The organism is Streptomyces sp. ISL-87 (genome assembly GCF_018614095.1).
Taxonomy (GTDB): domain Bacteria; phylum Actinomycetota; class Actinomycetes; order Streptomycetales; family Streptomycetaceae; genus Streptomyces.
In genome coordinates this window covers 70787-124666 of the sequence record NZ_JAGGOY010000036.1, presented here as the reverse complement: position 1 = coordinate 124666, position 53880 = coordinate 70787, and the positions used below count along the sequence as shown (strand labels likewise).

At 71.8% G+C, this 53880-nt stretch carries 42 protein-coding genes and 1 tRNA gene; 14 read left to right on the top strand and 29 right to left on the bottom strand.

From position 1 onward, the window contains the following. Nucleotides 1-739: 739 nt before the first annotated feature. A tRNA-Thr gene (locus tag J7I97_RS14310) sits at nt 740-813 on the bottom strand. 259 nt (nt 814-1072) lie between these two features. Between J7I97_RS14310 and J7I97_RS14305 the strand changes: the two genes are divergently transcribed. After that, nucleotides 1073-2533 carry an MFS transporter gene (locus tag J7I97_RS14305; RefSeq protein WP_214934724.1) on the top strand — a complete coding sequence of 487 codons (1461 nt, stop codon included), beginning with the start codon at nt 1073-1075 and terminating at the stop codon, nt 2531-2533. A 17-nt stretch (nt 2534-2550) separates the two neighbouring features. Here J7I97_RS14305 and J7I97_RS14300 read toward each other — a convergent pair whose 3' ends face one another. From J7I97_RS14300 to bldG, 10 genes are all read right to left on the bottom strand, one after another. After that, nucleotides 2551-4131 (bottom strand): alpha/beta hydrolase, encoded by a 1581-nt coding sequence (locus J7I97_RS14300; RefSeq protein ID WP_214934722.1) that lies wholly within the window; start codon nt 4129-4131, stop codon nt 2551-2553. Nucleotides 4132-4304: 173 nt separating this feature from the next. Continuing rightward, nucleotides 4305-5516, bottom strand: a complete 1212-nt coding sequence (locus J7I97_RS14295; RefSeq protein ID WP_214934721.1) for a DNA polymerase III subunit delta' — start codon at nt 5514-5516, stop codon at nt 4305-4307. Nucleotides 5517-5625: 109 nt separating this feature from the next. Next, nucleotides 5626-9135 carry a dTMP kinase gene (tmk, locus tag J7I97_RS14290; RefSeq protein WP_214934720.1) on the bottom strand — a complete coding sequence of 1170 codons (3510 nt, stop codon included), beginning with the start codon at nt 9133-9135 and terminating at the stop codon, nt 5626-5628. A gap of 201 nt (nt 9136-9336) precedes the next feature. Next, complete coding sequence (gene topA / locus J7I97_RS14285) at nt 9337-12174, bottom strand: type I DNA topoisomerase (protein ID WP_214934718.1); 2838 nt, start codon at nt 12172-12174, stop codon at nt 9337-9339. 255 nt (nt 12175-12429) lie between these two features. Next, nucleotides 12430-12627, bottom strand: coding sequence for a hypothetical protein (locus J7I97_RS14280; protein WP_214934716.1), 198 nt, complete (start codon nt 12625-12627; stop codon nt 12430-12432). A 153-nt stretch (nt 12628-12780) separates the two neighbouring features. Next, complete coding sequence (locus J7I97_RS14275; RefSeq protein ID WP_214934714.1) at nt 12781-14289, bottom strand: class I SAM-dependent methyltransferase; 1509 nt, start codon at nt 14287-14289, stop codon at nt 12781-12783. Between the two features lie 164 nt (nt 14290-14453). Beyond that, a complete protein-coding gene (locus tag J7I97_RS14270) occupies nt 14454-15017 on the bottom strand; it encodes a small secreted protein (protein ID WP_214934712.1) in 564 nt (187 codons plus the stop codon). Nucleotides 15018-15156: 139 nt separating this feature from the next. Then, nucleotides 15157-17559: a sodium-translocating pyrophosphatase gene (locus J7I97_RS14265; protein ID WP_214934710.1), complete on the bottom strand. Its 2403-nt coding sequence runs from the start codon at nt 17557-17559 to the stop codon at nt 15157-15159. Between the two features lie 363 nt (nt 17560-17922). Further along, entirely contained in the window at nt 17923-18351 is a 429-nt protein-coding gene (locus J7I97_RS14260; protein ID WP_214934708.1) for an ATP-binding protein, read from the bottom strand. Nucleotides 18352-18439: 88 nt separating this feature from the next. Beyond that, entirely contained in the window at nt 18440-18781 is a 342-nt protein-coding gene (bldG, locus tag J7I97_RS14255; RefSeq protein ID WP_008743037.1) for an anti-sigma factor antagonist BldG, read from the bottom strand. A gap of 81 nt (nt 18782-18862) precedes the next feature. On the opposite strand from bldG, the gene J7I97_RS14250 reads away from it, so the two are divergent. Continuing rightward, complete coding sequence (locus J7I97_RS14250; RefSeq protein ID WP_214934706.1) at nt 18863-21340, top strand: DEAD/DEAH box helicase; 2478 nt, start codon at nt 18863-18865, stop codon at nt 21338-21340. Nucleotides 21341-21615: 275 nt separating this feature from the next. Here J7I97_RS14250 and J7I97_RS14245 read toward each other — a convergent pair whose 3' ends face one another. From J7I97_RS14245 to ssd, 7 genes are read right to left on the bottom strand one after another with little or no spacing between them, the layout of a single operon-like run. After that, the gene (locus J7I97_RS14245; protein ID WP_214934704.1) at nt 21616-21963 is read right to left on the bottom strand and encodes an Rv3654c family TadE-like protein; all 348 of its coding nucleotides are present in this window, start codon (nt 21961-21963) and stop codon (nt 21616-21618) included. Continuing rightward, the gene (locus J7I97_RS14240) at nt 21960-22337 is read right to left on the bottom strand and encodes a TadE family type IV pilus minor pilin (RefSeq protein WP_214934702.1); all 378 of its coding nucleotides are present in this window, start codon (nt 22335-22337) and stop codon (nt 21960-21962) included. Before J7I97_RS14240 ends, J7I97_RS14245 begins: the two co-directional genes overlap by 4 nt. Further along, entirely contained in the window at nt 22324-22521 is a 198-nt protein-coding gene (locus J7I97_RS14235) for a DUF4244 domain-containing protein (RefSeq protein ID WP_123079769.1), read from the bottom strand. Before J7I97_RS14235 ends, J7I97_RS14240 begins: the two co-directional genes overlap by 14 nt. A 36-nt stretch (nt 22522-22557) precedes the next feature. Continuing rightward, on the bottom strand, nt 22558-23334 hold the full coding sequence (locus J7I97_RS14230) for a type II secretion system F family protein (RefSeq protein WP_214934700.1): 777 nt from the start codon (nt 23332-23334) through the stop codon (nt 22558-22560). Next, a complete protein-coding gene (locus tag J7I97_RS14225; protein ID WP_214934698.1) occupies nt 23334-24221 on the bottom strand; it encodes a type II secretion system F family protein in 888 nt (295 codons plus the stop codon). Before J7I97_RS14225 ends, J7I97_RS14230 begins: the two co-directional genes overlap by 1 nt. After that, on the bottom strand, nt 24218-25366 hold the full coding sequence (locus tag J7I97_RS14220) for a TadA family conjugal transfer-associated ATPase (RefSeq protein WP_214934696.1): 1149 nt from the start codon (nt 25364-25366) through the stop codon (nt 24218-24220). The genes J7I97_RS14225 and J7I97_RS14220 overlap by 4 nt, the downstream gene beginning before the upstream one ends. Continuing rightward, complete coding sequence (ssd, locus tag J7I97_RS14215; protein ID WP_251058805.1) at nt 25363-26463, bottom strand: septum site-determining protein Ssd; 1101 nt, start codon at nt 26461-26463, stop codon at nt 25363-25365. The genes J7I97_RS14220 and ssd overlap by 4 nt, the downstream gene beginning before the upstream one ends. 552 nt (nt 26464-27015) lie before the next feature. Between ssd and J7I97_RS14210 the strand changes: the two genes are divergently transcribed. Beyond that, nucleotides 27016-27891: an HAD family phosphatase gene (locus J7I97_RS14210; RefSeq protein WP_214934692.1), complete on the top strand. Its 876-nt coding sequence runs from the start codon at nt 27016-27018 to the stop codon at nt 27889-27891. Nucleotides 27892-28688: 797 nt separating this feature from the next. On the opposite strand, the gene J7I97_RS14205 is transcribed toward J7I97_RS14210, so the two are convergent. Next, the gene (locus tag J7I97_RS14205; RefSeq protein ID WP_214934690.1) at nt 28689-29513 is read right to left on the bottom strand and encodes an oxidoreductase; all 825 of its coding nucleotides are present in this window, start codon (nt 29511-29513) and stop codon (nt 28689-28691) included. 109 nt (nt 29514-29622) lie between these two features. Between J7I97_RS14205 and J7I97_RS14200 the strand changes: the two genes are divergently transcribed. After that, a complete protein-coding gene (locus J7I97_RS14200) occupies nt 29623-30654 on the top strand; it encodes an ATP-binding protein (protein WP_251058792.1) in 1032 nt (343 codons plus the stop codon). On the opposite strand, the gene J7I97_RS14195 is transcribed toward J7I97_RS14200, so the two are convergent. After that, nucleotides 30599-31915: a hypothetical protein gene (locus tag J7I97_RS14195; RefSeq protein WP_214934688.1), complete on the bottom strand. Its 1317-nt coding sequence runs from the start codon at nt 31913-31915 to the stop codon at nt 30599-30601. The two genes, J7I97_RS14200 and J7I97_RS14195, sit on opposite strands and share 56 nt — an antisense overlap. Nucleotides 31916-32150: 235 nt before the next feature. Between J7I97_RS14195 and J7I97_RS14190 the strand changes: the two genes are divergently transcribed. The 5 genes from J7I97_RS14190 (at nt 32151) to J7I97_RS14170 (ending at nt 39860) form a co-directional block, all read left to right on the top strand. Beyond that, nucleotides 32151-34577, top strand: a complete 2427-nt coding sequence (locus J7I97_RS14190) for a bifunctional SulP family inorganic anion transporter/carbonic anhydrase (RefSeq protein ID WP_214934686.1) — start codon at nt 32151-32153, stop codon at nt 34575-34577. Nucleotides 34578-34768: 191 nt separating this feature from the next. Continuing rightward, nucleotides 34769-36724 (top strand): acetate--CoA ligase, encoded by a 1956-nt coding sequence (gene acs, locus J7I97_RS14185; protein WP_214934685.1) that lies wholly within the window; start codon nt 34769-34771, stop codon nt 36722-36724. A 221-nt stretch (nt 36725-36945) separates the two neighbouring features. Further along, the gene (gene nhaA / locus J7I97_RS14180) at nt 36946-38388 is read left to right on the top strand and encodes a Na+/H+ antiporter NhaA (protein ID WP_214934683.1); all 1443 of its coding nucleotides are present in this window, start codon (nt 36946-36948) and stop codon (nt 38386-38388) included. Nucleotides 38389-38442: 54 nt separating this feature from the next. Then, nucleotides 38443-38901 (top strand): phage holin family protein, encoded by a 459-nt coding sequence (locus J7I97_RS14175; RefSeq protein ID WP_214934681.1) that lies wholly within the window; start codon nt 38443-38445, stop codon nt 38899-38901. Next, nucleotides 38898-39860 (top strand): alpha/beta fold hydrolase, encoded by a 963-nt coding sequence (locus J7I97_RS14170; protein ID WP_214934679.1) that lies wholly within the window; start codon nt 38898-38900, stop codon nt 39858-39860. The genes J7I97_RS14175 and J7I97_RS14170 overlap by 4 nt, the downstream gene beginning before the upstream one ends. A 402-nt stretch (nt 39861-40262) precedes the next feature. Here J7I97_RS14170 and J7I97_RS14165 read toward each other — a convergent pair whose 3' ends face one another. The 3 genes from J7I97_RS14165 to nth all read right to left on the bottom strand — a co-directional run bounded on the left by J7I97_RS14165 (nt 40263) and on the right by nth (nt 43269). Continuing rightward, nucleotides 40263-41465: a MarP family serine protease gene (locus tag J7I97_RS14165; RefSeq protein ID WP_214934748.1), complete on the bottom strand. Its 1203-nt coding sequence runs from the start codon at nt 41463-41465 to the stop codon at nt 40263-40265. 13 nt (nt 41466-41478) lie between these two features. After that, entirely contained in the window at nt 41479-42246 is a 768-nt protein-coding gene (locus J7I97_RS14160) for a CoA pyrophosphatase (RefSeq protein ID WP_214934677.1), read from the bottom strand. A gap of 183 nt (nt 42247-42429) precedes the next feature. Continuing rightward, the gene (nth, locus tag J7I97_RS14155; RefSeq protein ID WP_214934746.1) at nt 42430-43269 is read right to left on the bottom strand and encodes an endonuclease III; all 840 of its coding nucleotides are present in this window, start codon (nt 43267-43269) and stop codon (nt 42430-42432) included. A 289-nt stretch (nt 43270-43558) separates the two neighbouring features. On the opposite strand from nth, the gene J7I97_RS14150 reads away from it, so the two are divergent. Both J7I97_RS14150 and J7I97_RS14145 read left to right on the top strand, forming a co-directional pair. Beyond that, complete coding sequence (locus tag J7I97_RS14150) at nt 43559-44233, top strand: Crp/Fnr family transcriptional regulator (RefSeq protein ID WP_003981529.1); 675 nt, start codon at nt 43559-43561, stop codon at nt 44231-44233. Between the two features lie 207 nt (nt 44234-44440). Beyond that, nucleotides 44441-45259, top strand: coding sequence for a nucleotidyltransferase domain-containing protein (locus tag J7I97_RS14145; protein WP_374195470.1), 819 nt, complete (start codon nt 44441-44443; stop codon nt 45257-45259). 59 nt (nt 45260-45318) lie between these two features. On the opposite strand, the gene J7I97_RS14140 is transcribed toward J7I97_RS14145, so the two are convergent. From J7I97_RS14140 to J7I97_RS14120, 5 genes are all read right to left on the bottom strand, one after another. Next, nucleotides 45319-45606: a hypothetical protein gene (locus J7I97_RS14140; protein WP_214934675.1), complete on the bottom strand. Its 288-nt coding sequence runs from the start codon at nt 45604-45606 to the stop codon at nt 45319-45321. Continuing rightward, entirely contained in the window at nt 45603-46448 is an 846-nt protein-coding gene (locus J7I97_RS14135) for an MBL fold metallo-hydrolase (protein WP_214934673.1), read from the bottom strand. Before J7I97_RS14135 ends, J7I97_RS14140 begins: the two co-directional genes overlap by 4 nt. Next, nucleotides 46445-47353 carry an NUDIX hydrolase gene (locus J7I97_RS14130; RefSeq protein WP_214934671.1) on the bottom strand — a complete coding sequence of 303 codons (909 nt, stop codon included), beginning with the start codon at nt 47351-47353 and terminating at the stop codon, nt 46445-46447. Before J7I97_RS14130 ends, J7I97_RS14135 begins: the two co-directional genes overlap by 4 nt. A gap of 351 nt (nt 47354-47704) precedes the next feature. After that, nucleotides 47705-48175: a RidA family protein gene (locus J7I97_RS14125; RefSeq protein WP_214934668.1), complete on the bottom strand. Its 471-nt coding sequence runs from the start codon at nt 48173-48175 to the stop codon at nt 47705-47707. Next, nucleotides 48172-48333 carry a DUF4177 domain-containing protein gene (locus tag J7I97_RS14120; protein WP_007264966.1) on the bottom strand — a complete coding sequence of 54 codons (162 nt, stop codon included), beginning with the start codon at nt 48331-48333 and terminating at the stop codon, nt 48172-48174. The genes J7I97_RS14125 and J7I97_RS14120 overlap by 4 nt, the downstream gene beginning before the upstream one ends. Before the next feature lie 72 nt (nt 48334-48405). Between J7I97_RS14120 and J7I97_RS14115 the strand changes: the two genes are divergently transcribed. Continuing rightward, nucleotides 48406-49389 carry an ArsA-related P-loop ATPase gene (locus J7I97_RS14115; RefSeq protein ID WP_214934665.1) on the top strand — a complete coding sequence of 328 codons (984 nt, stop codon included), beginning with the start codon at nt 48406-48408 and terminating at the stop codon, nt 49387-49389. 62 nt (nt 49390-49451) lie between these two features. Next, nucleotides 49452-50693: an ArsA family ATPase gene (locus J7I97_RS14110; RefSeq protein ID WP_251058791.1), complete on the top strand. Its 1242-nt coding sequence runs from the start codon at nt 49452-49454 to the stop codon at nt 50691-50693. 80 nt (nt 50694-50773) lie between these two features. Here J7I97_RS14110 and J7I97_RS14105 read toward each other — a convergent pair whose 3' ends face one another. Further along, on the bottom strand, nt 50774-51124 hold the full coding sequence (locus J7I97_RS14105; RefSeq protein WP_214934658.1) for a WhiB family transcriptional regulator: 351 nt from the start codon (nt 51122-51124) through the stop codon (nt 50774-50776). Nucleotides 51125-51509: 385 nt separating this feature from the next. Between J7I97_RS14105 and J7I97_RS14100 the strand changes: the two genes are divergently transcribed. Further along, nucleotides 51510-53813 (top strand): transglycosylase domain-containing protein, encoded by a 2304-nt coding sequence (locus tag J7I97_RS14100; RefSeq protein WP_214934654.1) that lies wholly within the window; start codon nt 51510-51512, stop codon nt 53811-53813. Nucleotides 53814-53880: the final 67 nt, after the last annotated feature.

Below are 53880 nucleotides of genomic sequence, written 5' to 3'. Positions count from 1 at the left end.
CCCACGGTCATCCCGAGACTCCAACGACACCCAGCCCACCCCTCGCTCCGACGAACAGAACGATCATGCCGACCCCGACGAGTCAACGAAGCCGTTTCACGGATTTCCCAACGGAGTCCTGAAGGCCCGGGGTTCCTCACAAGAGTCCGCTGAATCTACTGGCCGATCCTCCCACGGACGGGGGTTCCCGTCCGTGGGCGACGCTACGGCGACCGGCATCAGGCCGCCGGCAAGGCCTTTGGGCGTCACCGAACACCTCCGCGCAGAGGGCTGCCCCTTGCACCACGACCGCTGGAAGCCGGGAACCGTCCGGTCACCTCCTTCTCCCACACCCTCGCCGACCTCGACCATCTCCTCGACGCAGTCCGCCGGCATACGCACTGACCGTGCATCCAGGGGCGGGGTGGCGCTTCCCAACGCGACACTGGAGGCACGGAACGTCGAAGCCGTCTCCGCCGACGACTTCGTTCTGGCCCAGATCAATCTCGATCGACAGCGGGTCTTCGCCGCCGCCCAACAGATCGCCGACTCCTGGCGAAAGCCACCCGGCACCACGGGCGATGCGCTTGACCGCCTGGAGCGAGACGGCCTCCTGGAGTCGGCCGGTGATCCCGACACAATTCCCGCATCCGGCGCTCACGCACGGGGTCCCGTACCCCAGATGCGGTGTGCGCTGACAGGCCCCGGAAATAGCAAAAGCCCCAGGTCACGGCGAGTGAGAATCCTGGGGCTTCTACAGAGCCGCCTTCGGGATTCGAACCCGAGACCTACGCATTACGAGTGCGTTGCTCTGGCCAACTGAGCTAAGGCGGCACCGCTGCGGAGAGACGTCTTCCGGGTGAGGGAGGCGCTCATCAGCAGCGGCGCCAAGTCTACAGGGTGAATCCGGGTGCCCTGAACCGGGTTGTGCAGGGGGTGCGAATGGGCCTCATACTGGGGCAGACGTGATGTTTCGGGCACGTCGTTCTTCTGTGCTGCCCCCGAAGGGATGGAATATCCCGTGGCCCGAGCCGTGAATCACACAGGCCCCGCCGCGGAGCGCCCTTCGACGTCCGGGTCCGGGCGTTGGGCGATGCTCGCTGTGCTGTGCGCCAGTCTGCTGCTGGTGGCGATGGACGCCACCATCCTGAACGTCGCGCTCCCCTCCCTCATCGACGACCTGCGGCCCACCGCTCTGCAGCAGTTGTGGATCATCGACATCTACGGGCTGGTGCTCGGCGGGCTGCTCGTCACCACCGGTGCCGTCGGCGACCGCTTCGGGCGCAAGAAGCTGTTCCTCATCGGCTTCGTGCTCTTCGGCGTGGCTTCGGTGATCGCCGCCACCGCCGGGAGCTCCACCCAGCTCATCGCCGGGCGCGTGCTGCTCGGCATCGGCGGGGCGATGGTGATGCCGTCCACGCTCTCGCTGATCCGGAACATCTTCACCGACCCCCGCGAGCGTGCCCGCGCGATCGGGATCTGGGCCGCCGTGGCCGGTGCCGGCGCCGCCATCGGGCCGCTCATCGGCGGGCTGCTGGTCGAGCAGTACGGCTGGGCCGCGGCCTTCTGGGTCAACGTCCCCGTCGTCGTCATCACCGTCGTCGCCGGCATCTGGCTGCTGCCCGAGTTCAAGGACCCCGGCAGCCACGCCCTCGACGTGGTCAGCGCGCTGCTCTCCGTCGTCGGCGTCGTGGCCCTGGCCTGGGGGATCAAGCACGTCGCCAAGGGCGGCCCGGGGGCTGTCGATCTACTGATCCTCGCGGCCGGGATCGGGCTGCTCGCCTGGTTCGCCCTACGCCAGCTGAAGCTCAAAGATCCGCTGCTCGACGTACGGCTCTTCCTGAACCGGCCCTTCACCGCCGCCGCGCTCACCACCCTGATGGCCATGCTCGCCGCAGGCGCCGCGCTGTTCCTGGTGTCGCTGTGGCTCCAGTACGTCCACGGCTACACCCCCTTCGAGGCCGGCCTGCGCACCCTGCCCACCGCCCTCGCCATGCTGGTCAGCTCCCTGCTGGCGCCGATGCTGATGCACCGGATCGGCGTGCGCGCCTCGATGGCCCTCGGGCTGGCCGCTCTCGTGGCCGGCTTCACCCTGCTGGCGCTGGCCCCGCAGCCGACCTCGTACGCCTACGTCGCGGTGTTCCTGGTCACCGTCGGGTTCGGCGACGGCCTAGCCGTCACCACCGCCGCCTCCGTGCTGGTCTCGGCGGTCCCGGCGGAGCGCGCGGGGCAGGCCGGCGCCGTGTCCGAGACCTCGTACGAGCTCGGCGTGGGCCTCGGCGTGGCCCTGCTCGGGTCCGTCCACGCGGCCGCATTCGCCCGGCACATGTCGGGCACCCCGGCCCAGGCCGCCGAATCGATCGGCGGGGCGAAGGAGTTCGCCGAGCGGCTGCCGGCCGCCGAGGGCACGAGGCTCCTGGAACGGGCCCGGGACGCCTTCGACAGCGCCCTGACCACCACCTCGTACATGTCCCTCGGCATCGCGGCCGCGGTGCTGGTGCTCGTGGTGTGGATGGTGCCCAAGGAGTTCGAGGCCACCGGGTCAGGGCATTAGAGCCGGGGCCATGCCCGTCAGCAGCGCTTGCCGTCCGCCGGGGGCGTGCCCTCCAGCAGGTAGCGGTTGATCGCACTGTCGATGCAGTCGCTGCCCCGGCCGTACGCCGTGTGCCCGTCGCCGTCGTACGTGAGCAGGGTGCCCGAGTCGAGCTGGCCCGCCAGCGCCTGCGCCCACTTGTACGGCGTCGCCGGGTCGCGGACCGTGCCCACCACCACGATCGGCGCAGCGCCCTTCGCGGTCAGCGGGCGCGCCGCTCCCGTGGCCTTCACCGGCCAGTACGTGCAGTTCAGCGAGGCCCAGGCAAGGCCCGCTCCGAAGACCGGGGAGGCCTTCTCGAAGGAGGGCAGCGCCGCGTTGACCGCCTCGGGACCGGTGAAGGCCGGGGGCTGGTCAAGGCAGTTGACGGCGGCGTTCGCGGACATCAGGTTGGCGTACTTGCCGTCGGCCTCGCGCTCGTAGTAGCTGTCGGCCAGGCCCAGCAGCCCGGAGCCGTCGCCGTTCATCGCCGAGGTGAGGGCCTCCCGCAGCTGCGGCCACGCGGTCTCGTCGTACAGCGCGGCGATCACCCCGGTGGTCGCGAGGGACTCGCCGAGCGGTCGGGCGGCCTCGCCGGTGGGCACGGGCTGGGCGTCGACCTTGCGGAAGAACTCCTTCAGCCGCTCGGCCACCGCGTCCGGGCCGCCCTGGCCGAGCGGGCAGTCCGGCTGCTTCGCGCAGTCCTTGGCGAAGGAGCGGAACGCCGTCTCGAAGCCCTCCGTCTGGTCCCGGTTCAGTTCGAGGGCCGGACGGGAGGGGTCCATCGCACCGTCCAGGACGAGGCGGCCGACCCGGCCCGGGAAGAGGTCTGCGTACGTCGCCCCGAGGAAGGTGCCGTACGAGGCTCCGACGTAGTTCAGCTTCTCGTCGCCCAGCACCGCGCGGAACATGTCCATGTCTCGGGCGGCGTCAACGGTGGACACGTGCGGCAGGATCCGCTTCGAGCGCGCCTGGCAGCCGGTCGCGAACTCCTTGAAGGCCTTCACCAGCTCGGCCTGCTCCGCCGGGTTGTCCGGGGTCTGGTCCACCTGCGTGTACTTGTCCATGGCCTGGCCGGTCAGGCACTCGACAGGGCTGCTGCGGTCCACCCCGCGCGGGTCGAAGGACACCATGTCGTAGCGGGCTCGGACGGGCTCCGGGTAGCCGATGCCCGCGTACGCCTGGAGGTACCCGATGCCGGAGCCGCCGGGTCCGCCCGGGTTGACCACGAGGGAACCGAGCCGCTTGCCGGGGCCGGTGGCCTGGCGGCGCGCCACCGCGAGATCGATGTCCTGGCCGGAGGCGGGCTTCGCGTAGTCCAGCGGGGCCTTCATCGTGGCGCACTGGAACCCGGGGACACCGCAGTCGTGCCAGCTCAGCTTCTGGGCGTAGTACGAGCGGAGGCCGGCCGGGACCGCACCCGGCGCGGCCGAGGGCCCTGGCCCGTCGGAAGACGCGGGCCCGGTGGGGGATGCGGCGGCCCGGGGTCCTCCCGAACCGCCCGAGGTGCACCCGGACAGCAGCAGCCCGGCGGCTGCGATCACGGTCCCGGTGGTACGCAGCAGGCGACTGGTGTCCATGCTTGGAGACTACGGCCTGGCCAGGCCGCCCGTTCGGCGGACCCGGCCCCGGGCGGCCGACCGCCGACCGGGGTCCGACCGGCACCGCGCGCGGACCGGCCCCGTCCCCGGCGGCCTCACCGGACCGCTCGTACGTGTGAACCCGTCAACCGGAGCAGGACGGCCGACCGGGGTCAGCCCGCCCGGAGGGACATCGTCATGGCCTCGACCGCGAGGAGCGGGGCCACATTCCGGTCGAGGGCATCCCGGCACGCGATGATCGCCTCGATACGTCGCAACGTGCGCTCGGGACCCGAGGCGCGGGCGATCCGGTCGAGGTCCGGGCGTATCTCCTCGTTCGCGATGGCCAGGCCCGAGCCGAGCTGGAGCGCCAGCACGTCCCGGTAGAAACCGGTCAGGTCGGTCAGGGCCAAATCGAGGCTGTCGCGCTGGGTCCGGGTGCGACGGCGCTTCTGCCGGTCCTCCAGCTCCTTCATCACGCCCGCCGTGCCCCGCGGCATCCGGCCCCCGGTGCCCGCGGCGGCGCCGAGCGCGGCCCGCAGCTCCTCGGTCTCCTTGGTGTCGACCTCCTCCGCGACCTGCTTGGCGTCCTCGGCGGCGGTGTCGACGAGCTCCTGTGCGGCCTTGAGGCAGCCGCCCACGTCATCGACGCGGAGCGGGACCCTCAGCACGGCGGCCCGGCGGGACCGGGCGGCCTCGTCGGTGGCCAGCCGGCGGGCCCGGCCGATGTGCCCCTGGGTCGCGCGGGCGGCGGCCGCGGCGACGGAAGGCTCGATGCCGTCGCGCCGGACCAGCACATCCGCGACGGCGGCGACGGGCGGGGTGCGCAGGGTCAGATGCCGACAGCGGGAGCGGATGGTGGGCAGCACATCCTCCAGCGAGGGCGCGCACAGCAGCCACACGGTCCGCGGAGCGGGCTCCTCCACGGCCTTGAGCAGTACATTGCCGGCGCCCTCGGTGAGCCGGTCGGCGTCCTCCAGGACGATGACCTGCCAGCGCCCGACGGCCGGGGACAGCTGGGCCCGGCGGACCAGGGCGCGGGTCTCCTTCACACCGATGGACAGCAGATCGGTACGGACGATCTCCACATCGGCGTGCGTGCCAACCAGGGTGGTGTGGCAGCCGTCGCAGAACCCGCAGCCCGGTTCACCGCCCAGGGCGCGGTCGGGGCTGGTGCACTGGAGGGCGGCCGCGAAGGCCCGGGCGGCGGTGGACCGCCCGGAGCCGGGCGGCCCGGTGAACAGCCAGGCGTGGGTCATCTTGGACCCGGCGGGCGGCGCGGTCCCGTTCGTGACAGCCGTGACCAGGGCGTCGGCATCACGGGCGGCGGCGGCCAGCTGCGTCTGCACGCGCTCCTGACCCACCAGGTCGTCCCATACGGGCATCCCGCCCACCGCCTCTCGCCGTTCCGTCCCTGCCGTGCGTGCCGTATCCGCACGGTGCGTGCCTGCTCACAGTGTGGCGCGCTCCACTGACAATCCCCGAACCGTCCCGTCAGCGGCGGCGCGGGCGGCCTTCGTCGTCCTCGTCGTCCCGGAGCGGGCCCAGCAGCTCGTCCGCCAGGCTCGGCAGATCGTCCAGCGGGGTTTCCTCGGCCCAGTCCGAGCGCGCCCGGCGCGGCCGTCCGGTGTCCCCGACGAGCGGGAGCTCGCGGGTCGCGTCGTTGCCGGAGTCCCGGAAGATGCCGGGCGGCACCCGGTCGGCCGGGTTCTCCTCGGGCCGCCGCGCGGTAGGCCGCGCCGCGGACCGGCCGGCCGACGCGGACGGGGCGGCCGGGCCGGACGGGATGGACGGTGCACCAGGCGCGTCCCCGCCACCCGGACGAACCGGCGGCAGCACCGCGGTCTCGTCCACCGGACCCGCCGGGCGAACGGGCGGCAGCACCGCGGTCTCGTCCGCGGGACCGGTCGGCCGAACCGGCGGCAGCACGGCCGTCTCGTCCGCCGGGCCAGTCGCGCGGACCGGCGGCAGCACCGCGGTCTCGGCGGCGGCCGCCGGGTCGACGTGGGGCACCGGGACGGTCTGGGTGACGTCGTCCGGCTGGAGGACCCGCTTGGCCATCGGGGTCTCAACGGTGACGGCGTCGTCGGGGTGCGGGTCCTTCCGCATGCCGACCTTGGGCGCCGGGGCGGGCGCCACAGGCGCAGCCGGCGTCTGGGCAGCATCCGAAGGAGGCGTTGGGGGCGTAGCCGGGGCAGGCGCCGGGGGCGCAGCCGGAGCAGGGGCCTGACCCTGGGCCTGGGCCTGGGCCTGACCCTGACCCTGGGCCTGGGCCTGACCCTGGGCCTGGGCCTGACCCTGGGCCGGAGCAGACGCCGGGAATGCCGCAGCCGCACCCGGAGCCGAGGCTGCCGCAGCGGCAGCCGCCGAAGCCGCCGCCCTGGCGGCAGCAGCGGCCGCCGAGGCCTCCGCCAGCCGACGGGCCTCCTCGGCCCTCAGCAGAGCCTCCTCGGCCCGCCGCTGCTTCTCCAGCCGGCGCTCCTCGGCCTCCGCCCGCAGCCGGGCCTCCTCCTCCGCCTGCCTGCGCAGCCGCTCCGCCTCGAGCGCGCGGGCCTTCTCCTCGGCCTCCGCGCGCAGCCGCTCGGCCTCGGCCCGGACCCGGGCCTCCTCCGCGGCGCGCAGCCGCTCCTCCTCCGCCTTGCGGGCGGCCTCTTCTTCGGCGATCCGGCGCGCCTCGGCGGCCTCCGCCTCGGCCTTGATCCGGGCTTCCTCGGCCTCCCGGGCCTTACGGGCTTCCTCCTCGGCCCGGAGCCGCTCCTCCTCGGCCTTGCGCGCCGCCTCTTCCTCGGCCCTGCGCTTCGCCTCCTCCTCGGCGAGCCGACGGGCCTCGATCTGGGCGGCCACCTCGGCCTCCGAGAGCGGAAGCATGCGGTCCAGCCGGTGGCGTACGACCGTGCTCACCGATTCCGGGTCCTGACCGGCGTCGACCACGAGGTAGCGACCGGGGTCGGACGCCGCCAGCGTCAGGAACCCGGCCCGCACCCGCTGGTGGAACTCCGCCGGCTCCGACTCCAGCCGGTCCGGGGCCTCCGTGAAGCGCTCCCGCGCCGCCTCCGGCGATACGTCGAGCAGCACCGTCAGGTTCGGCACGAGCCCGTCGGTGGCCCAGCGCGAGATACGGGCGATCTCGGTCGGGGACAGATCGCGCCCGGCGCCCTGGTAAGCCACCGAGGAGTCGATGTAGCGGTCGGAGATCACCACCGCCCCGCGCTCCAGGGCCGGCCGGACCACCGTGTCCACGTGTTCCGCCCGGTCGGCGGCGTACAGCAGCGCCTCGGCACGGTTCGACAGCCCGGCCGAGGACACATCGAGCAGGATCGAGCGGAGCCGCTTGCCGACCGGGGTGGCCCCGGGCTCACGCGTCACCACGACCTCATGGCCCTTGCCCCGTATCCAGTCGGCCAGCGCCTCCACCTGGGTGGACTTGCCGGCCCCGTCGCCGCCCTCCAGGGCGATGAAGAAACCGGTCTCGGACGGCGCCTGCACCGGTTCCCCGCCGCGCAGCGCCTCGCGCAGGTCCCGGCGCAGCGGGACGCCGCTGCGGTCGTCGGCCTTGGTCAGCACGACGACGGCCACGGGCAGCAGCAGCGCGCCGACCAGCATCAGGGTGAAGGCCGCCCCGCCGTGCTCGAAGACGACCTCGCCGCCGGCCAGCCGGTGCGGGCCGATCGCCGCGGCCAGGACCGGGGCGGCGAGGGCCCCGATGCCGACGGCCACCCGTACGACGGCTTGCAGGTGCTCGGTGACCCGGGCCCGGCGGAACTCCTCGGTCTCCTGGTCCAGCAGGGTGTGACCGGTGCTGGCCGCGACGCCCGCGGCGATACCGGCGAGCAGTGACAGGAACAGCACGGTCGCGGTGTCCGGGACCAGGCCGGTCAGCAGAAGCGCCAGCCCGGTCACCGCTATGGCGAGGGCGAGCAGGCGGCGCCGGGACAGGGCGGGCAGCACCTTGCCGGCCTGGGTGGCGCGGATTCCGGCAGCGGTGCCACCGACGAGGGCCAGCACGAGCAGGGCGAACGTCGCCGGGCCGCCGCCCAGGTCGAAGGCGTGCAGGACGCCCACGGCGGCGGCGGAGGCCACCGCTCCGGCGACTGCCGCGCAGGCCAGGACGAGGAGCGGGATGACTCCCGTACGGCCCTTCTCGGGCCGGTCGCCCGCCTTGGGGGCCCGCAGGCCCTCCAGCGGGGAACGGGGGCGCGGGGTCTTCGTCGCGGGCAGCACCAGCGGAAGCAGCAGCGAGACGGACGCGGCGAACAGGCCGGAGGCCACGTACGAGCCGAGCGCCGCCTGGTTCTCGGCGAACCAGTCGACGCCGAGGCCGAGGGCCTTGCCGATCAGGGTCGCGGCGAGCAGCGCGGCAGCCGCGGCGGGCATCGCCGCGAAGGCGGTACGGAGGGTCAGCCGGCGCAGCGCGTCCAGGTGGTCCGGGAGCGGGCGTACGGTCGCCCCCTCCGGCGGCGGCACGGGCAGCAGGGCGGGGGCCGCGCTCTCCTTGGCCAGGGTCCACAGCCGCTCGGCGGCACCGGAGACGAACACGGTGGCCAGCAGGGCGGTGAGCGCGTGCGCCGGGATCCAGTCGAGCCAGAGCGGGGCTACGACGAAGAGGCCGAGGCGGACCCCGTCGGCGCCGATCATCGTCCAGCGGCGGTCGAGCTTGCCGCCGGGAGCGGTGAGCTTGGCCAGCGGGCCGAGCAGGACGGCGCCGAAGAGCAGGGTGGCGAGGATCCGGACCCCGAAGACGGCGGCGACGGCCAGGGCCGCACCGCGGTAGCCGCCGCCGAAGGAGTCTTCGGAGACCGCTGCCTGAAGTGCGAGGAGCACCAGCACCAGCAGGGCAAGGACATCGCCGATGCCGCTCACCAGCTGAGCGCTCCACAGACGGCGCAGCCTGGGGGTGCGCAGCAGTGCGCGCACCGCTCGCTCGCGGGAGTCCGCGGCCAGGGCTTCGTCGTAGGTGGGGTTCTCGGGGGCGGTCACGACCGTTGGCTGCTCGGCTCGCGTCATCCGCCCAGCCTATCCGCTGTGCTTGGCGACTGCGGAGCCCTGTGGACAACCCCGGATCGTCGCAGGCCTGCCGCTGCGCGGAACATCGCCCCGCCCCGCCGGCGCGGGTCCGGAACAGGCCCCCGGCAGCGGCGGCGCGACCGCGAAAACAGTCGGGGCCCCGCGCAGTGTGCGCGGGGCCCCGACCAGGTCAGCCTGGGACTACTCGTCCGGCGTCGCCGGGACGGCGGCAGCCTTCTTCGCCACCGTCTTCTTGGCCGTCGTCTTCTTCGCGGCAGCGGTCTTGCTCGCCGTCGTCGTCTTCTTCGCGGCAGCGGCCTTCGTCGCCGTCGCCTTCGTGGCCGTCGCCTTCTTGGCCGGGGCCTTCTTCGCGGGAGCCTTCTTCGCGGTCTTCTTCGCCGGACCCTTCGCCCGCTTCTCCGCGAGCAGCTCGTAGCCCCGCTCCGGCGTGATCGTCTCGACGTCGTCGTCCCGCCGCAGCGTCGCGTTCGTCTCGCCGTCCGTCACGTACGGCCCGAAGCGGCCGTCCTTGACCACCACCGGCTTCTCGCTCACCGGGTCCGTGCCCAGTTCCTTCAGCGGCGGCTTGGCCGCCGCCCGGCCCCGCTGCTTCGGCTGCGCGTAGATGGCCAGGGCCTCGTCCAGCGTGATCGAGAACAGCTGGTCCTCGGTCTCCAGCGACCGCGAGTCCGTGCCCTTCTTCAGGTACGGGCCGTACCGGCCGTTCTGGGCCGTGATCTCCACGCCCTCCGCGTCCACGCCCACCACGCGCGGGAGCGACATGAGGCGCAGCGCGTCGTCCAGAGTGACCGTGTCCAGCGTCATCGACTTGAACAGCGAGGCCGTCCGCGGCTTCACCGCGTTCTTGCCGGTCTTCGGCGTGCCCTCGGGCAGGATCTCCGTCACGTACGGCCCGTAGCGGCCGTCCTTCGCGACGATCTCGTTCCCGCTCACCGGGTCCGTGCCCAGCTCGAACTCGCCGCTCGGCTTCGCGAACAGCTCCTCCGCGTACTCGACCGTCAGCTCGTCCGGCGCCAGTTCCTCCGGCACGTCGGCCCGCTGGTGGCCTTCCGCGTCCTTCTCGCCCCGCTCCACGTACGGCCCGTAGCGGCCGACCCGCAGCACGATGCCCTCGCCGACCGGGAAGGAGGAGATCTCCCGGGCGTCGATCGCGCCCAGGTCCGTGACCAGCTCCTTCAGGCCGCCCAGGTGGTCGCCGTCGGCCGGTACGACCTCCGACGCGTCCTCCGCACCGAAGTAGAACCGCTTCAGCCACGGCACGGACTGCGCCTCGCCCCGCGCGATGCGGTCGAGGTCGTCCTCCATCTTCGCGGTGAAGTCGTAGTCGACGAGCCGCCCGAAGTGCGTCTCCAGCAGGTTGACCACGGCGAACGACAGGAAGGACGGCACGAGCGCCGTGCCCTTCTTGAAGACGTATCCGCGGTCCAGGATCGTGCCGATGATCGACGCGTACGTCGACGGGCGGCCGATCTCCCGCTCCTCCAGCTCCTTGACCAGCGAGGCCTCGGTGTAGCGGGCCGGCGGCTTGGTCGAGTGGCCGTCCGCCGTGATCTCCTCGGCCGACAGCGCGTCGCCCTCCGCGACCTGCGGAAGCCGCTTCTCGCGGTCGTCGAGCTCGGCGTTCGGGTCGTCCGCGCCCTCGACGTAGGCCTTCATGAAGCCGTGGAAGGTGATCGTCTTGCCGGAGGCGGTGAATTCCGCGTCCCGGCCGTCGCTCGCCCGGCCGGCGATCTTCACCGTCACCGAGTTGCCGACCGCGTCCTTCATCTGGGAGGCGACGGTCCGCTTCCAGATCAGCTCGTACAGGCGGAACTGGTCGCCGGTCAGGCCCGTCTCGGCCGGGGTGCGGAAACGATCACCCGAGGGGCGGATCGCCTCGTGCGCCTCCTGCGCGTTCTTGACCTTGCCCGCGTAGGTGCGCGGCTTCTCCGGCAGGTAGTCGGCCCCGTACAGCTGCGTGACCTGCGCACGGGCCGCCGTCACCGCGGTGTCGGAGAGCGTCGTGGAGTCCGTACGCATGTAGGTGATGAAGCCGTTCTCGTACAGCTTCTGCGCCACCTGCATCGTCGCCTTCGCACCGAAGCCGAGCTTGCGCGAGGCCTCCTGCTGGAGCGTCGTCGTACGGAACGGGGCGTACGGGGAGCGGCGGTACGGCTTGGACTCGACCGAGCGGACGGCGAACGAGGTGTCCGCCAGCGCGGCGGCCAGGGCCCGCGCGTTCGCCTCGTCGAGGTGCAGCACCTCGCTCTTGAGCTGCCCGTTCGAGCCGAAGTCGCGGCCCTGAGCGACGCGCTTGCCGTCCACCGTGTTCAGGCGGGCGACCAGGGTCGAGGGGTCGGACGCGTCACCGGCCCGCCCGGTGGAGAAGGTTCCGGTCAGGTCCCAGTACTCGGCGGAACGGAAGGCGATGCGCTCGCGCTCCCGCTCGACGACGAGGCGGGTGGCCACCGACTGGACGCGGCCCGCCGACAGCTTCGGCATGACCTTCTTCCACAGGACCGGCGAGACCTCGTAGCCGTAGAGGCGGTCGAGGATGCGGCGGGTCTCCTGGGCGTCGACCATGCGCTGGTTCAGCTCGCGCGGGTTGGCGACGGCGTCGCGGATCGCGTCCTTGGTGATCTCGTGGAAGACCATCCGGTGGACGGGGACCTTGGGCTTGAGGACTTCCTGGAGGTGCCACGCGATGGCTTCGCCCTCGCGGTCCTCATCGGTGGCGAGGAAGAGTTCGTCGGACTCGGCCAGCAGCTCCTTGAGCTTCCTGACCTGGGCCTTCTTGTCCGCATTGACCACATAGATCGGCTGGAAGTCGTGCTCGACGTCCACGCCGAGGCGGCGGACCTCGCCGGTGTACTTGTCGGGAACCTCGGCCGCGCCGCTGGGGAGGTCGCGGATGTGCCCGACGCTCGCCTCGACGACGTATCCCGGGCCGAGGTAGCCCTTGATCGTCTTCGCCTTGGCAGGGGACTCGACGATGACGAGTCGGCGGCCGCCCTTTGCGGTCTCGCTAGTCGGGGACAACTTGGCTCTTCTCTCCGGTCGGCACTCGGTCGCGGTACGGCGACGCTGCGGAGTGTGACGGTACAACCCGCCCCCGTGTCAAACGGCACAAGCCCGCAACGGCCACTCGAACGGTAACCCGACAAGTGCCATTTCTGCCGCCCGGATACCGCGCCGGACCCGTCCCGATCACCGGGCCGAGTGGCCAAAGGGCCGTCTGGCCCCGCTCCCGCACCCTGCCTGACGTCCGGATTTACGTCGGCTCGTGCCCCCGCGTCAGAGCCGCGCGAGGCACCACACCCCGAGGGCCAGCGACACCCCGCCGGCCAGTACCGCCACCGGCACGGCCACGACGGGGCGCACGCCCTCAGCCACCGGCGCGCGGTGCAGGACGCGCGCGCCCGTCCAGGCCAGCAGAGCCGCCCCGAACAGCAGGAACACGGTCGCCGCGAAGATCGCCGGACCGCGTTCCATGCCGTTCCCCTTACCCCCGGGCCGCTCTCGGGATCCCCCCGGATCCCGATGACCGGGAGCCTGTCAGCCCAAGGGATACGCCAGGCGAACCCCGGGTTACATCAAGGGGTCGACCGGTCCGCGGAGCCCGTCACAGGACCCGTGACGGGCCCGTCACGGACCCGTCACCGGCTCCAGGAAACCCTGCTCCACGAGCATCCGGATCGCCTCCGGGGTGCGGTCGCGCAGGACAACCGGATCCTCCTGCACCAGTTGCGCGATCGCGTCGAGGATCCGGCCCGCGCTGAGTGAGCCGTCGCACACTCCGGCGAAGCCCGCCCCGACCGTGTCGACCTTCGTGGCGCGCCGCATCCCGCGGTTCTGCCGGAGCACCACGTGCTCCGGGTCCTCCGCCCCGGGCGCGCCGACCTGCTCCTGGACGACCTCCTCGGCCAGCACAAAGTGCCCGGCCAGCAGGGCCGCGTCGTCGTGGTCTCGCAGGTAGTCCTGCCGGGCGAAGTGCGCCTGCACGGTCTCCCCGAGCGGCTGCTCCACCGAGTGCGGCCACTCCTCGACCACGATCGACGGCTCGGCCGCGTCGGTGCGGCGCAGGGTGATCCAGCCGAAGCCGACGGCCTTGGTCTTGCGGGCCTCGAACTCGTCCAGCCAGTCCTCGTACCGCCGCGTGTACTCCGCCGGGTCGCTGCGGTGATCCCCCGCGTCGCGCAGCCACAGCTCCGCGTACTGCGTGACGTCCTGCACATCACGCTGCACGATCCAGGCGTCGCAGCCGCGCGGCACCCAGGACCGCACCCGGTCGCGCCAGTCCTCGCCGTCCACGTGCTGCCAGTTGCCCAGGAACTGCGCGTACCCGCCGGGGTTGAGGTGCACGCCGGCCTCCTGGACCAGGGTCCGGCACAGGTCGTCGCCGCCCATGCCGCCGTCCCGGTAGGTCAGGCGGGCACCGGGGGAGATCACGAAGGGCGGATTCGACACGATCAGGTCGTACGTGGCCTCGCCGACCGGTTCGAAGAGCGACCCGGTGAGCAGCTCGGCCTCGGGGGCCCCGGACAGCGCCAACGTCAAACGGGTGAATTCCAGAGCCCGGGGGTTGACGTCGGTGGCGGTGACCCTGGTGGCGTGCTGGGCGGCGTGCAGGGCCTGGATCCCGGATCCGGTACCGAGGTCCAGCGCGCTGCCGACCGGGATGCGGACGGTGATTCCGGCCAGGGTGGTGGAGGCGCCGCCGACCCCGAGGACCACGCCCTCCTGGCGGCTGCCGATCCCGCCGGCCCCGCCGACGGCGCAGCCGAGGTCGGAGACGATGAACCAGTCCTCGCCGTCCGGGCCGCTGTACGGGCGCACGTCGACGGTGGCGTACACCTCTTCGCCTTCCCGGCGCAGCCAGCCGTCGGCGAGCGCGGCCGGGGCGGGCAGCGCGCCCGCGGCATCCGCGTACGGCACGGGCTGCTGAAGCAGGAACAGCCGGACCAGGGCCGCGAGCGGGCCGTCCGCGCGGCCGCGGGTGGCGCGCAGCGCGGGGACCGTCTCGCTGCGGGCCAACGCGGCGTAGGCGGGGGCGCCGAGGAGGTCGAGCAGCCCGTCGGCGGTGAAGCCGGCGGCGAGCAGGGCGGCGCGGAGCTCGGCGGCGTGGTCGGGCGAGGGAAGGCTGGTGGTACTCACACGCCCATTGTGTCGGCTGGCGGCGACAATCCGTGCGCCGTCCACGCCGCATCGGCGTCCAGGGCGCATCGGCGTCAGGGGCGCAAGCGTCAGGGCGGCGCGGGATCCGTCTCGGATCCCGCGCCGCCCTGATCGACGTACCACGCCGGAAGCGGCAGGCGGCGTTACTTCGGCGGCGAGGGAACGGTGACCTGGCAGCCCTTCTGGTTGTTCATCACCTTGTCCAGGCCGCCCGTCTTGAGCTTGTCGAGCGCATCCTGCCCGCCCTTGGAGGCCTCCGCGAGGCCGTTGGCCACGGCCTTCAGGCCATCGGCGAACTTGAGCTGGTCCTTGGGGTCGAGGGCGTCCACCTTCGCCTTGAGGTCGGCGTAGCCCTTCGAGGTGTCCTGGAAGCCCTTCACGGCGGCGTCCTGCGTCGCCTGGCCGTCCTTGACCGGCGGAACCCCCGCCCCCTGCAGGGCGCCGGCCAACGCCTTGTACGAGTCGGACTTGGTCTGGAAGGCCTCGGAGTCCGTCTTCTGGACCTCCTCGGGCTTGCTGCTCTCCGTGGACACGCGCTTGATGTCCGCGTCCGCCGTCTCGATCTTCTTAAGCTCTGGCTGCCAGGCGTCGCAGACCTTCTTGGCCCAGGCCTCGGCCTTCTTGTCACTGTCGTCCTCGCCGCACCCGGACAGGACGAGCATCAGTACCGCACCGCCGGACACTGCGGCCGCAAACTTCTTGTTCACCGGATTGGTCCCTTCAAAGGCTCTGGGCCGGAAGATACACGCCCGCCATCTGGCCACGCACAAAGGCGGACAGACGGCGCGTCAGTCCGCGCCGCCTGTCCGCCGTTCGGGCGTATCTTCGAGCCGGTGGTTCCTACGGTCAGGAAACCACCGCCGGATCGGCCGGCTGGGCCACCCGCTCGGCCGCCGCGCCCTCGTCCTCGTCGCCGACCGCGATGCCGCGGCGCTTGGAGATGTACACCGCGCCGACGATGACGGCGATCGCGAGGACGGCCACGATCGCGCGCACGGTCGCGCTGGTGTCTTCGCCGTAGCTGAACTGCACGACGGCCGGGGCGATCAGCAGCGCCACCAGGTTCATGACCTTGAGCAGCGGGTTGATCGCGGGACCGGCGGTGTCCTTGAACGGGTCACCGACGGTGTCGCCGATGACGACCGCCTCGTGGGCCGCGCTGCCCTTGCCGCCGTGGTGGCCGTCCTCGACGAGCTTCTTCGCGTTGTCCCAGGCGCCGCCGGAGTTGGCGAGGAAGACCGCCATCAGGGTGCCGGTGCCGATGGCTCCCGCGAGGAACGAACCGAGCGCGCCGACCCCGAGCGAGAAGCCCACCGCGATCGGCGTGAGTACGGCGAGCAGGCCGGGCGTGGCGAGCTCGCGCAGCGCGTCCTTGGTGCAGATGTCCACGACGCGCCCGTACTCGGGCTTCTCGGAGTAGTCCATGATCCCGGGGTGCTCGCGGAACTGGCGGCGCACCTCGTAGACCACGGCGCCCGCGGAGCGGGAGACGGCGTTGATGGCCAGGCCCGAGAACAGGAACACGACGGCCGCGCCCAGGATCAGCCCGACCAGGTTGTTGGGCTGGGCGATGTCCAGGCTGAGGTTCATCTCCCCGGCCTTGGCGCCGACTTCCTTGACCGCGTTGGCGATGGCGTCGTTGTACGAGCCGAACAGCGCGGCCGCGGCCAGCACGGCGGTGGCGATGGCGATGCCCTTGGTGATGGCCTTGGTGGTGTTGCCGACCGCGTCCAGGTCGGTCAGGACCTGCGCGCCCGCGCCGTGGACGTCACCGGACATCTCCGCGATGCCCTGGGCGTTGTCGGAGACCGGGCCGAAGGTGTCCATGGCGACGATGACGCCGACGGTGGTGAGCAGGCCGGTGCCGGCCAGGGCCACCGCGAAGAGCGCGAGCATGATCGACGTGCCGCCGAGCAGGAACGCTCCGTAGACGCCGAGGCCGATGAGCAGCGCCGTGTAGACGGCGGACTCCAGGCCGACCGAGATGCCGGCGAGGATGACGGTGGCCGCGCCGGTCAGCGAGGACTTGCCGATGTCCCTGACGGGACGGCGGTTGGTCTCCGTGAAGTAGCCGGTGAGCTGCTGGATCAGGGCCGCGAGCACGATGCCGATGGCGACGGCGACGACGGCCAGGATCCGGGGGTCCCCGGAGTGGCCCGAGATCGCGGCGTCCTCGACGCCGACGAGTTCCTTGTAGGTGGCCGGCAAGTACGCGAAGACGGCGATCCCGACCAGCACCAGGGAGATCACGGCGGAGATGAAGAAGCCGCGGTTGATGGCGGTCATTCCGCTGCGGTCGGAGCGGCGCGGGGAGACCGCGAAGATGCCGATCATCGCGGTGACGACCCCGATGGCGGGGACGATCAGCGGGAAGGCGAGGCCGAGGTCGCCGAAGGCGGCCTTGCCGAGGATGAGCGCGGCCACCAGCGTGACGGCGTACGACTCGAAGAGGTCGGCCGCCATTCCGGCGCAGTCGCCGACGTTGTCGCCCACATTGTCGGCGATGGTCGCGGCATTGCGCGGATCGTCCTCCGGAATGCCCTGCTCGACCTTGCCGACCAGGTCGGCGCCCACGTCGGCGGCCTTGGTGAAGATGCCGCCGCCGACGCGCATGAACATCGCGATCAGTGCGGCGCCGAGGCCGAAGCCCTCCAGGACCTTGGGCGCGTCGGCGGCGTAGACCAGGACGACGCAGGACGCGCCGAGCAGGCCCAGGCCGACGGTGAACATGCCGACCACGCCGCCCGTACGGAACGCGATCTTCATGGCCTTGTGGGCCACGTCGGTCAGGTCCTTGGCGGGTTCGCCCTCGGCGGGCGTGGCCTCGCGGGCCGCGGCGGCGACGCGGACGTTGGCGCGGACCGCCAGCCGCATGCCGATGTAGCCGGTGGCCGCCGAGAAGAGCGCACCGACGAGGAAGAAGGCGGATCGGCCCGCCCGCTGCGACCAGTCGTCGGCGGGGAGCAGGAAGAGCAGGAAGAAGACCACGACGGCGAAGATGCCGAGGGTGCGCAGCTGCCGGCCGAGATAGGCGTTGGCGCCTTCCTGAACGGCCGCGGCGATCTTCTTCATGCTGTCGGTGCCCTCGTCGGCGGCGAGGACCTGGCGGACCAGGATCTGCGCGACGACGAGTGCGGCGAGTGCGACGGCCGCAATGACGATCACGATGAGCCGATTGTCATCGGTGAGTACTGCGGCTGCCAGATCAGTGGTGCGATCCGGCGCGATAGGGGTGAAGAGCCCCGTCATTCGTCCTCCTTGACGTGATGAGCTCAAGATGTGGACGGATTGTAGGGAGCGCGACCTGATCAAAACAGTACGCGGGAAACGGAATTGGCCTGCTCTTGCTCCTCAGCAATAGATCGCGTCACTTCATTACCCCCGAAAGTAGTAATGGTGCAAAGGCATTGACGCTTGATCAATTCCTGGCAGGTTGAGGGAAGGGCATGAAAAAGGCCCTGCTCAGCAGGGCCTTGAATATGATCAGAAGATACGGGGCGAGGCGCGCGGGCGCGGAAATCGCGCGGCCGGGGGCGGCCCGGGGTGGTCTGGGGCGGCCCGGGGTGGTCTGGGCCGGCCCGGGCCGGTCTGGGGTCGCGCGGAGCGGCGGCGCTACGGAAGCTCGGATGTGCCGGAAACGGGCCAGCTCATCCGGATGGTCCCGCCGGACTCCCCCGTGGTCACCTCGACGTCGTCGACGAGCCCACTGATCACGGCGAGGCCCATCTCGTCCTCGCCGTCGATGTCGGGGTCCAGGACGGCGGCGATGCCGGACACGGCTTCGGCCGGTCCCGGCAGCTCGTCGCCGACCTCGATGGAGAACACCTTCTCCTCCTCGGTCAGCACCACCCGGACGGGCGCGGTCAGCCCGTTGCTGCGGTGCAGCCCGACGGCACGCGAACAGGCCTCACCCACGGCGAGGCGGACCTCGTCGAGCACGGCTTCCTCCACGCCGGCCCGGCGCGCCACGGCGGCCGCGACCAGGCGGGCCGTCCGGACGTGTTCGGGCTGGGCGCTGAAGCGCAGTTCAACGGTGGCCATGCGCGTCCCCCTCGGACTACAGGCGTGCCTTGACAGGGGCCCGGACCGACCACGGCCCGGTGCCCCCGCTCCTTGGTTACCGGCGCCGTCAGTCGGTGGCGTTGACGGCGTCTTCCACTGTGGTGTGGATCGGGAACACCTTGGTGAGACCGGTGATACGGAAGATCTTCAGGATGCGCTCCTGATTGCACACCAGGCGCAGTGAGCCCTCGTGAGCGCGGACGCGCTTGAGGCCTCCCACGAGCACACCAAGGCCTGTGGAGTCGAGGAAGTCCACTCGCTCCATGTCGACAACCAGGTGGTAGCTGCCGTCGTTCACCAACTCGACCAACTGCTCGCGCAGCTTGGGCGCGGTATACACATCAATCTCGCCACCGACCTCGACGACCGTGCGGTCGCCGACAGTGCGAGTCGACAGGGACAGGTCCACGGATCCTCCAGCACCTTGCTATCGAGCGGCGCCCCCCAGGGGCCTCCCCACTTGAAGGTAGAGGAGGGTTCGGCTGCCGCGATGGCATTCAATCACTTACCGGCAGGCGCGCACGACGCCTTGGGCCCATTGTCCCGCATGCCGGTGACACACTCGGTTCCAATGGCCAATACTCACCGCCCCGGTCCGCCCACGGCCCCAGCGGACCCGCGACCCACCCCAGGCGTGGTCCTGGACCGGCTCTCACGGGGGCTTTCCCGGGCTGCGCGCATCACTCATACGGAGCACTTGCCCCCTCGGGAGGGCCGTCATGCAGTCTGGCCCGACCGCATCCGAACGGATGTAGTAGCCGCGATTCAGGCCGCGGGGATCGCCCATCCGTGGGAACACCAGGCCGCGGCCGCCGAGCACGCCCTGGACGGCGAGTCCGTGGTCGTCGCCACCGGCACCGCCTCGGGCAAGTCGCTGGCGTACCTCGCGCCCGTGCTCTCCGCCCTCGCGGACGGGGCTGAGGCCCCGAACGGCCGGGGCGTGACCGCCCTGTACCTGGCCCCCACCAAAGCCCTGGCGGCCGACCAGCGGCGCGCCGTACGCGAACTGGCCGCCCCGCTCGGAAACGCGGTGCGGCCCGCCGTGTACGACGGGGACACGCCCGTCGAGGAACGCGAATGGGTACGCCAGTACGCCAACTACGTGCTGACCAACCCCGACATGCTGCACCGCGGGATCCTGCCGGCCCACCCGCGCTGGTCCTCGTTCCTGAAGGCGCTGCGCTACGTCGTCATCGACGAGTGCCACACCTACCGGGGGGTATTCGGATCCCATGTGGCGCAGGTGCTGCGGCGTTTGCGGCGGCTGTGCGCCCGCTACGGCTCCGAGCCCGTCTTCCTGCTGGCCTCGGCCACCGCGAGCGACCCGGCGGCCGCCGCGTCCCGGCTGACCGGTGTGCCGGTCACCGAGGTCGCCGACGACGCCTCGCCGCGCGGCGAGGTGGTCTTCGCACTGTGGGAGCCGCCGCTGCTGACCGACCTCAAGGGCGAACGGGGCGCCCCGGTGAGGCGCACCGCGACCGCCGAGACGGCCGACCTCCTCACCGACCTGGTCGTCCAGGGCGTCCGCACGGTCGCCTTCGTCCGTTCCCGGCGCGGCGCCGAGCTGATCTCCGTGATCGCCCAGGAGCGGCTGGCCGCCGTGGACCGCTCGCTGCCGCCGCGCGTGGCCGCCTACCGGGGCGGCTACCTGCCCGAAGAGCGCCGGGCCCTGGAGCGGGCCCTGCACTCCGGCGAGCTGCTGGGCCTGGCCGCGACCAGCGCCCTGGAGCTGGGCGTGGACGTCTCCGGCCTGGACGCCGTCCTGATCACCGGCTACCCGGGCACCCGGGCCTCCCTGTGGCAGCAGGCCGGCCGGGCCGGGCGCTCCGGGCAGGGCGCCCTGGCCATCCTGATCGCCCGGGACGACCCGCTGGACACCTACCTGGTCCACCACCCCGAGGCGCTCTTCAGACAGCCGGTGGAGGCCACCGTCCTGGACCCGGACAACCCGTACGTCCTGGCCCCGCACCTGTGCGCGGCGGCGGCGGAGCTCCCGCTGACCGAGACGGACCTCACACTCTTCGGCCCGGCCGCCCACGACCTCCTCCCTCAGCTGGAAGCGGCGAAACTCCTCCGCCGCCGGGCCACGGCCTGGCACTGGACCCGGCGGGAACGGGCCTCGGACCTGACCGACATCCGGGGCGGCGGTGGCCGGCCGGTACAGATCGTCGAGGCCGCCACGGGCCGGCTGCTGGGCACGGTCGACGAATCGTCCGCGCACACCGCCGTCCACGACGGCGCCGTCCACCTCCACCAGGGCCGCACGTACCTCGTGAAGCACCTGGACCTGGAGGACTCGGTCGCCCTCGTCGAGGAGGCCAGCCCGCCCTTCTCCACCACCGCCCGCGACACCACCTCCATCTCCGTCCTGGAGACCGACACCGAGATCCCCTGGGGTCAGGGCAGGCTCTGCTTCGGCTCCGTCGAGGTCACCAACCAGGTCGTCTCCTATCTGCGGCGCAAACTGATCACCGGCGAGGTGCTGGGCGAGACCAAACTCGACCTGCCGCCCCGCACCCTGCGCACCCGGGCCGTGTGGTGGACGGTCACCGAGGACCAGCTCGACGAGGCCCGGATCAACCCGGAGATCCTCGGCGGCGCCCTGCATGCCGCCGAGCACGCCTCCATCGGCCTGCTCCCGCTGTTCGCCACCTGCGATCGCTGGGACATCGGCGGCGTGTCCGTCCCGCTGCACCCCGACACCCTCCTCCCGACGGTCTTCGTCTACGACGGCCACCCCGGCGGCGCCGGCTTCGCGGAACGCGCCTTCCACACGGCCCGGGCCTGGCTCACGGCGACCCGCGACGCGATCGCCGCCTGCGAATGCGAGGCCGGCTGCCCCTCCTGCATCCAGTCCCCCAAATGCGGCAACGGCAACGACCCCCTCCACAAACGCGGCGCCATCCGCCTCCTAACCCGCCTCCTCTCCGAAGCCCCACCAGCACCCGCGACCCCACCGACACCCTGAGCCGGGCGGCACCCCAAGCCCCGCCAGCGCCCGCGGCCCCGCCAGCGCCCCCGGCCCTGCCGGCATCCGCGGCCCTGCCGGCATCCTGAGTCCGGCGGCACCAAGCCCGGCAGATCTCCGGACCGGCGGCACCAAGCCCCAGGTCTACGGCCTGGCAGCCCGGCCGGGCCTCTGGGCCAACAGCGCCCTGCGCCCGAAGCCACCACGCCTGGCCGGGCCGTCCGGCCGCACCCTCGGCCCCTGGGTCCGGGAGCCCGGCCGGGGCTTCGGGCTGGCTACCGAGGCGGGGCGGGTTCCGCCGGGGGGCCTGCTCGGGCGGTGATGGTGGGGGTGAAGGGGCCCGTCGGGGCGCGGGCCGTGACGGTGGACACCTCGCCCTGGAGGGTGCATGCGGTCAGGGTCGCGCCTTGGGCCCGGGCGACCCGGAGGGCCGTGGCGCAGGCGGCCTCCGGGCCGTGGGCCCAGGTCGCCGCCGCGGCGAGGGCGGCCAGGTCGGCGGCGGCCGCGGCGCGGTGGCGGGCGACCACCGCCTGGCCGAGCAGGAGCACGCCCCCGAAGACCGCCCCCAGGACCGTGGCCACCAGCGCCGCCCAGACCGTGGCCGAACCCCGGTCCCGGCTCACGGCGGCGGCCCCACGCTGTCCTCGGCCAGGGCCACCGCCTGCGCGCCGAGCCGCACCGGCAGCCTGCCCGGCCCCGGCGCGGGCGCCGCCACCCGGACCCGCCACAGGTCGCCCGTCCGCTCCAGCTCCACCTCCGCCCCCGGCGGGGCGGCCAGCCGGGCCGCCTCCACCACCACCTCCCGCGGCTCCGACCGGGCCGCGGCCCTGGCGCCGGCCCGGGCCGCGTCCACACACCGGATCTGCCCGGCCGCCGCCATCAGCGCCCACACCAGCAGCGCCGCGAACAGCACCAGCGCCGGGATCACCAGAGCCGCCTCGGCCGTCACATATCCCCGGTCGCCCATTCCCCGAGGATTTCCCTCAGAACGGCACATCGAGCGCCTTCCCGATGGTCGACTGAAGCGCCGTCGACACCACCTCGCTCGTCACCACCTTGTACAGAACGGCCGCGAACGCACACGCCGCGATCGTGCCCATGGCGTATTCCGAAGTGGACATCCCCGCATCGCTCCGACGGCCGCTCAGCGCCGCCCGCACACGAAACCAGATGATCCTCATGTCAACCTCCAGTTGATTTACGTTCTTGATGTGATTTCAGGTGTTCGAGAGGAGACCGGAAGCCATACCGATCATCACCGGGGCCACCCCCACCGCGAGAAAAGCGGGGAGGAAACACAGCCCCACCGGCGCGGTGACGAGCACCGCCGCCCGCTGCGCCCGGGCGCCCGCCTGCCGGGTGCGGTCCTCCCGGAGGGCCGCCGCCATGCGGGAGACGGGCTCCGCGGCCGGCGCCCCGGTACGAGCGGCCCGTTCCAGGCACTCCGCAAGGGCCCGGGCGCCCGGTATCTCCGCCAACCTCCCCCACGCCGCCCCCGGTTCGCCGCCGAGCCGCAGCTCCGCCCCGGCCAGTGCAAGCCGCTCGCCCACCGGGCCGCCCAGCGACTCCCCCACCACTTCCGCCGCCTCCACCGGGCCCGCGCCGGCCGCCAGGCACGCCGCCAGCAGATCAGCGGCAAACGGCAGCTGACGCTCCGCCTCCCTCCGGTCCACCCCGGCCCGCGGACGTGCCCGGACCAGCCACCGCCGCACCCCGAACGCCGCCGCGCACCCGATCAGCAGGCCCATCACCCCGCCGGCCAGTACCCAGCCCGCCAGCAGCGCCCCGACGGGCCCGGCCCAGCCCCGCACCGCACCCCGTATCCGAAGGCCGAACACCGGCCCGCGCCGAGCCGGCTCGGCCCCCAGCAGCGCCACGATCCTGCGCCGGGCGGACCGCTCCCTCAGACGCGCCGCCACGGCCGACACCAAGCACAGCGCCGCCACCGCTAGGCACAGCGCCATCCCCACCCTGTGGACCACCAGGTCGCCCATCACCGCTCCCCCGCTCGCACGATCCGCCGGCACCACAGCAGGCCCAGCGCCTCCAGAACCCCGCCCCCCAGCAGGCAGCCCCACCCCATCGGGGTGTGCAGCAGCACCCTCAGCGGATCCGCCCCGAGCCCGGTGCCAATCAGCAACCCCACCAGCGGGAGCAGCGCGAGCACCACCGCCGTCGAGCGGGCTCCCGCCAACTGGGCCCGCAGCGACTCCTGCCGGTCCCGCTCGGCCCGCAACGCCCCCTCCAGCCGGTCCAGTCCGGCGGCGAGCCCCGCGCCTCCGTCCACCGAGACCCGCCAGCAGGCCGCCATCCCGGCCAGCCCCTCGGCGCCGGGCTCACCGGCCGCCAGGCGCAGCGCCCCTGGCACATCGCCGCCGAACGCCGCCGCGGCCAGCACCCCCGCCTCCGCGGCGCCCGGCCCGCCGGGACCCGCAGCAGTACGCCGTATCGCCGCGGTCAGCGCCTGCCCGGGCTGCGCACCTGCCCGCAGCTCCCCCACCGCCGCGCCGCACAGCGCCACCACCTCGGCGGCCCGGGCCGTCCGGGCCCGTTCCCGCTCCCGGACCCGCAGCCATCGCCGCACCAGAGGCACCGCGGCCGCCCCCAGCACCACCGGGATCACCGATCCGCCCGCCAGAGCGACCACCAGCCCCACGCCGAGGCAGCCCCACTCCCGCCACCGGGCCGCCCGCACCCGCACACCGATCACCAGCCGCTCCCAGCGCACCGGCCCGGTCGACACCGCCGGCCCGCCCCCAGCCAGCACCACCCGGGCCCGCCGGGCAGCCTGATCGCCCCCGGCCAGCGCCCAGGCTGCTGCCCCGGCACACAACACCCCGGCGAACACCGGCACCGACACCACCGACCCGCCCCCGCTCATCGCGCACCCCCCATCAGCGGCCGCAGCCGCTCCCAGCCCCGTTCCCGTACGAACCCCCGCGCCGACCAGCGCAGCGCCGGCACCGTGACCACCAGACCCACCGGATCCCGCTCCAGCACATGCACCTCGGCGACCCGGCGGCGCCCGTCGCGGTCCCGGACCAGGTGGACCACCAAGGTCAGCGCGGCCGCCAGCTGGCTGTGCAGGGCCGCCCGGTCGAGCCCCGCGGCCGTCCCGAGCGCCTCCAGCCGGGCCGGGACATGCGCGGCGGCGTTCGCGTGCACGGTGCCGCAGCCGCCTTCGTGCCCGGTGTTCAAGGCGGCCAGGAGATCCGCCACCTCGGCGCCCCGGACCTCGCCGACCACCAGCCGGTCCGGCCGCATCCGCAGTGCCTGCCGGACCAGATCCGCGAGGGTGACCAGGCCCGCCCCCTCCTGGTTGGCCGGCCGGGTCTCCAGCCGCACCACATGTGGATGGTCGGGGCGCAGCTCGGCCGAATCCTCGGCGAGCACGATCCGCTCCCCGGGCCCGACCAGCCCCAACAGGGCGCTGAGCAGGGTGGTCTTCCCCGTCCCGGTCCCGCCGGAGACGAGGAACGACAGCCGGGCCTCCACCATCGCCTTGAGCAGTTTCTGTCCGCCCGGCGGCAGTGTTCCCGCGGTGACCAGCTCGTCCAGCGTGAACGCCTTCGGCCGCACCACCCGCAGCGAGAGGCACGCCGACCCGACCGCCACGGGCGGCAGCACCGCATGCAGCCGGGTGCCGTCCGGCATCCGGGCGTCGACCCAGGGCCGGGCATCGTCCAGCCGCCGCCCCGCGACCGCGGCGAGCCGCTGGGCGAGTCTGCGCACCGCCTCGCCGTCCGCGAAGGTCACCCCGGTCAGCTCGAGCCCACCCCCGCGGTCCACCCACACCCGGTCCGGGGCCGCCACCAGTACATCGGTGACCTCCGGGTCGGCGAGCAGCGCCTCCAACGGTCCCGCGCCGACCAGCTCGGACCGTAACTCGGCTGCCACACCCAGCACTTCGGCGTCCCCGAGCAGGCGGCCTTGTGCCCGCAGCGCCGCCGCGACCCTGGCCGGGGTCGGCTCCGCCCCGCTCTCGGCGAGCCGCTGGCGCACCGCGTCCAGGAGTACGGCGCTCATGCCGGCACCCCCGGGGCGGAGACGAGCACCCGCTGCCAGAAGCCGTCGCAGAACCGGGCCAGCGCGCCCCGCCCCCGCGCTCCCGGCGGTTCCCCTTCGGCCACCTGCCCCGGCAGCCCCACCTCGACCGGCACCTCACCGGCCAGCGGCACCCCCAGCAGCCCGGCCACCGCCTCTGAGTCCAGCCCACCCGGGCAGCGGCCCCGTACGACGACTCGGACGTCCTCGGCCACCATGCGCACCCCGGCCGCCACCCGGCCCGCGGCGGCCACGGCGCGCAGCTCGCCCCTGACCACCATCAGCACCAGATCCAGCTGGGTCAGCACCTCGGCCACGGCCTCATCCACCCGGCGCGGCAGGTCGACCACCACGACCCCGCCCCGGCGCCGGGCGGCCGCCACCACCGACCTCATCGCGGCGGGCGGCACCACCACCTGGTCCCCCCGGTCCCAGCTCAGCACCCGCAGCGCGTGCAGTTCGGGAAGGGATTCCTCCAGCGCGCCGGCACCAACCCGGCCCCGCGAGGCGGCGAAGTCCGGCCAGCGCAGCCCTTCGGCGCCCTCGCCCCCGAGCAGTACGTCCATACCACCGCCGAGCGGATCACCGTCGATGAGGATGGTCCGCTCCCCGGCTCGGGCGGCCCGTAGGGCGAGTGCGCAGGCGAGGGTGGAGGCCCCTGCGCCGCCGCTGCCGCCGATCACCCCGACGGCGAGGGCGGGTTTCCCGGCCCCTTCCACCACATCGGCGATGCGGTCCACGAGCCGGCTCTCGGCGTCGGGGAGCCGGAGCACCTCCTCGGCGCCGATCTCCACCGCCCGCTGCCACACCAGGGGGTCGTCCAAGTCCCGGCCGACGAGGAATACGCCGTCCCGGCGCGGCGCGCCGCGCACCCGAAGGGCCGCATCGTCCCCGACGAGTACGAGCGGCGCCGACTCCCATCCGACGCTCCCGCGGGCCTCGCCGGCTCCTTCGCCACTCCCGCCACCACCGGTCCCGCTTTGCTCCGGCACCGCATGGTGCACATGAGGTTCGGCGCCCGCGGCGGCGCACAGCCGCAGCAGATCATCGAGCAGCAGAGGATCCTCGGTGATGATCAGCGGCCGCCCGCCTGCCCGGGCACCGCCCGCACCGGCCTTCGAGCCGGCCCCGCCGGCAAGCGCGACTTCAGGAAGTTCACACGACTTCGATCCGGACACGATCTCCGCCCCCTTCTCACTGCAAATCCGTGAGCCGCGGACTTCGCGGCTGGAATCACGGTGCAGCGATCCGGAAAAAGAAGTGGATCTTGCCCGAAAACCGTGGACAACGAGGCCATTGTGAATAACTCCGCCACTCCATCAGGTGAGTTCCAGAGCGCGCCGGAACAACTACGCAGCGTCACGAGTCTGATGTGGTGAGGGCCTTCGCCGTGCGGGCCCATACAAGAGGAAGGGCCGGGCAGATGGTCATCAGGGGCCGAAGGCAAGGGACGCAAACCGCGTCCGGACATGCGACGACCCCCGCCGGGGGGGAGAGCGGGGGTCGTCCCCACGGTCCGACTCGGGGGGGGAGGAGCCAGACCGGGTTAGCACGGTCGCGAACGATCCGTGACTTCCATGGTGTACCCGAGAGCCTTCTCAGGCAAACCCACGCGCCACACCTTACGCCGAATGGTGGGCGCATATGCTCGGGGCGTGGAAAATCAGCCCTTGCCGCACTCCTTGCCTCGCACCGCAGCGTTCTTCGACCTGGACAAGACGGTCATTGCGAAGTCGAGCACTCTGACGTTCAGCAAGTCCTTCTACCAGGGCGGCCTCATCAACCGCCGGGCCGTGCTGCGCACCGCGTACACGCAGTTCATCTTCCTGGCCGGCGGCGCCGACCACGATCAGATGGAGCGGATGCGGGAGTATCTGTCCGCCCTGTGCAAGGGGTGGAATGTGCAGCAGGTGCGGGAGATCGTCGCCGAAGCCCTGCACGACCTCATCGACCCGATCATCTACGACGAGGCCGCGTCCCTCATCGAGGCCCACCACACGGCGGGGCGCGATGTGGTGATCGTGTCCACCTCCGGCGCGGAGGTGGTGGAGCCGATCGGCGAGATGCTCGGCGCGGACCGGGTCGTGGCCACGCGGATGGTAGTCGGCGAAGACGGCTGCTTCACGGGCGAGATCGAGTACTACGCCTACGGGCCGACGAAGGCGGAAGCCGTCCGCGAGCTCGCGGAGTCCGAGGGATACGACCTCGCGCGGTGCTACGCGTACAGCGACTCGATCACCGATGTGCCGATGCTTGAGGCGGTGGGGAACCCGCATGTGGTCAACCCCGACCGGGCACTGCGGCGGGAAGCGGTGGCGCGGGAGTGGCCGGTGCTGGTGTTCAACCGGCCGGTGCGGCTGAAGCAGCGGCTGCCGGGGCTGTCCATGGCCTCGCGGCCGGCGTTGGTCGCTGCGGCGGCGGTGGGGGCGGCGGCGGCCACTGCGGGGCTGGTTTGGTACGCGAACCGGCGCCGGGCCAGTGCGCTGGCCGCTGTCGCCTCTGCCTGAACCCTGGCCGGGTGGGGTCGGCGGGCTCGGCCTGGCTCCGCCTGGACCCTGACGGTGGGCTCGGCCTGGCCTGGCCCGGGCTGGGCCTGGCCCGGCTGGGCCCGGCTCAGCCTGGAGCCTGGCCGGGTGGGTGGTGAGGCTTGGACTGCACTCGCGGCTGGGGGCCGCTGCGCGGGAGATTGCTCCCCGCCCCGCCCTCTCCCCGTCTCCTGGGGCTTCGCCCCAGACCCCGCCGCCTCAAACGCCGGCGGGGCTGGGAGGGGCCCGCGCCGCCTCAAACACCGGCGAGGCCGGGAGAGGCCTCCCGCTGCCTCAAGCACCGGCGAGGCCGGGAGAGGCCTCGCGCCGCCTCAACCGCCGACGGACTGGGAGGGGCCTCCCGCTGCCTCAAGCGTCGGCGAGGCCGGGAGGGGGCCGCGAGCCCCGGTCGGCGGTGTCTGGCCTGCGGGGGTATGAGTGTCTGGTTTGCCCGGGGTGTCCTGGAAAGTAAAGAAGTGGGGCCAGGGGTTTCACATATCTCGGAAGCGGAGTACAAAGGAGTCAAGGCCCGCGAGACCAAAGAACATCCGAGAGGATCATCTTTAAACCGCAGAATGGCCCACGGACCGAAAAGCATGAACGCCGAGCACCCACGCGACGTCGACCCGTCGATTACGGGCCAGCCGCACCAGGTAACGGGCAAAGTTCCCGACCTGATGGGCAACTTTCGAGGACGCTTGGTAACTGGGCGTAAGTGCCAGCGGCGGCACCAAAGCAAGACGGTGTCGCCGCAACCCTGTGTACAGGGCGTCGCGAGATCAGGCCGCCCCGCGCTGGAGGGCTTCGCAGACCGCCGTGGATTCACGGACTCCCAGTTCGATCGCTCGGCCGCAGTGGGCGATCCAGGCCGCCATTCCCTCCGGCGTACCCGAGACGTAGCCCTCGAAGGCCGCCAGGTACGCGTCCGCGCCCTGCTCCGCGTGGCCGACCTCCGCCGGGCAGATCGCCTTCGGGTCGAGCCCGCTGTTGATCAGCACGATGCGTTCGGCCGCGCGCGCGACCAGGCCGTTGTACGAGCCGAACGGGCGCAGGGCCAGCAGCTCACCGTGCACCACCGCGCCCGTGATCAGCGCCGGGGCCGAGCCGCCCGCGATGATCAGCTGGGAGAGGCCGTCCAGTCGGGCGGCGACCTCCTCGGCGCTCGGCAGGGGCATGTCGTCGATCAGGGGCTCGGTAACCGGTTCGCCCGCCAGCCGGGGGCGGCCCACGGTGTCGCCCTCGGCGGTCGAGCCCGACGCCACCAGGTGGAGCCGCGCGAGGACCCGTAGCGGCGACTGGCGCCAGATGCTCAGCAGTTGGCCGGCCTCAGCCGTCAGGCGCAGGGCCGCGCCCACCGTGCGCGCCTCCGTCTCGCCGCCGAAGTCGGTCCGGCGGCGCACCTCCTCCAGCGCCCAGTCGGCGCCGGACAGCGCCGCACTCCCCCGGGCCCCGCGCAGCGCGGCCTCCGAGGTGATCTCCCCGCTGCGTCGGCGCATGACCCGGTGGCCATAGACCCGGTCCACGGCCTTGCGTACGGAATCCACCGACTCGGCGACACCCGGCAGCCCGGCCAGTGCGGCCAGCGGGTCAGAAGCGCTACTCATAAGTAGGGAGCCTACGCACTGCTCGCCCATAGCACCGACCCCTCCTTGGAGTGGTCTTCTTCACTCACCTCCGGCACTCACCGCCACCGACCCGCTACGCTTGGTGAACATGAAGATCGCTTTCGTGGGAAAGGGCGGCAGCGGGAAGACCACGCTGTCGGCCCTCTTCATCCGCCACCTCGCCGCCAATGAAGCCCCCGTCGTCGCGGTGGACGCCGACATCAACCAGCACCTCGGCGCCGCACTCGGGCTCGGCGAGGACGAGGCCGCCGCGCTGCCCGCCATGGGCGCGCACCTGCCCCTGATCAAGGAGTACCTGCGCGGCTCCAACCCGCGCATCGCCTCCGCCGACACGATGATCAAGACCACCCCGCCCGGGACCGGCTCGCGACTGCTGCGGGTCGCCGAGGACAACCCGGTGTACGAGGCCTGTGCGCGCACGATGCTGCTCGACGGGGAGCCGGTCCGGCTGATGGCCACCGGGCCGTTCACCGAGTCGGATCTGGGCGTGGCCTGCTACCACTCCAAGGTCGGGGCGGTCGAGCTCTGCCTGAACCACCTGGTCGACGGCCCGGACGAGTACGTGGTCGTCGACATGACGGCCGGCTCCGACTCCTTCGCCTCGGGCATGTTCACCCGTTTCGACGTGACCTTCCTGGTCGCCGAGCCGACCCGCAAGGGCGTCTCCGTGTACCGCCAGTACAAGGAGTACGCACAGGACTTCGGGGTCGCGCTCAAGGTGATCGGCAACAAGGTGCAGGGTCCGGAGGACATCGAGTTCCTCCAGGACGAGGTGGGCGACGACCTGCTGGTCACGGTCGGGCACTCCGACTGGGTGCGGGCGATGGAGAAGGGGCGCCCGGCCGCGTTCGAACTGCTAGAGGCCACCAACCGGTTCGCCCTCCAGGCGCTCCAGGACGCCGCCGACGACTCGTACGCCACCCGCGACTGGGCCCGGTACACCGAGCAGATGGTCCACTTCCACCTGCGGAACGCGGAGAGCTGGGGCAACGCCAAGACCGGGGTCGACCTGGCAGCCCAGGTCGACCCCGATTTCGTCCTCAGCGAGGGGGCGGCGGACCCCGTCAGCCCTCGTCCGACTCAGAGCCAGACTCGCCAGCCGGCTCCGCAGCCGGCTTGACCACGGCGGGGGCGGCCGGCCGGGCCGGCGGCCCCGCCGTCAGGAACTTCGTCCAGCCCTCCTTCGGCGCCTCGCCGACATCGAGGGTGCGCATCCACTCCACGGTCTTCGGGTCCTGGGCGTCCAGCCAGTCGGCCAGCTCGCGGAACGGCACGCAGCGAACGTCCTTCTGGGTGCACATGCCCTTGATGGACTCCTCGACGGCGCGCATGTAGGTGCCGCCGTTCCAGGACTCGAAGTGGTTGCCGATGATCAGCGGTGCGCGGTTGCCCCGGTAGGTCCGCTCGAAGGCCTGGAGCAGGCCGTCGCGCATCTGGTCGCCCCAGTACGTGTGCTGCGACGGGTCGCCCTGCGTGGTCGTACCGGACTGGTTGACCATGTAGTTGTAGTCCATGCTCAGCGTGTCGAAGGCACGGCCCGGCATGGGCACCAGCTGGAGCGGAAGGTCCCAGAGCCCGTCCGTCTTCTTGGGCCAGATCTGCTTGCTGATCCCGCTGGAGTCGTAGCGGAAGCCCAGGTCCTTTGCCGCGAGCATGAAGTTCTTCTGGCCTTCGAGGCAGGGGGTGCGGGCGCCGATGAGCTCCTTGTCGTAGTCGAAGGGGAGCGCCTCCTCGGTCTTCAGGCCCGCGTTGGTCTTCCAGTTCTTGACGAAGGACTTGGCCTGGCTGATCTCGCTCTTCCACTCGTCCACGGACCAGGTGCCGACCCCGCCTTCGGGGCCGCAGAAGTGGCCGTTGAAGTGGGTGCCGATCTCGTTGCCCTCCAGCCAGGCCCCGCGCAGCTGGGTGGCGGTGTCCTTGATGCCCTGGAGGTCGCCGAAGCCGATGTCGGAGCGGCCCGGCTCGTGCTGTGGGGCGGTGTAGAGGGAACGCTTCTCCTCCGGGAGCATGTACACACCGCTGAGGAAGTACGTCATACGGGCGTTGTACTTCTTGCCGACCTCGCGGAAGTGCGAGAAGAGCTTCTGGCTGTCCTCACCGGCCCCGTCCCACGAGAACACCACGAACTGCGGCGGCTTCTCACCGGGCTTCAGCTTCTGCGCCTTCTGTACGTTCGGCTGCGAGCCGGTGTACGCGGTCGAACCGTCGCCGATGAGCCGGTTGACGCTGCCGGGGGCCTCGGGGGCGGCGGCACCCTTCCGGGCGTTCTGGCTTCCGGGGACCGGGGCCTTGGTGGGTTCCGAGGAGCTGCACCCGGCGACTCCCATGACCAGCGCCGTAGCGGCCAAGCCACCGGCGATCTTCTTCGTGGCGGCGATCATCCGCCCCACCTCTCCCTCGCAGTTCATCGCAGGACTTCCGCGCCGCAACGTCCCACGCGATCCGATGCGAGGAAGGTATGACAAGCCGTACAAAATGATTAATCACCCTGGAGGGTTAATTCCTAGGCCATTTGCCCGTATTACGCACCACAGCTCTTTACTCTCCATTACCATCCATTTACCGAGTATTGAGACTCCCGCCGCTTCACCCCTCCCCCAGAGGAGACGGGACCTTATGACAGCCACCTCCCCCACACCGACGAACAATCTCCCCGCGGACCTCTCCGCCTCTATCAGCGTCTTCCTGATCGCCCTGCCGTTCTCGCTCGGCATCGCCCTGGCCACCGGAGCCCCGCTCCAGGCCGGTCTGGTCGCCGCGGCGGTCGGCGGAATCGTCGCCGGACGGCTCGGTGGCGCTCCGCTCCAGGTGAGCGGACCCGCCGCCGGACTCACCGTCGTCACCGCCGAGTTGATCCAGCACTACGGGTGGCGTACCACCTGTGCCATCACCGTGCTCGCCGGCCTCTGCCAGCTCGGCCTCGCCCTGCTGCGCACCGCCCGGTCGGCGCTCATGGTCAGCCCGGCCATCGTGCACGGGATGCTCGCCGGCATCGGCGTGACCATCGCGCTGGCCCAGCTGCACATCGTGCTCGGCGGCACCCCGCAGAGTTCCGCCGTCGCCAACATCCTCGGCCTGCCCGCCCAGTTGGCCGATCTGCATCCGGTCGCGCTCGGCGTCAGCGCGCTGACGCTGCTCGTCCTGTTCGGCTGGCCGAGACTGCCCGGGCGGACGGGCCGCGCCCTGCGCAAGGTGCCGGCGGCGCTCGCCGCCGTGGGGACGGCCACCGCCTTCGCCGCCCTGGCCGGCCTCAGCCTGCCCCGGGTGGACCTCCCGTCCTGGCACAACCACGCCCTGCCCGAGCTCCCCGAGGGCCCGGTCCTCGGCATCATCGCCGCCGTCCTGACCGTCACCCTGGTCGGCAGCGTGGAATCCCTGCTCTCCGCAGTCGCGACCGACAAGCTGATCGTCTCCGAGCGCGGTACGGGCAACCGCCCGCCGCGCGCCGACCTCAACCGGGAACTGCGGGGGCAGGGCGCGGCGAACATCGTCTCCGGCGCGCTGGGCGGCCTGCCCGTCGCGGGCGGGGCCATGCGCAGCGTGGCGAACGTCAAGGCCGGTGCCGTCAGCCGGCGGTCGGTCATGCTGCACGGCCTCTGGGTGCTGCTCGCGGCGGGGTTGCTCGTCCCCGCCCTCGACCTCATCCCGCTGGCCGCGCTGGCCGCGCTGGTGATGGCGGTGGGGGTGCGGATGGTGAGCGCCACGCACCTGCGTACCGTCACCCGGCACGGCGAGGTCGTGGTCTACTGCACGACCATCGTGGGAGTGGTCCTCGGCGGGGTCCTGGAGGGCGTGGCCATCGGCATCGCGGTGGCGGTCGCGCTCGCCCTGCAGCGGCTGGCGCGGACCCGGATCACCGTAGAGCAGCTGGAGACGGGGGTCCACCGGGTGTGGGCGCGCGGCCAGTTGACCTTCCTGGCGGTGCCACGGCTGAGCCGTGTGCTGAACCAGATCCCGCACGACGGGCACGCCGTGATCGAGCTGGACGGCTCGTTCATGGACCACGCTGCGTACGAGACGCTGCAGGACTGGCAGGACTCCCACCGCGCCCACGGCGGATCGGTGGAGGTCACCGGCCGCCGGGCCGAGGCGGCGCACGGCTCCGACCCGGCCTGGCGCGCCCCGCAGCGCGGAGGCGGAGCCGGAGGCCACCAGTGCTGCCGCCCCTGGACGCCGTGGCAGAACCACTGCGACCACCGCGCCGCGGACTCCCGTACGGACACGGCCGCGGCAGAGACCACGGTGTCGGGCACGGCAGCGGACGGCTCGGACGCGGCGGGAGCTCCCCTGTCGGCGGCGTCGGCGGCCCCGGCACGGCCTCCCCGCCGGCGCGGCGCGGGTCAGCTGGCCAACGGGATCAGCGCCTTCCAGCGCGACACCGCGCCCCATGTGCGGGACGAGCTGGCCCGGCTGGCCCGCGAGGGGCAGCGGCCGTCGCAGCTCTTCCTCACCTGCGCGGATTCCCGCCTGGTGACCAGCATGATCACGGCCAGCGGCCCGGGCGACCTGTTCACGGTCCGCAATGTCGGCAATCTGGTCCCGCTGCCGGGAGCCGAGTCCACGGACGACTCGGTCGCGGCGGCCATCGAGTACGCCGTGGACGTACTCAAGGTGGACAGCATCACGGTGTGCGGGCACTCGGGCTGCGGGGCCATGCAGGCACTGCTGAACTCCGCGCCCGGGGCTCCGATGACCCCGCTGCGGCGATGGCTGCGGCACGGGCTGCCCAGCCTGGAGCGGATGGCCAGCCGGCACCACGCCTGGGCCAGGATCTCGGGCCGGCTCCCGGCGGATGCCGTGGAGCAGCTGTGCCTGACCAATGTGGTGCAGCAGCTGGATCACCTGCGGGCTCACGAGTCGGTGGCCCGGCGGCTCGCCGAGGGCACGCTGGAGCTGCACGGGATGTACTTCCACGTGGGCGAGGCCCAGGCGTACCTGCTCTCCGGGGGCGAGGACTTCTTCGACTGCCGGGTCTTCGACAGCGTCCGCCCGACCTCCCGCAACCAGGCCTCCGCCCACGCTCCGGCGGCCACCCACGCCTGAACCGATACCCTCCGATATCCGTGCCACCAAGTGGCCCCTTCCCGCCCCTGCAGCGGGAAGGGGCCACTCGCTCGTGGGGGCAGCCCGTGATATAGGTCTAAACCAATTCCGGCTAGGCCTTGTCACCCGGACGTCTGACTGATGAGCTATGCCCTGGGGACACAACGGACACCCTGGGAAAGGGAGATGTCGTGAGCAATGAGAGCCTGGCCAATCTGCTCAAGGAGGAGCGGCGGTTCGCACCGCCTGCCGATCTGGCCGCCGCCGCCAATGTGACACAGGCTGCGTACGAACAGGCCGACGCGGACAGGCTGGGCTTCTGGGCCGAGCAGGCACGGCGGCTGACCTGGGCCACCGAGCCGACCGAGACGCTCGACTGGTCGAACCCGCCCTTCGCGAAGTGGTTCGCGGACGGCAAGCTGAACGTGGCGTACAACTGCGTGGACCGGCACGTCGAGGCCGGCAACGGCGACCGCGTCGCCATCCACTTCGAGGGCGAGCCCGGCGACAGCCGCTCGATCACCTACGCCGAGCTCAAGGACGAGGTCTCCAAGGCCGCCAACGCCCTGACCGAGCTGGGTGTCCAGGCCGGCGACCGCGTCGCCGTCTACCTGCCGATGATCCCCGAGGCGGTCGTCGCGATGCTCGCGTGCGCCCGCGTCGGCGCCGCGCACTCCGTCGTCTTCGGCGGCTTCTCCGCCGACGCCCTCGCGACCCGGATCGAGGACGCGGACGCCAAGGTCGTCATCACGTCCGACGGCCAGAACCGTCGCGGCAAGCCGAACGCGCTCAAGCCCGCCGTCGACGACGCCGTCAGCCGCGTGGACCGGGTGGAGCACGTCCTCGTCGTACGCCGTACCGGCCAGGACGTCGCCTGGACCGAGGGCCGGGACGTCTGGTGGCACGAGATTGTCGGGCGCCAGTCCGCCGAGCACACCCCGCAGGCGTTCGACGCCGAACACCCCCTCTTCATCCTCTACACCTCGGGCACCACGGGTAAGCCGAAGGGCATCCTGCACACCTCGGGCGGCTACCTCACGCAGGCCGCGTACACCCACCACGCGGTCTTCGACCTGAAGCCGGAGACCGACGTCTACTGGTGCACCGCCGACATCGGCTGGGTGACCGGGCACTCGTACATCGTCTACGGGCCGCTCGCGAACGGCGCCACCCAGGTGATCTACGAGGGCACGCCGGACACCCCGCACCAGGGCCGGTTCTGGGAGGTCGTGCAGAAGTACGGCGTCACCATCCTCTACACGGCTCCCACGGCCATCCGTACGTTCATGAAGTGGGGCGACGACATCCCCGCGAAGTTCGACCTGTCGAGCCTGCGCGTGCTGGGCTCGGTCGGCGAGCCGATCAACCCCGAGGCCTGGATCTGGTACCGCAAGCACATCGGCGGCGACCGCTGCCCGATCGTGGACACCTGGTGGCAGACCGAGACCGGCGCGATGATGATCTCCCCGCTGCCGGGCGTCACGGAGACCAAGCCGGGCTCGGCGCAGCGCGCGCTGCCCGGAATCTCCGCCACCGTCGTGGACGACGAGGCGAACGAGGTCCCGAACGGCGGAGGCGGCTACCTGGTCCTCACCGAGCCGTGGCCGTCGATGCTGCGCACCATCTGGGGTGACGACCAGCGCTTCATCGACACGTACTGGTCGCGCTTCGAGGGCAAGTACTTCGCGGGCGACGGCGCCAAGAAGGACGAGGACGGCGACATCTGGCTGCTCGGCCGGGTGGACGACGTCATGCTGGTCTCCGGCCACAACATCTCGACCACCGAGGTCGAGTCGGCGCTCGTCTCGCACCCTTCGGTCGCCGAGGCGGCCGTGGTCGGCGCGGCCGACGAGACCACCGGCCAGGCCATCGTGGCCTTCGTCATCCTGCGCGGCAGCGCCTCCGAGACCGAGAGCCTGGTCGGGGACCTGCGCAGCCACGTGGCCGCCACGCTCGGCCCGATCGCCAAGCCGAAGCGGATCCTGCCGGTCCAGGAACTCCCGAAGACCCGCTCCGGCAAGATCATGCGGCGTCTGCTGCGCGACGTCGCCGAGAACCGGGCGGTCGGCGATGTCACCACTCTGGCCGATTCCTCGGTCATGGACCTGATCCAGAGCAAGCTTCCCGCCGCGGGCAGCGAGGACTGAGAACGGCCCTGAAAGGGCCAGGACGCAGGCGAAAGGGGCATCCGGCGCGGCGCGCCGGATGCCCCTTTCGCACCTAAAGTAACGATCACCGCATACGCCCGTGCGCGCCCCCTGTAAAGTACGAGAAGCGTAAAAAATGAAAGTCCACAGGGTGCGCCGGGAAGTCTGGTCGGCAACGAGCTTCATCATGCCGTCCAACCGTCCCCGGAAGGTGTCCCCACGTGGCCGCGCCCACCCCCCGTCAGCCCGCAGACAACCACAGCCGCAAGCTGCTCGGCCGGCTCTCGCTGCCCGAGCGCCGCTTCGTCGCCGATGCCCTGCGCGCCGAGACGGTCGGCGGTGTGCTGCTCCTCGTGGCCGCGATCGCCGCCCTCGTGTGGGCGAACGTCCCCGCCATGGCGGACAGCTACCAGAGCGTCCTGGACTTCCACATAGGCCCCGCCTTCCTCGGCCTCGACCTCTCGCTCCAGCACTGGGCGGCGGACGGCCTGCTCGCCATCTTCTTCTTCGTCGCCGGCATCGAGCTCAAGCGCGAGCTCGTCGCGGGTGACCTGCGCGACGCCAAGGCGGCCGCCCTCCCGGTCATCGCCGCCGTCTGCGGCATGGCCGTGCCCGCGCTGGTCTACGCACTGGTCAACATCTTCGGCAGCGGCTCGATGCAGGGCTGGGCGGTCCCGACCGCCACCGACATCGCCTTCGCCCTCGCGGTCCTCGCGGTCATCGGCACCTCGCTGCCCTCCGCGCTGCGCGCCTTCCTGCTGACCCTGGCCGTGGTCGACGACCTGTTCGCCATCATGATCATCGCGGTCTTCTTCACCAACGAGATCAAGCTGCCGCAGCTCGGTGGGGCGGTCCTGGGCCTCGTCCTCTTCTGGTTCCTGCTCCGCAAGAACGTCCGCGGCTGGTACGTCTACGTACCGCTCGCCCTGGTGATCTGGGGCCTGATGTACAACAGCGGCGTCCACTCCACCATCGCCGGTGTCGCCATGGGCCTGATGCTCCGCTGCACCCGCAAGGACGGCGAGCAGCAGTCCCCCGGGGAGCACATCGAGCACATGGTCCGGCCGGTCTCCGCCGGGCTCGCCGTGCCCGTCTTCGCGCTGTTCTCCGCCGGGGTCTCCCTCTCCGACGAGGCCCTCAAGCAGGTCTTCACCCGGCCCGAGACCCTCGGCGTGGTCCTCGGCCTGCTCGTCGGCAAGACCGTGGGCATCTTCGGCGGCACCTGGCTGGCCGCCCGCTTCACCAAGGCAGAGCTGAACGAGGACCTCGCCTGGCCCGACGTCCTGGCCGTGGCCTCACTCGCCGGCATCGGCTTCACCGTCTCGCTCCTCATCGGCGAACTCGCCTTCACCGACGACGCCGCCCTCACCGACGAGATCAAAGCCGCAGTCCTGATCGGCTCGCTCAGCGCGGCCCTCGTAGCGAGCGTGATGCTCAAGCTGCGCAACCGCACCTACAAGGCGCTGACCGATGCCGAGGAACTCGACGAGGACCTCGACGGCATCCCGGACATCTACGAGGAGGACAAGCCCGAGTTCCACCTGCGGATGGCGAAGATCTACGAGGACAAGGCCGCGGAACACCGCCGCAAGGCGGAAGCGGCGGCCACATCCCGCGACGAAGCCGCGGCCGGGTCCAGCGCCGGCAGCGACCGTCCGGCATGATCTGACAGACGACGCAGGACAGTCGCCGGCAGCAGACGACAGAGGGAGAGAGCGATGAGTGCAGTGGACCAAGAGGCGCAGGGAGCCGAGCGCACACTCGGCCAGCTGGTCGCCTCGGCCACCGCCGAGATGTCCGCCCTGGTGCACGACGAGATCGCCCTCGCCAAGGCGGAGCTCCGCGAGGACGTCAAGCGCGCGGGCATCGGCAGCGGCGCCGCCACCGTCGCGGGCGTGCTCGTGCTGTTCTCCCTGCCGGTGCTGAGCTTCGCCGCCGCGTACGGGATCCACAACCTCGGGCTCGGGCTCGCCTGGGCCTTCCTCATCGTCGGCGGCGCGTTCTGGCTGCTCGCGGGCCTGGTCGGGCTGGTGGCCATGGCCAAGTTCAAGAAAGTCAAGCCGCCGACGAGGACCATCGACTCGGTCAAGCAGACCGCGGCCCTCGTCGGGACCGTCAAGCCGCATCCGCGGCCGGTGAGTGACAAGGCCGTGGGTGTGGCACGCTCGTCTTCATGACAGCGCCCTCGCCCGACTCCGGCAGCACCCCACCCACCGCCGCGTCGGCGGTACGGCTCGACCTCCCCGGCGGGCAAGCGGTGACGCACCGGGACGTCGCGGCCAACGGGGCCCGCTTCCACGTCGCCGAGCTGGGCGACGGGCCGCTCGTCCTGCTGCTGCACGGCTTCCCGCAGTTCTGGTGGACCTGGCGCCACCAGCTGACCGCGCTCGCCGACGCCGGATACCGCGCGGTCGCGATGGACCTGCGCGGGGTGGGCGGCAGCGACCGCACTCCCCGTGGCTACGACCCCGCCAACCTGGCGCTCGACATCACCGGGGTCGTACGGTCCCTCGGCGAGCCGGACGCCGCGCTCGTCGGGCACGACCTGGGCGGCTACCTCGCCTGGACGGCGGCCGTGATGCGGCCCAAGCTGGTGCGCCGACTGGTGGTCTCCTCGATGCCGCATCCGCGTCGCTGGCGCTCGGCGATGCTCGCGGACTTCGGGCAGACCAGGGCGAGCTCCCACATCTGGGGCTTCCAGCGGCCGTTCATCCCCGAGCGGCAGCTCGTCGCGGACGACGGGGCACTCGTAGGGCAGCTGATCAAGGACTGGTCGGGGCCGCTGCTCCCGGACGATGAAGACCTCGCCGTGTACCGGCGTGCGATGTGCATCCCGTCCACCGCGCACTGCTCGATCGAGCCGTACCGCTGGATGATGCGGTCGATGGCCCGCCCGGACGGGCTGCAGTTCAACCGTCGGATGAAGCGGCCGCTGCGGGTGCCGACGCTGCATCTGCACGGTTCGCTCGACCCGGTGATGCGGACGCGGAGCGCGGCCGGTTCCGGCGAGTACGTCGAAGCCCCGTACCGCTGGCGGCTGTTCGACGGGCTCGGGCACTTCCCACACGAGGAGGACCCCGTGGCCTTCTCGGCGGAGCTGGTCAACTGGCTCAAGGACCCCGAGCCGGACCGCTGACGGGCTGCCTGGCGGGTTCCCCGCAGTTCCCCGCAGTTCCCCGCCGGCTTCCTGACGGCGCGACAGGTTACCAGTAGCACTGTCCTATGAACGTTCAATTGCCTGGCGCATAGGCCAATTGGCCGCCGCGGACGGGGTTACCGACCATGGGCCACGGGCACAGCTCGGAGTATGGGCTGGACGCACGACTACGGTGACACCGCACGCGAACGCCGCTCGGCCGCGACGCCGGGCACGCACGAGAGGGCCGGCCGGGACGGCCATGACCCCAGACTCGGAATCCCGCGCATCCTGCGCCGCCGGGCCCGCTGGGTCTCGGCACGGCTGCGTCATCCACGGATGTAGAGCGGCCGGAGGGCGAGCGGGCAGAGGGCGAGCGCCGGAGGGTCGAGCGGCCAGTGATCAGAGGGCGCAGCCCTGGCTGTCCACCCGCCGGTCGGCGGTCTTCCCGAACCGGATGTCGTCGCGGACCTCGTCCGCCGACAGGGCGTAGCCGGTGTTCGGGTCGTCCAGGGACTTCGCGAAGACGACCCCGTACACCTTGCCGTCGGGCGTCAGCAGCGGGCCGCCGGAGTTGCCCTGGCGAACCGTCGCGTAGAGCGAGTAGACGTCGCGCCTGACGGTGCCGCGGTGGTAGATGTCCGGGCCGTTGGCGTTGATCCGGCCGCGGACACGGGCCGCGCGGACGTCGTACCCGCCGTTCTCCGGGAACCCGGCGACGATCGCGTCACTGCCGCTCACCGCGTCCTTCTCGGTGAACTCCAGCGCCGGCGCCTTCAGCTTGGGCACGTCGAGGACGGCGATGTCGCGCTCCCAGTCGTAGAGCACGACCTTGCCGTCGTAGAGCCTGCCCTCGCCGCCGATCTGCACGGTCGGCTCGCCGACCCCGCCGACGACGTGGGCGTTGGTCATCACCTTGCCGGGCGCGAAGACGAAGCCGGTGCCCTCCAGCACCTTGCTGCAACTGGACGCGGTGCCGACGACCTTCACGATCGAACGCTTGGCCTGATCGGCCACCACGCTGCGGGCGAGCGCCGGGTCGGGCGCCTTCACCTCGGTGATCGGCTCGTTGGAGAACGGGCTGAAGACCTGCGGGAAGCCGTTGCGGGCCAGGGTGGAACTGAAGTCCGAGAACCAGGTGTTGGCCTGGGCGGGCAGCACCCGCGACACGCCGAGGAGCACCTTGGAGTTACGGACTTCCTTGCCCAGTGTCGGAAGTGACGTACCGGCGAGCGCCGAGCCGATCAGCCAGGCCACCAGCAGCATCGCCACGACGTTGACCAGCGCCCCGCCGGTCGCGTCGATCGCGCGGGCCGGCTGCCAGGTGATGTGGCGCCGGAGCCGGGCGCCCAGATGCGTGGTGAGCGCCTGGCCGATCGAGGCACAGATGATGATCACGACGACGGCGATCACGACGACCGTGGTGGACACCTGGGTGCCGTTGTCCGTCACCTGGTCCCAGATCAGCGGCAGCAGGGACACGGCGACGAGGCCACCGCCGAGGAAGCCGATCACCGACAGGATGCCGACGACGAAACCCTGGCGGTAGCCGACGATCGCGAACCACACGGCGGCGAGCAGCAGCAAGATGTCCAGCACGTTCACGAGGGTCACCGTCTCATGCGCGCCAGTCGAGCGGGACCTGACGGGTACGGTCCCAGGGCTGCTCCCAGCCCGCGAAATGCAGGATCCGGTCGATGACTCCGGCGGTAAAACCCCAGACCAGAGCCGATTCGACGGTGAAGCCCGCACCCTGGTGGCCACTTGGGTGAACGACCGTCACCCGATGATCGGGATTCGTGAGATCCGCCACGGGAACCGTGAAGACCCGGGCCGTCTCGGCCGGGTCCACGACGCCGACCGGGCTGGGGGTGCGCCACCAGCCGAGCACCGGGGTCACGACGAACTCGCTGACCGGGATGTAGAGGCGGGGCAGAACCCCGAACAGCTGGACACCGGCGGGATCCAGGCCGGTTTCCTCCTCCGCCTCGCGCAGGGCGGCGCGCAGCGGGCCGGTGGTGTGCGGATCGCCGTCCTCCGGGTCGAGGGCGCCACCGGGGAAGGAGGGCTGGCCGGGGTGCGAGCGGAGGCTGCCGGCGCGCTCCTGGAGGAGCAGCTCGGGGCCGCGGGGGCCCTCGCCGAAGAGGATCAGCACCGCCGACTGGCGGCCCCGGCCGTCCTCGGGGGGCAGGAAGCGGCTCAGCTGGGTCGGCCGGACGGTGCGGGCCGCCTCGACGACGGGGTCGAGCCAGCCGGGGAGACCGTGGGTGCTGACGTCGATACCGCCGCGCGGGGCCCCGTTCTGCTTGCTCTGCGCCGGTGGCGCCGACGACGCGGCCCTCCGGGCCGTCCCGGCCACACTGTCGTCCCGCGTCCCGCGCGTCATAGGCACCCCTGCTCCCTGTCGTTTCCCGACACCGGCACAACGCAGCCTGTGGCCGGATTCGTTCCTTCGCGAGCCACCGAACGGCGGCCCGGGCAGTGCTTCGTGCTCTGTGCTGGCTGTGCTGGCTGCGCTGGCTGCGCTCTCCGTACCGGCTGTGCTGGCTGCGCCGCCTGTGCCCTCGGCTCAGGGCGCCGCCGGCTCGCCGCCCAGCGCCGGGGCCGGCAGGCCCGGGTAGTCCGGCGGCGGGCTCAGCCGCTGGCCCGGCTGGCCGCCCTTCTCGTACTTGAGCAGCTTCTTCGCCTTCTCCGGGTCGGTCTCGCCCTCCCCGTACGCCGGGCAGAGCGGGGCGATCGGGCAGGCGCCGCAGGCGGGCTTGCGGGAGTGGCAGATCCGGCGGCCGTGGAAGACGACGCGGTGCGAGAGCATCGTCCACTCGCTCTTCGGGAAGATCGCGCAGATCTCCGCCTCGACCTTCTCCGGGTCCTCCTGCTCGGTCCACTTCCAGCGGCGGACGAGCCGCCCGAAGTGGGTGTCCACGGTGATCCCCGGGACACCGAAGGCGTTGCCGAGGACGACGTTGGCGGTCTTGCGGCCGACTCCGGGGAGGGTCACCAGGTCCTCTAGGCGGCCCGGAACCTCGCCGCCGAAGTTGTCCCGGATGGCCTGGGAGAGGCCGAGAAGGGCCCTCGACTTCGCCCGGAAGAACCCGGTCGGCCGGATGAGCTCCTCCAGATCCTCGGGAACCGCCGCCGCCATGTCCTCCGGGGTCGGGTACGCGGCGAAGAGGGCCGGGGTCGTCTGGTTCACCCGCAGGTCGGTGGTCTGCGCGGACAGGACGGTCGCGACGAGGAGCTCGAAGGGATTGCGGAAGTCCAGCTCCGGATGGGCGTACGGGTACACCTCGGCCAGTTCCCGGTTGATCCGGCGGGCCCGGCGGATCATCGCGAGGCGGGATTCCGGCCTCGGAGCCTTCACGGGCTTCGGTTTCTTGGCCGAAGCTTTGCCCTCCGGGCTGGACTGGATCTTCTCGGGCACCTCCGTGGAGGTCTGTTCGCCCACGGCTGAATTATGGGCCGCCGTCACTCCTGCGGACCCCTTGGCCTGTGCTCTCACCGGCTTGTTGGACACCCGACCAGCCTAAGGCCGGGCACTGACACGCGGCCCGGACCTCAGGTAACACCACCCCGATTGGCCTCTCGCCGCACAGCACACCCGTACGTCCGGCATCCTTGTGATTGATCGCACTGTTTGAGCCGTCCGGCAAAATGGGGAGCACGGTCCCCTGGAGCTGGTCGACATAGGAGAGAGACTCGTGGACGACGTTCTGCGGCGCGCCCCGCTCTTCGCGGCGCTCGATGACGAGCAGGCCGCGGAGCTCCGCGCCTCCATGGGCGAGGTGACCCTCGCACGCGGTGACGCCCTGTTCCACGAGGGCGACCCCGGTGACCGGCTGTATGTCGTGACCGAGGGCAAGGTGAAGCTGCACCGCACCTCCCCCGACGGCCGCGAGAACATGCTGGCCGTCCTCGGCCCCGGCGAGCTGATCGGCGAGCTGTCGCTGTTCGACCCGGGTCCGCGCACCGCCACGGCCACGGCGCTGACCGAGGTCAAGCTGCTCGGCCTCGGCCACGGCGACCTCCAGCCCTGGCTCAACGCCCGGCCCGAGGTCGCGACCGCGCTGCTGCGCGCGGTGGCCCGGCGCCTGCGCAAGACCAACGACCAGATGTCCGACCTGGTCTTCTCCGATGTGCCGGGGCGTGTCGCCCGGGCACTGCTGGACCTGTCGCGCCGGTTCGGTGTGCAGTCGGAAGAGGGCATCCACGTCGTGCACGACCTCACGCAGGAGGAGCTGGCCCAGCTCGTCGGCGCGTCGCGCGAGACGGTGAACAAGGCCCTCGCCGACTTCGCGGGCCGCGGGTGGCTCCGGCTGGAGGCCCGCGCGGTGATCCTGCTGGACGTGGAGCGACTGGCGAAGCGGTCCCGCTGACGCCGGCCGTGGCCTCGGCCTGACGGCCCTTGGCTCTGTGACGGGGTCCTGCCCACCTGGGCGGGGCCCCTTCGCGTTTCCTGGCCGAACCCCCGAACCGCCGGCCGCCGGCCTGTGGTCGAGGCGCGACGGAGACCCGCAGGGGAAACGGGGCAGCGGCAGGCGTTCGGCCTTCAGCCCCGGCCGGGGGAACGGCACAGTGGAGGCATGGAGCACAGTGGGGGCATGGAGCACAGCGGACTCGACGCGTACGGCTACTTCGAGCGGGAGGGGTCCCTCGGGCGGGTCCAGGCCGAGTTCGCGAGCGTGGTCGGCGCCGCGCGGAGCCGGATCGCCGAGGCGCACGGGCGGCGGCTGCACAGCGCCTACCTGTACGGGTCCGTACCCCGCGGCACGGCCCGGCCCGGGCGGTCCGACCTCGACCTGCTGCTCGCCCTGCACCACGAGCCCGCCGACGAGGACCGCGACATCGCCGAGGTGCTGGCGCGCGGGCTCGACGAGGACTTCCCGGAGATCGACGGAGTCGGCATCCTGCTGTACGGCAAGGACGCCCTGCTGAGCGAGCAGGAACGTTTCGACCTGGGCTGGTTCCTCGCCTGCCTCTGCACCCCGCTGCTCGGCGCGGACCTGGCCGAGCACCTGCCCCGGTACCGCCCGGACAGCCTGCTCGCCCGGGAGACCAACGGCACCCTGGCCGACGTACTCCCCAGATGGCGGGCCAGGGCGCAGGCGGCTTCGACGCCCGACGAGTACCGGAAGCTGAGCCGCGCCTTCTCGCGGCACCTGGTGCGCACCGGGTTCACGCTGGTCATGCCGAAGTGGGGCGGCTGGACGAGCGACCTCGCCGAGTCCGCGGAGATCTTCGGCCGGTACTACCCCGAGCGCGCGGCGCAAATGCGGGCCGCGGCCGCCGTGGCGCTGGATCCGGCCGCGGACCCGGCCGTACTGCGCGAGTACACCGAGGACCTCGGGCCGTGGCTCGCGGACGAGTACACGGCCGAGCACGGGACCAAGACGTCCCGCTAGGCCCGCCGGACATCCCCTGGGCCGCCGGGTCTCGCCAGGCCCGCCGGGTCCCGCTAGAGCTAGACGGACAGCGCCTCGACCGCCTGCTTGGCCTCGGCCAGGCCCGCGCCCGTGAGCCGGCGGTAGTCGCGGATGGCCTCGACCGTGCGGCCGTCGCGGACCAGGGCCCGTACGTCGTCCAGCCCGGCCGGCTCCGGCTCCTCGATGCCGAAGTGGTCCAGGACCAGTCCCAGGCGGCGTTCCAGCCCGTCCGCCCTGCGCTCCAGGGCCTTCAGGCGCAGGGCGACCGTCGAGGTGATCCAGCCGGTCGTGGCGATCAGCGCGAGCAGCAGGAACAGCGTGTTCATTCGGGACCCCCCGGGATCAGTCCGTGATCTTGAAGGTACTCCAGCTGGGCGCGGACGGACCATTCCGCGGCCGGCCACAGGGAGCGGTCCACGTCCGCGTAGACCTGGGCGACGACGGCCGCAGGGGTGGTGAAGCCGTTCTCGACCGCGGTCTCGACCTGGGCGAGCCGGTGGGCGCGGTGGGCGAGGTAGTACTCGACGACGCCCTGGGCGTCCTCCAGGACCGGCCCGTGGCCGGGGAGGACCGTGTGGACCCCGTCGTCAACGGTGAGGGAGCGCAGGCGGCGCAGGGAGTCCAGGTAGTCGCCGAGGCGGCCGTCGGGGTGGGCGACGACGGTGGTGCCGCGGCCGAGGATGGTGTCGCCGGTGAGGACGGCCCGGTCGGCGGGCAGGTGGAAGCAGAGCGAGTCGGAGGTGTGGCCGGGGGTCGGGACCACGCGCAGCTCCAGGCCCCCGGTGCGGATCACGTCCCCGGCGGCCAGGCCCTCGTCGCCGAGGCGCAGGGCGGGGTCGAGGGCGCGGACGTTGGTGCGGGTGAGCTCGGCGAAGCGGGCGGCGCCCTCGGCGTGGTCGGGGTGGCCGTGGGTGAGGAGGGTCAGGGCGACCCGCTTGCCCGCCTCCTCGGCGGTGGCGATCACCGCGCGCAGATGTACGTCGTCCAGCGGGCCGGGGTCGATGACGACGGCTTCGGTGGACCCGGGCTCCGAGACCAGCCAGGTGTTGGTGCCGTCCAGGGTCATGGCGGAGGCGTTGGGGGCCAGGATGTTGACCGCGCGGGCGGTGGCGGGCCCGGAGGTGACCATTCCGCGCGGCTGGCCGGGGAGTGCGGCGGCGTTGGTCATGCGGGGCCTCCCAGGCGGACGCGCTTGGTGAATTCGTCGTGGCCCGGCCAGCTGAGCACCACTTCCCCGCCCTCCAGCGCGGCCTGGGCGAGGACGGGAGTGAGGTCCTGGGCAACGGCCCCGGCGAGGGCGTCGGCGGCCCTCTCGTAGGGCTCCAGGGAGCGCAGGGTGGAGATGGTGGGCGGCATCATCAGCAGCTCGCCCTTGTCGTAGCCGTCCGCGGCGTCCGCCGGGCGGATCCAGACGGTCCGGTCGGCCTCGGTGGAGGCGTTGCGGGTGCGCTGGCCCTCCGGGAGGGCGGCGACGAAGAACCAGGTGTCGTAGCGGCGCGGCTCGAACTCGGGGGTGATCCAGCGGGCCCACGCTCCGAGCAGGTCGGAGCGCAGGAGCAGGCCGCGGCGGTCCAGGAACTCGGCGAACGACAGCTCACGGCCCACGAGGGCCTGGCGGTCGGCCTCCCAGTCGTCGGCGGTGGTGTCGCCGACGACGGTGTCCGGGGTCTCGCCCGCGAGGAGTACGCCGGCCTCCTCGAAGGTCTCGCGGACGGCTCCGCAGACGATGGCCTGGGCGGTACGGGGGTCCGTGCCGAGGCGTGCCGCCCAGTCGTCCCGGGTCGGACCGGCCCAGCCGATGAGGTGCTCCTCGTCGCGGGGGTCGACACCGCCGCCGGGGTAGGCGTACGCGCCGCCGGCGAAGGCCATGGAGGTGCGGCGGCGCAGCATGTGCACGGCGGGCCCGGCGGGTGTGTCGCGGAGCAGCATCACCGTGGCCGCGCGTTTGGGGAGGACGGGGGTGAGAGAGCCGTCCGCGAGCGCGCGAATACGGTCAGGCCACTCCGGGGGGTACCACTGCCCGCCGGGGGTGGCGGCGGGCTTCGGCGGCTGGCTGTGCTGACCATTCGGCATGGCGGGATGCTACGGCCATCCGGCCCGATGTTCGAGAGCCCCCTGCGGCGAAGCCGCCGAGCCCAGCGGCGAAGCCGCCGACAGGCCCAGCGGCCAAGCCGCCAATCAGACCCAGCGGAGAAGCCGCCGACAGGCATGCGGCCAAGCCGCCAATGGGCCGATGCGGGGGGCTGTTCCCCCGCCCCGCCCCCTCCGCGGAACCGGACTCCGCCCGGGCCCGCGCGCGAACGCTGGCCGGGCCGGAGGATCCAGCCCCGCCGGCGTTCGAGGCGCGAGGGCCCAGGGGCAGCGCCCCGGCAGTGGCGGCGCGCCCGGTGGACCGGTCCGGCCCCTGCGAAGGTCAGGCGAAGGTCAGGCGCCCTCGACCAGCTCGACCTGGATCTCGACCTCGACCGGGGCGTCCAGCGGGAGGACCGCCACGCCGACCGCGCTGCGGGCGTGGACGCCCTTGTCGCCGAGGACCTCGCCCAGCAGCTCGCTCGCACCGTTCAGCACGCCCGGCTGGGCGGTGAAGTCAGGGGCCGAGGCGACGAAGCCGACGACCTTCACGACGCGGGCGATCTTGTCGAGGTCACCCACGACGGACTTCACCGCGGCCAGGGCGTTCAGCGCGCAGATCGCGGCCAGCTCCTTGGCCTGCTCCGCCGAGACCTCGGCGCCGACCTTGCCGGTGACCGGCATGCTGCCCTTGACCATCGGGAGCTGGCCCGCGGTGAACACGTACGCGCCCGACCGCACGGCCGGCTGGTACGCGGCCAGCGGCGGGACAACCTCCGGCAGGGTGAGGCCGAGCTCGGCCAGCTTCGCCTCTACGGCGCTCATGCCTTCTCCCGCTTGAGGTACGCCACGAGCTGCTCGGGGTTGTTCGGGCCGGGCACGACCTGGACGAGCTCCCAGCCGTCCTCGCCCCAGGTGTCCAGGATCTGCTTGGTGGCGTGGACCAGCAGCGGGACCGTCGCATATTCGAACTTCTTGGTCATGGGAGCGAGGGTAGTGCCTGTCGTGTGGGGCTCATGCGCGGCCCGAGGGACGACTCGTTAGGCTCGGTCGCTGTGAGCAGGCTCCAGGTGGTCAGCGGCAAGGGCGGCACCGGCAAGACCACGGTCGCCGCGGCACTCGCGCTCGCCCTCGCACGCGAGGGCAGGCGGACTCTTCTCGTGGAAGTCGAGGGGAGACAAGGGATCGCACAGCTCTTCGGGGCTGAGGCACTCCCGTACGAAGAGCGGAAGATCGCGGTCGCGCCCGGCGGGGGCGGCGAGGTCTACGCACTCGCCATCGACGCCGAACGGGCGCTCCTCGACTACCTCCAGATGTTCTACAAGCTCGGCTCGGCCGGCCGCGCACTCAAGAAGCTCGGCGCGATCGACTTCGCGACGACCATCGCGCCAGGGCTGCGGGACGTGCTCCTGACCGGCAAGGCGTGCGAGGCGGTGCGGCGCAAGGACAAGGCCGGCCGGTTCGCCTACGACCACGTGATCATGGACGCCCCGCCGACCGGGCGGATCACCCGCTTCCTCAACGTCAACGACGAGGTGGCCGGGCTCGCCCGGTTCGGGCCGATCCACAACCAGGCGCAGGCCGTCATGAAGGTGCTCAAGTCCCCTGAGACGGCCGTCCACCTGGTCACCCTGCTGGAGGAGATGCCCGTACAGGAGACCGCCGACGGGATCGCGGAGCTCCAGGAGGCCGGGCTGCCCGTGGGACGGGTCGTGGTCAACATGGTGCGGCCGCACCACCTCGACGAGGACGCCCTGCGCGCCGCGGCCGGCGAGCGCCGCGCCGAGGTGGCCCGGGCGCTGTCCCGGGCGGGCCTGGGCGGCGCGCGGCGCGGGGGCCTGGCGGAGCGGCTGGTGGACCCGCTGATCACGCAGGCCGCCGAGCACGCGAGCCGGGTGGAGCTGGAGCGCGCGCAGCGCACCGTACTGGAGGGGCTGGACGTGCCGACGTACGAACTCCCGCTGCTCGGCGCGGGGATGGACCTGGCCGGGCTGTACGAGCTGGCGACGGAACTGCGGAAGCAGGCGGGCGACGAATGACCGAGCGAGGCGTGACCGGAAGCGAGAGCGGGAGCAGGAGCGTGACCGGGAGCGGGAGCAGCATGGACACCCCGCCGCGGCTGGCGGTCGACCGGCTGCTGGACGACCCGAAGACCCGGATCATCGTGTGCTGCGGCGCGGGCGGGGTCGGTAAGACCACCACCGCCGCGGCCCTGGGCGTACGGGCGGCCGAGCGCGGGCGGAAGGTGGTGGTGCTCACCATCGACCCGGCGCGGCGGCTCGCCCAGTCCATGGGGATCGACTCGCTGGACAACACGCCCCGCAGGGTCAAGGGCGTGGACGGCGGCGAACTGCACGCCATGATGCTGGACATGAAGCGGACCTTCGACGAGATCGTCGAGGGCCACGCGGACGCCGAGCGGGCCCAGGCCATCCTCGCCAACCCCTTCTACCAGTCCCTGTCGGCCGGCTTCGCGGGCACGCAGGAGTACATGGCCATGGAGAAGCTGGGGCAGCTGCGGGCCAGGGACGACTGGGACCTGATCGTCGTGGACACGCCGCCGAGCCGGTCCGCGCTGGACTTCCTGGACGCGCCCAAGCGCCTCGGGTCCTTCCTGGACGGGAAGTTCATCCGCGTGCTGATGGCGCCGGCGAAGGTGGGCGGCTGGGCGGGGATGAAGTTCCTCAATGTCGGCATGTCGATGATGACCGGCACGCTGAGCAAGCTGATGGGCGCCTCGCTGCTGAAGGACGTACAGACCTTCGTGGCCGCGATGGACACCATGTTCGGCGGCTTCCGCACCCGCGCGGACGCGACCTTCCGCCTGCTGAAGGCCCCGGACACGGCTTTCCTCGTGGTCGCGGCGCCCGAGCCGGACGCCCTGCGCGAGGCGGCGTACTTCGTGGAGCGGCTGGCCGCGGAGGAGATGCCCCTGGCGGGGCTCGTACTGAACCGCGTACACGGCAGCGACGCGCACCAGCTGTCGGCGGAGCGGGCGTTGGCCGCCGCAGAGAATCTTGAGGAAGGCGGCATTGTCGATCAGGAGTCCGGGAAAGCTGGACTTCGTGATGGTGACGACGGTGACGCGAACGCCAACGTGAACGCCGACGCGGAAGCCGACGCGAACGCCGACGTGGACGAGATCACGGCAGGACTGCTGCGCCTGCACGCCGAACGGATGCAGGTGATCGCGCGCGAACAGCGCACACGCGATCGCTTCACCTCGCTGCACCCCGAGGTGGCGGTGGCCGAAGTGGCCGCCCTGCCCGGCGATGTACACGACCTCGCCGGGCTGCGGGCCATCGGAGAGCGCCTCGCGGCCGGGTTTCCGGCCGGAGCGTAGGCGTTCGTACGCAGGCCTCTGGATGCGGAGGCGTCCGTACGCGGGACCGCGCGGGGGCGGTCCGGGTCGATCTGGTCGATCTACCCGGCTGCCGCGTACGTCTCGTACGGAACGTCAACCTCCGCATCGACATCCACGGTGAGGATGCCCGTACTGCGCTCGTACTCCGTGCGTGCGGTCTCGAGCAGCCGTCGCCACGAGGTGACGGTGGGACGGCGGCGCAGCAGCGCGCGTCGTTCCCGCTCGGTCATTCCACCCCACACACCGAACTCGACACGATTGTCGAGCGCGTCGGCCAGACACTCGGTCCGCACCGGACATCCGGTACACACCGCCTTGGCCCTGTTCTGTGCCGCTCCTTGAACGAACAGTTCATCCGGATCGGTAGTGCGGCAGGCTGCCTGCGCACTCCAGTCGGTTACCCAGCCCATCCCGGCGCCGTCCTCTCCCGAATCGAGGCTCCCCCACGGCGGTAGCGGCATATTCACCGCTGCCAGTTGAGGACGTTACGGAAGGCGGGCACAGTGCAACACCCCCGACGGGCCCAATCTTGATGGCCCGAACGGACTATGGGTAAGCGGCAGATCACCCGACGGAGTGATCCGGCGACATGCCCGACCATTCCGGCAATCCGGGTGGAATGGTCGGCAGACCGTCAGAGTGAAGGGCGGGATTCGGACATCAGTCCACCCCATTCGGGAAGGGTGAAAATCAAGCCAAGGGGTTGATGTCGCACCGCACTGCTGTGACAGTTGGGGACAGCTTAGGCCAAGGCATTCGCGCGTGTCCGGCGAATGAGAACGTAGGCTGCCCTCTATGGCAAAGAAGCGCTCGGGCGGCGGGCTCACGGGGCCACAGCAGGCCGCCAAGTTCCTCGGGGTGTCCGTTCTCTCCGGAGTTGTGCTGGCCGGTATCGCGATCCCGGGCGCAGGCGCCCTGGGACTCGCGGCCAAGGGCACGGTCGAGGGATTCGATGAGATCCCGGCCAATCTCAAAACGCCGCCCCTGAGCCAGCGCACCACGATTCTCGACGCCGAGGGTGGCTTGATCGCCACGGTCTATTCACGTGACCGTCAGGTGGTCCCCCTGACGGCGATCTCCCCGTACATGCAGAAGGCGATCGTCGCGATCGAGGACTCGCGTTTCTACGAGCACGGCGCGGTCGACCTCAAGGGCATCCTGCGCGCGGTCAACCGCAACGCGCAGGAAGGCGGCGCCGCGCAGGGCGCGTCCACGCTTACCCAGCAGTACGTGAAGAACGTCTTCGTCGAGGAAGCCGGCGACGACGAGTCGAAGGTGCGCGAGGCGCAGGAGAAGAGCCTCGGCCGCAAGGTCCGCGAGCTGAAGTACTCGATCCAGGTCGAGGAGGAACTCGGGAAGAAGAAGATCCTCGAGAACTACCTCAACATCACGTACTTCGGTCAGCAGGCCTACGGAATCGAATCCGCGGCGCAGCGCTACTTCAGCAAGCCCGCCAAGGACCTGACCCTCGGGGAGTCGGCGATGCTCGCCGGCCTCGTGCAGTCGCCGAGCCGGTACGACCCGGTGAACGACGCCCAGGAGGCGATGAAGCGCCGCAACACCGTCCTCCAGCGGATGGTCGACGTGAAGGACATCTCGCAGGCGGAGGCCGACGAGGCGCAGGCCAAGCCGGTCCAGCTGAAGGTGACCAAGCCGAAGAACGGCTGCATCACGGCGGTCAAGGGCGCGGGCTTCTTCTGCGACTACGTGCGCAACTCGTTCCTGACCGACCCGGTGTTCGGCAAGACGCGCGAGGAGCGGGCGAAGGTCTGGAACCAGGGCGGTCTGACGGTGCGCACCACCTTGGACCCGCAGTCGCAGGGGGGCGCCAACGCCTCGATCAAGGAACACGTCTACCAGGAGGACAAGGTCGCGACCGCCGTGACCATGGTCCAGCCCGGCACCGGCCGGGTGCTGGCGATGGGCCAGTCGAAGCCGTACGGCTTCGGAAAGAACGAGACCCAGATCAACTACTCCGTGGACAAGCGGATGGGCGGATCCAACTTCGGCTTCCAGGTCGGTTCGACGTTCAAGCCGTTCATCGCGGCCGCCGCGCTGGAGCGGGGCCTGCCGGCGACGAAGGTGTACCAGGCGCCGAACAAGATGGAGTACCCGTCCCCGATCCCCCGCTGCGACGGCACGCAGTACCTCAACAGTGCCCGTAAGCCCGAGACGGCGGAGAACGAGACCGAGGACGAGATCGGCCCCTACGCGCTGAGGACCGCGATGGAGAAGTCGATCAACACGTACTTCGTCGAGATGATCAGCGAGATCGGCCTCTGCCCCGTGACGGAGATGACGCAGAAGCTGGGCGTGGTCCCCGCGAGCGGCACGAAGCTGCCCGAGTCGCCGTCCATCGCGCTCGGCTCCGCGGAACTGTCCCCGCTGACGATGGCCAACGCGTACGCCACCTTCGCCAACCGCGGCGTCTACTGCACGCCCGTCGCCATCGAGTCCATCACCGACTCGCACGGCAAGGCGCTCTCGGTGCCGAAGTCCAAGTGCGAGCGCGCCATGTCGGAAACGACGGCCGACACCATCAACACCCTGCTGCGCGGGGTGGTCGACTCCGGTACCGGTGAGCGGGCCGGCCTGACCGACCGCGACAGCGCGGGCAAGACCGGTACGACGGACTCCCGCCACAACGCCTGGTTCGTCGGCTACACCCCGAACATCTCCGCCGCCGTGTGGGTCGGCTCGGGCGGCGCGAAGAAGATCTCGATGGAGAACATCACCATCGGCGGGCAGTACTACCCCAAGGTCTTCGGTGGCGGTCTGCCCGGTCCGATCTGGAAGGACGCGGTCTCGGACGCGCTGGCCGGCCGGGAGGCGCCGTCCTTCACCACGGTGCCCATCGCCGACGCGGCGCTCCCGAGCGGCGGCGGCAAGCCCAGCCCGAACCCGAACAAGCCCGGGAAGCCCAGGCCGGGCGACGGCAAGCCCGGCGGACGCCCCGGCGGCACGACGACCGCCGGGACCACGGGCGGCACGGACGTCATCGGCGGCACGGGCGCGACGGGCGGAACCGGCACCCCGGACACCCCGTTCCCGGGCCTGCCGGTCGAGCCGGGCCGGATCGGCGGCCGCGACACCCAGTAGAAGCAGCGGACACAGGGGAGGCCCCAGCCGGATCCGGCTGGGGCCTCCCCTGTATGTGTCGTGTCGC

Bases quoted from the DNA above. Each gene is read 5' to 3' on its own strand.
- J7I97_RS14195 (WP_214934688.1), bottom strand. From the start codon at position 31,915: ATGATCGCCGCCACGAAGAAGATCGCCGGTGGCTTGGCCGCTACGGCG.
- J7I97_RS14235 (WP_123079769.1), bottom strand. From the start codon at position 22,521: ATGAGGATCATCTGGTTTCGTGTGCGGGCGGCGCTGAGCGGCCGTCGG.
- J7I97_RS14140 (WP_214934675.1), bottom strand. From the start codon at position 45,606: ATGAACACGCTGTTCCTGCTGCTCGCGCTGATCGCCACGACCGGCTGG.
- J7I97_RS14200 (WP_251058792.1), top strand. From the start codon at position 29,623: ATGAAGATCGCTTTCGTGGGAAAGGGCGGCAGCGGGAAGACCACGCTG.
- J7I97_RS14100 (WP_214934654.1), top strand. From the start codon at position 51,510: ATGGCAAAGAAGCGCTCGGGCGGCGGGCTCACGGGGCCACAGCAGGCC.
- J7I97_RS14105 (WP_214934658.1), bottom strand. From the start codon at position 51,124: ATGGGCTGGGTAACCGACTGGAGTGCGCAGGCAGCCTGCCGCACTACC.
- J7I97_RS14225 (WP_214934698.1), bottom strand. From the start codon at position 24,221: ATGAGCGGGGGCGGGTCGGTGGTGTCGGTGCCGGTGTTCGCCGGGGTG.
- J7I97_RS14175 (WP_214934681.1), top strand. From the start codon at position 38,443: ATGAGTGCAGTGGACCAAGAGGCGCAGGGAGCCGAGCGCACACTCGGC.
- J7I97_RS14120 (WP_007264966.1), bottom strand. From the start codon at position 48,333: ATGACCAAGAAGTTCGAATATGCGACGGTCCCGCTGCTGGTCCACGCC.
- J7I97_RS14135 (WP_214934673.1), bottom strand. From the start codon at position 46,448: ATGACCAACGCCGCCGCACTCCCCGGCCAGCCGCGCGGAATGGTCACC.
- tmk (WP_214934720.1), bottom strand. From the start codon at position 9,135: ATGACGCGAGCCGAGCAGCCAACGGTCGTGACCGCCCCCGAGAACCCC.
- J7I97_RS14145 (WP_374195470.1), top strand. From the start codon at position 44,441: ATGGAGCACAGTGGGGGCATGGAGCACAGCGGACTCGACGCGTACGGC.
- J7I97_RS14110 (WP_251058791.1), top strand. From the start codon at position 49,452: ATGGACACCCCGCCGCGGCTGGCGGTCGACCGGCTGCTGGACGACCCG.
- J7I97_RS14280 (WP_214934716.1), bottom strand. From the start codon at position 12,627: ATGGAACGCGGTCCGGCGATCTTCGCGGCGACCGTGTTCCTGCTGTTC.
- J7I97_RS14220 (WP_214934696.1), bottom strand. From the start codon at position 25,366: ATGAGCGCCGTACTCCTGGACGCGGTGCGCCAGCGGCTCGCCGAGAGC.
- J7I97_RS14260 (WP_214934708.1), bottom strand. From the start codon at position 18,351: ATGGCCACCGTTGAACTGCGCTTCAGCGCCCAGCCCGAACACGTCCGG.
- J7I97_RS14250 (WP_214934706.1), top strand. From the start codon at position 18,863: ATGGCATTCAATCACTTACCGGCAGGCGCGCACGACGCCTTGGGCCCA.
- J7I97_RS14125 (WP_214934668.1), bottom strand. From the start codon at position 48,175: ATGAGCGCCGTAGAGGCGAAGCTGGCCGAGCTCGGCCTCACCCTGCCG.
- J7I97_RS14230 (WP_214934700.1), bottom strand. From the start codon at position 23,334: ATGGGCGACCTGGTGGTCCACAGGGTGGGGATGGCGCTGTGCCTAGCG.
- J7I97_RS14265 (WP_214934710.1), bottom strand. From the start codon at position 17,559: ATGACGGGGCTCTTCACCCCTATCGCGCCGGATCGCACCACTGATCTG.
- J7I97_RS14305 (WP_214934724.1), top strand. From the start codon at position 1,073: ATGCTCGCTGTGCTGTGCGCCAGTCTGCTGCTGGTGGCGATGGACGCC.
- J7I97_RS14295 (WP_214934721.1), bottom strand. From the start codon at position 5,516: ATGCCCGTATGGGACGACCTGGTGGGTCAGGAGCGCGTGCAGACGCAG.
- J7I97_RS14210 (WP_214934692.1), top strand. From the start codon at position 27,016: ATGGTGGGCGCATATGCTCGGGGCGTGGAAAATCAGCCCTTGCCGCAC.
- J7I97_RS14170 (WP_214934679.1), top strand. From the start codon at position 38,898: ATGACAGCGCCCTCGCCCGACTCCGGCAGCACCCCACCCACCGCCGCG.
- J7I97_RS14190 (WP_214934686.1), top strand. From the start codon at position 32,151: ATGACAGCCACCTCCCCCACACCGACGAACAATCTCCCCGCGGACCTC.
- J7I97_RS14160 (WP_214934677.1), bottom strand. From the start codon at position 42,246: ATGACGCGCGGGACGCGGGACGACAGTGTGGCCGGGACGGCCCGGAGG.
- J7I97_RS14240 (WP_214934702.1), bottom strand. From the start codon at position 22,337: ATGTGCCGTTCTGAGGGAAATCCTCGGGGAATGGGCGACCGGGGATAT.
- J7I97_RS14130 (WP_214934671.1), bottom strand. From the start codon at position 47,353: ATGCCGAATGGTCAGCACAGCCAGCCGCCGAAGCCCGCCGCCACCCCC.
- J7I97_RS14300 (WP_214934722.1), bottom strand. From the start codon at position 4,131: ATGGACACCAGTCGCCTGCTGCGTACCACCGGGACCGTGATCGCAGCC.
- J7I97_RS14205 (WP_214934690.1), bottom strand. From the start codon at position 29,513: ATGAGTAGCGCTTCTGACCCGCTGGCCGCACTGGCCGGGCTGCCGGGT.